At 41.3% G+C, this 57,171-nt stretch carries 39 protein-coding genes and 1 pseudogene; 28 read left to right on the top strand and 12 right to left on the bottom strand.

All coding sequences use genetic code 11. From position 1 onward, the window contains the following. Window positions 1-383 (top strand): annotated as a pseudogene (locus D0T84_RS22550) (hypothetical protein); the annotation flags it as partial. After that, window positions 355-1,113, top strand: coding sequence for a GlxA family transcriptional regulator (locus tag D0T84_RS22545; RefSeq protein WP_370525466.1), 759 nt, complete (start codon window positions 355-357; stop codon window positions 1,111-1,113). The pseudogene D0T84_RS22550 and the gene D0T84_RS22545, both read left to right, overlap by 29 nt. A 5-nt stretch (window positions 1,114-1,118) precedes the next feature. Here D0T84_RS22545 and D0T84_RS07790 read toward each other — a convergent pair whose 3' ends face one another. After that, complete coding sequence (locus tag D0T84_RS07790; protein ID WP_163307323.1) at window positions 1,119-1,862, bottom strand: alpha/beta hydrolase family protein; 744 nt, start codon at window positions 1,860-1,862, stop codon at window positions 1,119-1,121. A gap of 452 nt (window positions 1,863-2,314) precedes the next feature. On the opposite strand from D0T84_RS07790, the gene D0T84_RS07785 reads away from it, so the two are divergent. Then, complete coding sequence (locus tag D0T84_RS07785; protein ID WP_163307322.1) at window positions 2,315-3,298, top strand: helix-turn-helix transcriptional regulator; 984 nt, start codon at window positions 2,315-2,317, stop codon at window positions 3,296-3,298. Between the two features lie 46 nt (window positions 3,299-3,344). Here the strand turns inward: D0T84_RS07785 and D0T84_RS07780 are convergent, their stop codons facing one another. From D0T84_RS07780 to D0T84_RS07735, 10 genes are all read right to left on the bottom strand, one after another. Next, the gene (locus D0T84_RS07780; protein WP_163307321.1) at window positions 3,345-5,447 is read right to left on the bottom strand and encodes a DUF4906 domain-containing protein; all 2,103 of its coding nucleotides are present in this window, start codon (window positions 5,445-5,447) and stop codon (window positions 3,345-3,347) included. Between the two features lie 32 nt (window positions 5,448-5,479). Next, window positions 5,480-6,400 (bottom strand): FimB/Mfa2 family fimbrial subunit, encoded by a 921-nt coding sequence (locus tag D0T84_RS07775; protein WP_163307320.1) that lies wholly within the window; start codon window positions 6,398-6,400, stop codon window positions 5,480-5,482. An 82-nt stretch (window positions 6,401-6,482) separates the two neighbouring features. Next, window positions 6,483-7,550: a fimbrial protein gene (locus D0T84_RS07770; RefSeq protein WP_163307319.1), complete on the bottom strand. Its 1,068-nt coding sequence runs from the start codon at window positions 7,548-7,550 to the stop codon at window positions 6,483-6,485. Between the two features lie 65 nt (window positions 7,551-7,615). Beyond that, window positions 7,616-8,206 (bottom strand): DUF3575 domain-containing protein, encoded by a 591-nt coding sequence (locus tag D0T84_RS07765; protein WP_163307318.1) that lies wholly within the window; start codon window positions 8,204-8,206, stop codon window positions 7,616-7,618. An 850-nt stretch (window positions 8,207-9,056) separates the two neighbouring features. Next, window positions 9,057-10,196, bottom strand: coding sequence for an efflux RND transporter periplasmic adaptor subunit (locus tag D0T84_RS07760; protein WP_163307317.1), 1,140 nt, complete (start codon window positions 10,194-10,196; stop codon window positions 9,057-9,059). A 3-nt stretch (window positions 10,197-10,199) separates the two neighbouring features. Next, window positions 10,200-11,402, bottom strand: coding sequence for a TolC family protein (locus D0T84_RS22540; protein WP_163307316.1), 1,203 nt, complete (start codon window positions 11,400-11,402; stop codon window positions 10,200-10,202). Further along, entirely contained in the window at window positions 11,386-14,529 is a 3,144-nt protein-coding gene (locus D0T84_RS07750) for an efflux RND transporter permease subunit (RefSeq protein WP_163307315.1), read from the bottom strand. The genes D0T84_RS22540 and D0T84_RS07750 overlap by 17 nt, the downstream gene beginning before the upstream one ends. Window positions 14,530-15,018: 489 nt before the next feature. Beyond that, entirely contained in the window at window positions 15,019-16,404 is a 1,386-nt protein-coding gene (locus tag D0T84_RS07745; RefSeq protein WP_163307314.1) for a HAMP domain-containing sensor histidine kinase, read from the bottom strand. Between the two features lie 2 nt (window positions 16,405-16,406). Further along, on the bottom strand, window positions 16,407-17,072 hold the full coding sequence (locus D0T84_RS07740) for a response regulator transcription factor (protein ID WP_163307313.1): 666 nt from the start codon (window positions 17,070-17,072) through the stop codon (window positions 16,407-16,409). A gap of 932 nt (window positions 17,073-18,004) precedes the next feature. Further along, the gene (locus tag D0T84_RS07735) at window positions 18,005-20,356 is read right to left on the bottom strand and encodes a TonB-dependent receptor (RefSeq protein WP_163307312.1); all 2,352 of its coding nucleotides are present in this window, start codon (window positions 20,354-20,356) and stop codon (window positions 18,005-18,007) included. A 694-nt stretch (window positions 20,357-21,050) separates the two neighbouring features. Here D0T84_RS07735 and rnpA point away from each other — a divergent pair. The 25 genes from rnpA to scpA all read left to right on the top strand — a co-directional run bounded on the left by rnpA (window position 21,051) and on the right by scpA (window position 56,497). Continuing rightward, a complete protein-coding gene (gene rnpA / locus D0T84_RS07730) occupies window positions 21,051-21,479 on the top strand; it encodes a ribonuclease P protein component (protein WP_163307311.1) in 429 nt (142 codons plus the stop codon). Then, the gene (gene yidD, locus D0T84_RS07725) at window positions 21,476-21,697 is read left to right on the top strand and encodes a membrane protein insertion efficiency factor YidD (protein ID WP_163307310.1); all 222 of its coding nucleotides are present in this window, start codon (window positions 21,476-21,478) and stop codon (window positions 21,695-21,697) included. The genes rnpA and yidD overlap by 4 nt, the downstream gene beginning before the upstream one ends. A 150-nt stretch (window positions 21,698-21,847) precedes the next feature. Further along, window positions 21,848-22,726: an AraC family transcriptional regulator gene (locus D0T84_RS07720; protein ID WP_163307309.1), complete on the top strand. Its 879-nt coding sequence runs from the start codon at window positions 21,848-21,850 to the stop codon at window positions 22,724-22,726. Window positions 22,727-23,056: 330 nt separating this feature from the next. Continuing rightward, window positions 23,057-23,875: a TonB-dependent receptor plug domain-containing protein gene (locus D0T84_RS22875; protein WP_255495254.1), complete on the top strand. Its 819-nt coding sequence runs from the start codon at window positions 23,057-23,059 to the stop codon at window positions 23,873-23,875. Continuing rightward, the gene (locus D0T84_RS07715; RefSeq protein ID WP_255495253.1) at window positions 23,872-26,235 is read left to right on the top strand and encodes a SusC/RagA family TonB-linked outer membrane protein; all 2,364 of its coding nucleotides are present in this window, start codon (window positions 23,872-23,874) and stop codon (window positions 26,233-26,235) included. The genes D0T84_RS22875 and D0T84_RS07715 overlap by 4 nt, the downstream gene beginning before the upstream one ends. Before the next feature lie 15 nt (window positions 26,236-26,250). After that, on the top strand, window positions 26,251-27,945 hold the full coding sequence (locus D0T84_RS07710; protein ID WP_163307308.1) for a RagB/SusD family nutrient uptake outer membrane protein: 1,695 nt from the start codon (window positions 26,251-26,253) through the stop codon (window positions 27,943-27,945). 20 nt (window positions 27,946-27,965) lie between these two features. After that, a complete protein-coding gene (locus D0T84_RS07705; RefSeq protein WP_163307307.1) occupies window positions 27,966-29,222 on the top strand; it encodes a glycan-binding surface protein in 1,257 nt (418 codons plus the stop codon). A 19-nt stretch (window positions 29,223-29,241) separates the two neighbouring features. Next, the gene (locus tag D0T84_RS07700) at window positions 29,242-31,182 is read left to right on the top strand and encodes a hypothetical protein (RefSeq protein ID WP_255495252.1); all 1,941 of its coding nucleotides are present in this window, start codon (window positions 29,242-29,244) and stop codon (window positions 31,180-31,182) included. Window positions 31,183-31,246: 64 nt separating this feature from the next. Next, window positions 31,247-33,241: a glycosyl hydrolase gene (locus D0T84_RS07695; protein ID WP_163307306.1), complete on the top strand. Its 1,995-nt coding sequence runs from the start codon at window positions 31,247-31,249 to the stop codon at window positions 33,239-33,241. A gap of 125 nt (window positions 33,242-33,366) precedes the next feature. Next, window positions 33,367-34,356, top strand: a complete 990-nt coding sequence (locus D0T84_RS07690; protein WP_163307305.1) for a glycoside hydrolase family 5 protein — start codon at window positions 33,367-33,369, stop codon at window positions 34,354-34,356. Between the two features lie 280 nt (window positions 34,357-34,636). Next, window positions 34,637-36,403, top strand: a complete 1,767-nt coding sequence (locus tag D0T84_RS07685; protein WP_163307304.1) for an acetylxylan esterase — start codon at window positions 34,637-34,639, stop codon at window positions 36,401-36,403. Between the two features lie 58 nt (window positions 36,404-36,461). Beyond that, window positions 36,462-37,754, top strand: a complete 1,293-nt coding sequence (locus D0T84_RS07680) for a cellulase family glycosylhydrolase (protein ID WP_163307303.1) — start codon at window positions 36,462-36,464, stop codon at window positions 37,752-37,754. Between the two features lie 6 nt (window positions 37,755-37,760). Continuing rightward, the gene (locus D0T84_RS07675; protein ID WP_163307302.1) at window positions 37,761-38,978 is read left to right on the top strand and encodes a glycoside hydrolase family 27 protein; all 1,218 of its coding nucleotides are present in this window, start codon (window positions 37,761-37,763) and stop codon (window positions 38,976-38,978) included. An 18-nt stretch (window positions 38,979-38,996) separates the two neighbouring features. After that, window positions 38,997-40,169, top strand: a complete 1,173-nt coding sequence (locus D0T84_RS07670; protein ID WP_163307301.1) for a glycosidase — start codon at window positions 38,997-38,999, stop codon at window positions 40,167-40,169. 81 nt (window positions 40,170-40,250) lie between these two features. Continuing rightward, entirely contained in the window at window positions 40,251-41,672 is a 1,422-nt protein-coding gene (locus D0T84_RS07665) for an MFS transporter (RefSeq protein WP_185155711.1), read from the top strand. A gap of 274 nt (window positions 41,673-41,946) precedes the next feature. Next, entirely contained in the window at window positions 41,947-43,110 is a 1,164-nt protein-coding gene (locus D0T84_RS07660; RefSeq protein ID WP_163307299.1) for an AGE family epimerase/isomerase, read from the top strand. Window positions 43,111-43,204: 94 nt separating this feature from the next. Beyond that, a complete protein-coding gene (locus D0T84_RS07655) occupies window positions 43,205-45,643 on the top strand; it encodes a GH36-type glycosyl hydrolase domain-containing protein (RefSeq protein WP_163307298.1) in 2,439 nt (812 codons plus the stop codon). 16 nt (window positions 45,644-45,659) lie between these two features. After that, on the top strand, window positions 45,660-47,975 hold the full coding sequence (locus D0T84_RS07650) for a glycoside hydrolase family 3 N-terminal domain-containing protein (RefSeq protein ID WP_163307297.1): 2,316 nt from the start codon (window positions 45,660-45,662) through the stop codon (window positions 47,973-47,975). Between the two features lie 557 nt (window positions 47,976-48,532). Then, a complete protein-coding gene (locus tag D0T84_RS07645) occupies window positions 48,533-49,660 on the top strand; it encodes a glycosyl hydrolase (protein ID WP_163307296.1) in 1,128 nt (375 codons plus the stop codon). 432 nt (window positions 49,661-50,092) lie between these two features. Next, window positions 50,093-50,317, top strand: coding sequence for a winged helix-turn-helix domain-containing protein (locus D0T84_RS07640; RefSeq protein WP_163307295.1), 225 nt, complete (start codon window positions 50,093-50,095; stop codon window positions 50,315-50,317). A 118-nt stretch (window positions 50,318-50,435) separates the two neighbouring features. After that, window positions 50,436-50,570 (top strand): hypothetical protein, encoded by a 135-nt coding sequence (locus D0T84_RS22870; RefSeq protein ID WP_255495167.1) that lies wholly within the window; start codon window positions 50,436-50,438, stop codon window positions 50,568-50,570. 277 nt (window positions 50,571-50,847) lie between these two features. Further along, entirely contained in the window at window positions 50,848-52,734 is a 1,887-nt protein-coding gene (gene mutA / locus D0T84_RS07635) for a methylmalonyl-CoA mutase small subunit (protein ID WP_163307294.1), read from the top strand. Window positions 52,735-52,814: 80 nt separating this feature from the next. Continuing rightward, window positions 52,815-53,714, top strand: coding sequence for a prenyltransferase (locus D0T84_RS07630; RefSeq protein ID WP_163307293.1), 900 nt, complete (start codon window positions 52,815-52,817; stop codon window positions 53,712-53,714). Continuing rightward, window positions 53,711-54,328: a CPBP family intramembrane glutamic endopeptidase gene (locus D0T84_RS07625; protein WP_163307292.1), complete on the top strand. Its 618-nt coding sequence runs from the start codon at window positions 53,711-53,713 to the stop codon at window positions 54,326-54,328. The genes D0T84_RS07630 and D0T84_RS07625 overlap by 4 nt, the downstream gene beginning before the upstream one ends. A 21-nt stretch (window positions 54,329-54,349) precedes the next feature. After that, the gene (scpA, locus tag D0T84_RS07620; protein ID WP_163307291.1) at window positions 54,350-56,497 is read left to right on the top strand and encodes a methylmalonyl-CoA mutase; all 2,148 of its coding nucleotides are present in this window, start codon (window positions 54,350-54,352) and stop codon (window positions 56,495-56,497) included. A 484-nt stretch (window positions 56,498-56,981) separates the two neighbouring features. On the opposite strand, the gene D0T84_RS07615 is transcribed toward scpA, so the two are convergent. After that, on the bottom strand, window positions 56,982-57,171 hold a 190-nt coding region (locus D0T84_RS07615; protein WP_163307290.1), incomplete at its 5' end, for a hypothetical protein.

Genomic DNA, 57,171 nt, shown 5'->3' with positions numbered 1-57,171 from the left:
TAGGGGCAGAGGCTTGTCCCTGCCCGCTTGTCATCGTTTACGGGCACCCACAAGGGGATGCCCCTACAGCAGGATATAAAATTTTGTCATGTACTGTGATATTTGCCATACATAATTTTACACTTATGGAAACCAAGCATGTAGTATTTTTAGCCATACCGGAAGTTACCTTGTTGGACGTAACCGGACCATACGAAGTGTTTGCGCAGGCGATAGAGCTCCTGCAAAACCGAAAACAGATACCTCCCTATATTTTGCATACAATCTCCGCCGAAGACGGCACAACTATTAAGACAGCGTCCGGATTTACCATCCAATGCGAAAACAGTTTTAAGGATATAAATTATGAAATAGATACCCTGTTCGTACCCGGGTGTACCTAACTCTATAATCGCAGGATACAGGCTGAATAAAGATGTACTGCAATGGATACGGCAACAGGAAGGTAATATACGGCGGCTCTGTTCGGTATGCACGGGCAGCTTTTTTCTGGCCGAAACGGGTATCCTGTCCGGCAAAAAAGTGGCTACACACTGGGCTATGTGTGAACTGCTTTCGCGTACTTATCCTGATATTAGAGTAGAAAGTGAACCCATCTTCATTAAAGACGGGGGCATCTACACTTCGGCAGGAATATCGTCCGGTATGGATCTTGCCTTATCCCTGATTGAAGAGGATTATGGCCGTGCACTGGCTCTGGAAGTAGCCAAACAAATGGTATTATACCTGAAACGACCCGGAACCCAATCGCAGTACAGTTTGGTACTTACATACCAAAAATCGGATTACCGCCCGGTACAGGATATACTGAACTGGATAACGGAACATTTGTCCGAAGAACTGACTGTGGAAAGGCTGGCGGAGCAGTCATCGATGAGCCCACGCAACTTTGCGCGCGTATTTGTACGCGAAACCGGCATTACTCCGGCAAAGTACATAGATAAGATACGGCTGGAAAGGGCTTGCCGTTATCTGGCAGAGACGCAACTATCTGTAAAGGAAATCGCGAAAAAATGCGGGCTTGGTACTCCTGACAACATGCGGCGTATATTTGTAAAATATCTGCATACAATCCCGACCGACTACAGAAGGAATTTCGGCGGTACCGCCTGAACTCCTTATTCTTTCATCAGCAATATTCCGCCCAGGATAATACTGATTATGTCCGCTTTTTTCAGTACCATCAGGTGGTCGCCACCTTCTACGGGGAAAGCGTTCTTGATTAACTCATAGGGGAAAATCTGATCCTCTGTTCCGTGTATATGGTGGAGGTACTTGCACTTACTACGTGGAACCCAGTTTATAATCTGCTCTATAGCCCATTTTACATAAACCGGATCGATAAAGGTCATCACTTCTGCCTGTTCCGAAGTTGGCGTGTGGTATACAAAGCGGTTAAACAGATCTGTTATAAGTTCAGTAGAAGCATACACACGCGCAGGTATCCGGTCGGCGGCATTTGTCGATTTAGCAGCCTTGAATAACATTGGTATCTCTCCATCGCTCTTGAATGTAGATATAAGTATCACTTTCAGCGGAGAGAGAAAACAGCTTATTTCCTGCGCTATAACCCCTCCGAATGAATAGCCCGCCAGCATAAAAGGTTTTGTCGTATCTATGCTCTTTTCCATAGTACGGGCATACTCAGCCAAAGATTCATCGTGACGGGGAATGTGCCACTCGATATACTGTTTATTATATCCTTCGGGCAGCTTAATCTTGTCGAACACACTGCAATTGTAGCACATGCCCGATATAAAGTAAACATTTACCTCATTCGTCCAAAGCTTTTTAATCCGTTTTGCGATACGGTTGAATAAGCCGGGTCTGCTTCGTGTCTCCGATTTACTTTTCCGGGTCATAGTTGCTAGAATGAATAGATTATAAAGATAACACTTTACTTTCAAATAGCATAGGGTATGATAATACGGCGCAAGGTAACTGCATGAAATTAATTTTTTTAATACATGACAAAAGTACATGACAAAAAATATATTACATGCATTTAAATGGCTTATTATCAAAAAGCCTGAAGAAGAAACGATCCAAAAACAGCCCTGGATATGGGATATATAGAATAACGCTCAAGATTAAGTTAACATTTTATAACATTTAGCTGCTTATTTTATAAGGATATCAGATGGGTGCATAGGCAACTTTTTTTTACATTTGCTAAATATATTAACATCTGTTCTTTTCTGGAAACAGATGCATTCTCTCCACCCAACCACACATATTCTTGCTGATTGCTTTTTACGAATGGATAAAGAAGCAATACTAAACAGAGGATAACAAGATTAATATAATACGATTTATGAATGCCCTTATAGAATTTAAACGCTCAGGAAATAAAATTAAAAAGACAAAGGATTACGTTACTCTCGCACTGAAATGCTGTTCTATATTTTTTTCTGTTGGTATCTTATCAGAAGTATACTTTCATCTGATAAGCCAAAAGTATATCTTATTAACAATTGATATAATCAGTGTGATGATGATAGGAGCAGCCACAACATTAAACCTAATGAAGAAGGTCAGCTCCTACAACGGGTTACTCCTCTGTATTTTTATACTAAGTATCAATCAATATTGCACGATTATTTATGAAGGAATATACCCCGGGCCGTATTCGGGCAGAATTATTATACTACATGCGGCAACATGTATTATTCCTCTGATAATTAGCGGAGTGCCCAATACGCAATTTGCTCCTTTCGTTATATCGCTTGGCACTATAGGAGCATATACCACAGCCTGCCTGTTTCTTAACGATCTGCAAATGTACCGGCATATGCCCCAATTAGTCATTATTATGCTGGGAATCGCATTAATAATATGGTTCTTAAACAAGTCTTATTCGGAAGAGATGAAAACCATACAGATAAATAATGAGCAGGAACAGTTACGGCAATTTTTCGAATTGGAACCGGAACAATGGCGGCTAATAAAAAACAGTAAAATCACTCCGGAGAAAACTGAAGAACTATTGCATAATCTGGGAAAACGGATGCGCGACACTATTATAGATCAGGCTAAGAATCTTATATATACAAATGAGGAGATGATAGATATTTTGAGAAAACGAAACACTGACATGACCAGCTCCGAAATGGAAATCTGCTGCTATATTATTCAAGGGAAAACAGTACGCGAAATCTGCGAGATACGTCATATCAGCCCATCCACAGTCACTTCTACCCGTAGCCGCATAAGGGCAAAGCTAGGCCTTGAAAAAAATGAGAATTTGCAACAATACCTGAGAACGCTCTATTATACAGAATCGCAAAAGGCAGAGTGAAGAAAACCTCACCCTGCCTTTTTATCTTCGTGAACAAAATGTCTATCTATCTTTTGCGTACGGCTCGTACTTTATAAATGTCATTTCGTGATGCCGCAGAAGCATCGCCTCCTACTGTATACTTATATGCCTTATCAGGACTTATAGCCGTGGAAGTCCAGTATGTACCCTCCAGCTTGTAAGTGCCACTTTCACTGATATCATCAATCTGGTATCTGGCAGGTAAGAACCATTTCACATCATCTTGCTTGATAACAGGGATATAATATTTCTCTCCTAATTCAGGATCAGTATGCTCTTCTCTACTGAATTTATTCTTTTGTAAACACATTTTAGCGGCGTAATATTCTACATTTTCCTGTTTATTTTCATCTATCAACTCAAGCCTGCTTTTTAAGTAGTTTTCAAAATTTGTAGAGTTCATCCCCGCCCCACCTGAGTATAAGTTCCATGTATTAGTAAAACCATCATTATTATCATCGGCATTGTTACTAAGATTATTTATTGAACTATAATCTATTGTAATATCCAAATAATACCATCTTGTAAGGAAACTTGCTTTTTCATCCCATTCTTTGGTAGAAATTGATTTATCTCCAAAGAGTTGGTAAAAAAATATTACAAACTTATACCATCCACGAGTCCAAGGAATAAGAATACTTTCCTCTTTGGATTGATAAGTGACTTTCCGTGTCCAGTTAAATCCCCACGGATAGCCGTTTCCTTCGCCAAAAGTATAATCTTCAATCCGTTCATTTCCCAGATCCCCCGTCCAGTTTACTGGTAATTGTTTGATTGTAAAGGTATTTCCAGCGCTTTGGTCTGTTCCTGTCTCATATAATGTCAATAATGACTGACGTTCTCTGGCATTTACCGCCGCGTTCTCTTCCAGAATGGCATAGATGGTTATATCATCCCCATTGCTTCCAGTAATAGAGGAACTGCCTTTGTCTTCTTCAATCCAATATCCCTGCTGTTGCAGGTCTGTAAGGTCAGTCCTTAGGGTTACCCATTGCTGATTGGAGGCCACAGTCCAGCCATTAGCTGCGTTTTTAGATTCTATTTTGATTGGGTATATCAGGTAATGCGCATCCTGAGGCACACTTGACGATATAAAATTCATTTCCGAAAGCGACTTTATTGTCACACGGGTATCATTTTCGCCTTCGCTTTTTATTTTTATATCGTAGTCGTGGTACTCATTCCTGTTTACATTAAAGTCACTATGGTTGTTTTGTCCTAAATAAACTTTTTGGGTAACGGATATAGAAACTCCATTTTCTTTTTGGTATTTCCCTGTGATTTCTATATATGCCGGAGCTGTAAGTCCTTCAGCTTTTTCACCTTTATTTTTCTGCTCGGTTCCTCCAGTGGCAACCGTTCCTGCCCTGTTCTCAAATATATATTCTATCGGCCTGAGCATGGTCAAAGGGGTACTTTCTGTCGGTGATACTCCGGTAGGGTTATTGTATAATATAATAGGGTCTTCATCGATTTCCTTTGCTTTATCCGTGTCATGAGGAAGCAACCAGGAGTTTTTTAAACCGTTATGCAAAGTTACTTTTTCTATCTTGTAATCTTCATTCTGTTTATCCAGTTCATTATATATCTTAAATTTCAGTTTGGCAAATATACGCTCCACTTCCACTTCCACCAGGTTGGGATTTTCCTCCGTCCTCGGTTCTAATGTTATGTCGTCTTCTCCATACATAATCATTTTACCCGAAGCCAAGTCTCCTTCTGTAGTTCCTGCCTGTGGAATATAACTTGCAGCAAGCGACAGCTCCTGCAGTTGAGCATAATTTTTCACGGCCGATAGATCTGTACCATAGTTCGTTATCAGGCATATTTTGTATTCGCCTGAAAATGGATCAAGGCTTAAATCTGAACCGTCTAAGCTTTTTCCATATTTCACTATTTCATTATTTTTGTCGAACAGGAAGACCTGAAAACTTCCCACAAGGTTTTCCTGATCTACACCGGGGCTGGTACTTTTGGGCAGTTTAATCTTTTCAGGACTCTTTATCGAAAAAGAAATACGCACTCTGGCTGTACCGTCTCCTATTCCTCCGTTATCAGTATATTCATCGTTTGCACAAGATAAAAATATCCATGAGGATAATAGAAGTATCATTAATCTTTTGAACATCTTCATAGCCTTATTCATTACTGGTATAACAATTATAATTCAGAATATTGGTTAATTACATGCCATGGATTAACCGATACGTTGACAGATATAGAACCGCTGAAATCGATTTCTACCTGTAGGGTACGCCCTTCTTCTGCTACGAAAGGATTTCCGTTCTGGTCTAAAGAGGCGCGGTATATACGGTTATCTCCCTTAAATATCTCAACCTCTACCCGCTGGTCTGGCCCCGAAGGGAACGTATTAAACAAAGAGGATACTAAATAGTCATTGTCGTCAAACGAGACATCGGGGCGATGTATAGCATCGTCTTCGCCTAACTTGCCATCCACCAGTGAATAGATTTTCCTTGTACCATGCACTAGTATATAATATTCGTCGTCGCTGCCGCCTCCGGCCCAGTCTTTGAGATGCTTGGCGATAACGATAATGCTGGAGATCTTGCGTTTTACCTTTAATTCTGTAGTAAAACTTCCTCCTCCATCTTCCATATCAATCCTTTTGTAGCCATGAAACAGGTCTTCGGGACTGCTGTATATTTCATTTTGTCCGCTGGTTCCTTCCATATTCAGGTTAATATCCAAAGGAGTAGTCAAACTATCCCCTTCTTTAACATCATCTACAATTGTATTGTCTCCTTCGGTATTACACCACACCACAGCCGTAATATGGCTATGCTCCGGATAATTTATTGTAATAGGGGTACGAGATCTTACAGATTGTGTCGGGATAGGTATACTATCCATATATTTACTCTCACTGCCAAATAAATACAGAACTACATCGTCCACAACATCTGTTTCTGTAATATCATTATTGTATCCATCTAATACCTGAATAACCATTTGGCACGATTTACGGCAATCTGAATTATCATCTTTAACACACCCTGTAATGAGGAATAGTATAGACGGCAGGCAGATTACCCACTTCTTTATGAATAATGTGTTCATTGTATTTATTGTTTCTGTTTTACATCGAGGAAAACTATCCGGACAGTTTCCTGTCCGGATATAATAGAAATCAAAATCCAAATCAGAATTCCACAACCTGATTTACATATTTCCATTCAGCAACTTGTACTTGCACCAAGCATGGAGCCGGGAAAATATCTCCACCGTCATCCGAACCTTTTTCTGTAATGGTCACATCTAGCTTATAGACTGTATTGGAGTGTACTCCGGTACCTTTTTCTGCAGCATCTACTTCACCCGTAACATTTGACATATCTGTAATTATGCGGTTTATCGCTATCGGGTAATATACTGTTTTAGGCTCCTCATCGCCTTCAGTGAACTCTGCTTCGATGACAAGGCGTGTAGCATCATTCCAGTTTGCATTCTCAGTAATATCTCCTGTCACAGGATTAGGCCCTACGTAGAAATAATGCCCATCACCATTATAAGTATCTATCCACGTAGTTGCTTCTCCGGGTATCAGAGCAGTATTTACAAGACCTCTGCTGGCAACAGTACTAATAGGATTGAAGCTATACTTCGTAGCTACATTCCTGATATAAATCCGTTGGATATCAAGAGTTGCATCAGGTAATGTAATCGGGTCTAAACTGACAGTAACAGGATTTAAATCAATACGTGCAGCCAGGCGCTTTACTGTAACTGTAATCTCATTAGGATTTTCATTTGTCGCCTGTACCAATGTTTTAGAGTTAGAGCCTGTCATAATCAGGGTACTTGAAGTTTGGGTGGCAGCTAAGGTCATCATTTTTGCCATTGCCACACTCTTAGATGTGATACCGGCAAAAGTGTTGGCAGGAGAATTGGCTACTACTAAAAAGGTTTTTTCACCACCTACTTTAATATCATCCAATAAGATCTTATCCTCATCATTAAGTGCAGCGTCATGTGCCGCATCTTCAAGATTGCCGTCAGCATCGAAAGCGAGAACGGTAACAGTATTGATTGTGGACTCCTCTAGCTCGACCGCAGAGCCTACGGTCTTAGTTTTCGCACCTGTGGAGATGCTAATTTCTACTTTTGTTTTCTGGCCTTCTTTGCCTCCTCCGGCAACTTCATCATCGTTGTTACAGGCAAAAAAGCTTAAACTCACTAATACGATAAACAATAATTTAATTACTTTCATAATTATAAATGTTAGTTAAAAAATAAAATAATTTATTTGTTTGAATCCTCTGATTCAGCTTATATCTATTTAATTATATATACTATGCTAAGCGACAGCTTGGTTACTCCCAGGTAGTCATAGTTTCCACGCCCCAGCTGTTCCCCGCATTCGGCACAGTCATACCTGTTGTAACTTATGTACGCGTATCCCAGCCCTAAGGCAGCCTCTATACTCCAACGGTTGCTTAGCGGCCATGCATAACCGTAGGTAAAACCACCTCCCAGAAGTCCTCCTTCGTACCGGTTGTCCTTGAATATGGAAAGGTCTGTACCCAGAATCTTCAGGGATGTGTCTATGTTACCTACATTGTATTCGCCTCCATGAAGATGCGCTCCCAGAAAATGACCCTTAAATCCCTTGTGGAGCCAGTAACGGAATTCAGGCTGTACAATCCAGTGTTTCAGTTTCTTATTCTCCGAGAAAGTCCATGGATTATAATTCCCCGAAACATCCACGGTCATTCTGTCATTTACACTGGCTTCTATTCCCAGATTGATGGTAGTGGTCACATCTGAAAACAAGTTGGTTTTCACTGCCAATTTTTGCGAATACAACGGGCATACAAGCAGGATGGCAGAAATAAATACTATTAGTCTGTTTATTACATGTTTCATTGTCATATCTATTTTTATTGTATCAAATGAAATTTATCATATATTATAAAAGAGTAGCAACTCTTATCGAAATCGTTATTTATATTCAAGGTCTTCTTTTAGAACTTGATTTAAATTACATATACCGACAAGAATTAGCGTATTTTTAAATTGTTGGGAAGGTATTTTTTAGGGAGGGCATTTTGTCTGGGTCCCTATCATGTCATCATTCGGATACAAAAATATGTTAATGGAAATGTATTATTTGCAAAAAAAATGAACAATTTAATGCTTAATAATGCTGATTTTTCAAAAACTCCGCAAGTTGGGAATACTGAAATATGCTGATGAAAAACAATTTCATAAATAATTAATACTGAAATATACTGAATTTGCGTATTATATGACAAAATAGAGTACAAAAGCTAAGAGCCTGTTTCAATTTTAGCGAAAATTTTTATTACAGGTTCAGGTCAATAGTTCTTAGCAATTTTTTTATGCTCTTTTTAGCGTATTTCCCCCTTTTTACTCTTGGTTTAGCCCGCTAAACCGGCTAGCAAAAATGATAAAATCCATCTAAAAATAGCTATAAAAAAGATTTGCTATAAAATTGAAACAGACTCTTATAAAACCAAAATTAATTTTGGTTTTATAAGCTTTTGTTTAGCACATGACAAAAATAATACTTAACAAAGAAATTATTGAAAATAAAGAGATTGCCTGAAAGGCAATATTTTCATAATTGTAGGCGGGCGAAGCGTTGCCTGTGGCTATGAAGGTTAAGCCTTTCGGGTAAAAAAACAAACGCTTCGCTCATGTGATTGATAATTCAACCCTTGATTCGCATATAAACTCTAATCCAGATGTAATTTCACATCACATCATATACCCCTTTAGTCAGAATTTTAATATCGGCATTAAGCTTATTGTCAGGAATAATTTCAATCCAGTCGCCGTTCCTTTCGCCGGTTTTGACTAAAGTCTTACGGAAAGTATAAACATTATCTTTCTCCGATTCCAGAACCAACAGGAAGCTATTCCCTTCTTCTGTAGTTATGGCATCAATAGGGACGCTTAGTGCATTTCGTGAATTGGCTACAAGCTGTGCCTCTATAAACATACCAGTCAATAGCTTTTGCTTGGTACTGGTATCTAAAGAGGCATAAACATTAATAACGCGGTCATTACCTCCTACTGATTTTCCTATCTGAGAAACCTGTGCTTCAAACTCGTCCGAGCCTACCTGCGGAATGGTAAATTTTATTTTCTGTCCGTTTTTCAGATTGAATATATCTTTTTCGAATACAGCCAGTTCCAGATGCATGGCCTGTGTTTCTACAATTTCCATGATTACATCGGTAGGGGAAATAGCCATGCCTACATTGGCATTGATAGCTGTAATATCACCCGATATAGGGGAATAAACGGTAATATAGGATGAGAATTTGCCCTGCTCTACCTGTGAAGGATTGATACGAAGCATATTCAGCTTTTGGCGAAGGCTTTCGTAAGTAGCTTTTGCTCGTTTATAACCGCTTTCGGCTTCGAGGTATTTCTTTTGGGAAGATATCTTTTCATCGAACAGGGTCTTTTGTCTTTCATATTCCGATTTCAGATATTCCATTTGTCCGGCTATTTCGAGATACGATTGTTGCAGGTCGAGGTATTCAGGGCTCTCCAAGGTTAGTAATGGTTGCCCTTTAGTTACCTTATTTCCTACCAGCAGAGATACAGACTTTACATAACCTGCAACAAATGAGGTCACTTTGGCTCTGTTCTTCGGTGGTACATCTACTTTGCCCGAAGCTTTTATCGTATTATCAAATTCCCTTTCCTGCAATGTACTTATTTCCATCTTCATAGAATTGAATTGCTCTTGGGTAACTTCTACCAAAGATGTATCTTCCTGTTCTGTGCTATTTTCTTCCGAAGGTTTACTTTCTCCTCCACAGGAATTCAATAACAGAACTGCTATTGCTGCTAATAATATATGATAGGAATACTTCTTCATCGCTTATTCGTTAAAATTGAAATAGTGTAACTCTAAATAGGACTTATTGTAAGAAAGGACATTATCGAGATAATCGGACTCTATGCTGATAGCGTTCTCCATACTCTGGATGTATTGAAAAAAGTCTATTTCTCCATTCCTGTAACTCATATCAGCGGTCTTCATAATCTCTTTCGAGAGTATTTGACCATTCTCTGTATAATACTTAATCATTTCCTTATGCTGGTTCAGTTCGGCCTGTTTTTGCATATAGAAACTTTCCATCTGTATCTCTCGGTTACTGCGCATAGCCTCCCAGCTTTGTTGCTCCAACTTTGCTGTTTTTTTCTTCGATATATTCCCGCTAAAGAATAATGGGATAGCTATCCCTATCTGAAAACCGTTTTGTCTGTATCCCAAGCCTTTATTTGTTCCGGTAAATAATTCAACACTCAGGTCGGGCAACCAGCTTTGATTTTGCAGCTTCAACCGGGAAGAATAGGTATTGCTGACAGTCTCCATATAGTTTCTTTGCAGTTCCTTACCCATACTTACATTGTCGAGATACAACAGATTCAGTTGATTGTCAGATATCTGAAGGTCTTCTTCACTTTGTACCAACGATTTCAATTGTTCATACAGTGCTTGCTTCTGACTTTTTAATTGAACCAGTGTAGTATGAATCTGTTTTGATTTGGCTTCTGCCGTGATCTTCTCCAGATAATTGGATTCGCCTAACTCAAACTTACGGCTGCCTGCTTTCGAAAAAGCTGAATAAAGGCTATCCAGTTGGGTATATAGGACTTCTTTATTTTGTGTATAAACAATCTGCTCATACACAAGGGATATAGCCAGAGTCAGTTTATTCCTCTGTATCTCATACAGAGCCTTATTCTGCTCCCACTGCGATTTATATACTTTCTTTTGAGCGCCATACACAGTGGGGAATGAAAATGTCTGCTCAATACCAAATACCCTTAATGCCTTGTCGTTGGGAGCTACATTATTTTCGTCATATCCGTAATAAACAGTCGTCTTGTCAAAATCGAAAGCTGTATTAATGTTAGCCTTAGAAGCCTGCGTCTGCAATTGATAAGAACTTAATTCTTTATTATTGGCTAGTGCCGTCTCTATCAGTTTATTCAGTTCGGGATTGTTTTGCGAACAGACAACCGGACTAAATGCCAATAATAAGACGAACCATATATTTTTAAATATCTTCTTCATCCTGAGTCAGATTTTTGTCAAACATTTTAAATAAGATCGGCAAAACTACCATTGTGAGAAGTGTAGCAGTAAACAACCCACCAATAACCACCGTTGCCAGAGGACGTTGTACTTCTGCTCCTGCCGAAGATGAAATCGCCATCGGAAGGAAACCGAGTGCGGCAGCCGAAGCTGTCAGCGTAACAGGGCGAAGCCTGTCGGTAGTACCTTTCAGTATCAGTTCATCCACGTTTTTCATTCCCCTGTGCTTCAATTCTTTCAGATGTTCTACCAGCACAATTCCGTTGAGTACAGCAATACCAAACAGGGCAATAAAGCCTACTCCCGCCGAAATACTGAACGGCATTCCTCTCATCCAAAGGAGCAATACACCACCTACAGCAGAGAGCGGTATCGCCGTGAAAACAAGTAATGTTTCTCTCATTGAACCAAAAGCAAAATACAAAAGAATAAATATGAGGCATAATGCAACGGGAACGGCTATCATCAATCGGTCTTTTGCATTCTGCAAATTCTCGAACTGCCCGCCGTAAGTCACATAATATCCCGGCGGCAGATTTATCTTTTCATCAATAATTGCCGAAACATCTTTCACCACACTTTCCATATCACGGTTACGCACATTCACACCAATTACAACACGGCGTTTGGTATCGTCACGGGATATTTTGGCAGGACCTTCGGTATATTCCACCTTCGCCAATTCCCGGAGAGGAATTTGCCCGCCATTGGGAAGCGGCACATACAGGTTGCGTAAATCGTCTATATCGTTCCGAAGATTTTCTTCCAAACGTATTACCAAATCGAAACGGCGTTCTCCTTCGAATACATTCCCTACAGTCGTTCCGGCGAAAGACAGCGCAACAATATCGTTGATGTCGGATATATTCAGGCCGTATTGTGCTATACGTGTACGGTTATAGTCGACAGTCATTTGAGGAAGCCCGTCTATCTTTTCCACAATAATATCGGCAGCACCTTCCACATGAGTTATCGCCCGTTTTATCTGTTCTGCCTTTTCGGCTAATACACCTAAATCTTCTCCGAAAATCTTGATAGCCACATCGGAACGCGTACCCGAAATCAGTTCATTGAAACGCATCTCGATAGGTTGCGTAAATTCGATCTCCATATTGGGAATCGTAGCTTCCAGTTCTTCTTTTATCTTATCGGCTAACTCGTCTTTCGAACTTGCCGAAACCCATTCGCTTTTTGGCCTTACCTTTACAATGATGTCGCTTTCTTCCATCGACATAGGGTCGGTAGGAACTTCGGCTGCACCTATTCGGCTGACGATTTGCTCTACTTCGGGAAATTTATCCAATATTGTCTTTTCTATCAATGTAGTGGTTTCGATTGTCTTTGCTAAAGATGTTCCCGTTTTCAGGACAGGTTGGATAACAAAATCACCTTCATCCAACTGTGGGATAAATTCGCCACCCATGCGGGAGAATATCACCACAGCCAGTACAAGCAATCCGACCGCTGCCGCCAATGTTTTCTTCGTATGCTTCAATGCCCATGTGATAACAGGCAGATAGGTACGGGTCAGTAACCTCATTATGCGGACAGTTATCCCGTTTCTTTTCTGTATCTGTGGTTTTATAATCAGAGAAGAAACTACAGGTACATAAGTCAGGCAAAGCAACATTGCCCCAATCAACGCAAAGCTGAAAGTAAGCGCCATCGGGCGAAACATTTTTCCTTCTACACCCGAAAGGGACAGTATAGGGATAAATACGATTAAGATTATTAATTGCCCGAAAATTGCAGAATTCATCATCGTAGATGAACTGCTCAGCGTTATCCTGTCCGTTTCTTTTTTTCTGTCAGATATAGGTAGATTGCTAAGCTTAGAAGCATTCGCTGTCATTTGCGCCGAAACGAATTCGACAATAATAACCGCACCGTCTATAATGATGCCAAAGTCTATTGCCCCTAAACTCATTAAATTAGCATCTATACCGAATATCCTCATCAGGGAGATAGCAAACAGGAGTGAAAGCGGTATGACAGATGCGACAACAATGCCCGAACGGAAATTGCCTAGCAGAAGCACAACCACAAAGATAACAATGAGACATCCCAGAATAAGATTCTCAGCAACGGTGAAAGTAGTCTTGGCTACAAGTTCGCTCCGTTCCAGAAACGCATTGATATATACGCCTTCGGGAAGGACTTCCTGAACTTCTGCAACACGCTCCTTAACGGCATTGATGGTTTCTTTTGAGTCTGCCCCTTTGAGCATCATTATTTGCCCAAGCACCTTCTCTCCTTCGCCGTTACCTGTAATTGCGCCAAAACGGTTAGCACTGCCAAAGCGCACGGTAGCAATATCCTTCACGAAGACTGGGATACCACCTGCATTCTTGACTACAATGTTTTCGATATCCTCTATCGAACCGATTTTCCCTTCGCCACGTATAAAATAACTTTGGTTGACTTTCTCGATATATGCGCCCCCTGCGATACTGTTGTTTTTCTCTAAAGCATTTACCAAATCACCTGTGGTTATATCCATTGCTTTCAGGCGGGATGGATTGATAGCCACTTCATATTGCTTAAGGTAGCCTCCCCATGTATTGATTTCGACTACTCCGGGGATTCCCGACAGTTGTCGTTTTACTATCCAGTCTTGTATGGTACGCAGGTCTGCAACCGAATATCTGTCTTTATATTCGGGTTTTACATCGAGTACATATTGGTATATCTCACCCAGCCCTGTCGATATAGGCCCCATTTCGGGAGAGCCAAAGCCTTCGGGGATGAGTTCAGATGCGGTTTTTATCTTTTCTGCTATCAACTGGCGGGGTAGGTAAGTCCCCATGCTTTCATCGAAAACGATAGTCACCACAGACAATCCAAATTTGGAAACGGAACGTATTTCCTGCACACCGGGCAGGTTGGCCATCTCCATTTCGATAGGGTAGGTAATGAACTGCTCTATATCCTCCGTAGAAAGATTGGTAGAAGTGGTGATAACCTGCACCTGATTGTTTGTAATATCGGGTACAGCCCCGATTGGTATATGGAATACGGAGTAAATACCATATATAAATATGGCTGAGGTGAACAGCAATATGATAAGCTTGCGGTTGAGGCTGAACCGTATGATTTTTTCTAACATCTACCTTTATTTTACCTAATTTCCCTTCGTACATGACAAAAAATAGATTATTATCACTCAACCCCTCGCCCTTTGGGCACTCCCGACCCCACCCCGGCCCTCCCCAAAAGGAGAGGGAGAAGCGAGGGGAGAGTCGCAAAGCGAAGTTAGAAGCCGTTTGACCCGGCAGGCACTCTTCCCTTTTGATAAAGGGAAGTACCCGAAGGGGGAAGAGTTAGAACAATCGTATATATTTTTTATGTACTATACTAATTAACTAACAAACAAAAGTAGAAAGATGTTAAATGGAGAGGCTTAAGATTTGCTTAAGAAACTGTTTAAATTTTATACGAATATTTTATTATACCTTTTTCTTCGTTCATTTTTAGGATGTTTTAGGCTGATTTTTCCTTTCACTCAACTCAAATAGCCCGCTATTATCGTTTCGCGGAAGAAAAAATCAGCCTAAAACATCTCTAAAAATTTGAACGAATAAAATTTAAACAGTTTCTAAGATTGAGGAATTTTCAGTCTGACGGTGGTTCCCATTCCTTCTTCGCTGAATATGTCGATACGAATATTCAACAGGGAGCAGAATCTTTTTACGATAGATAATCCCAGGCCAAATCCTTTGATATCAGTATGGTCTGTAGAACGATAAAATTTATCGAAAATCTTCTTTAAGTCTTTTTCGGGAATGCCTATACCATTATCCTTAACTTCACAGAAAATAAACTTATCCCTTTCGTTAATCTTAATCTCTATTTCTCCATCCTGATGTGAATACTTAATAGCATTGGAAAGAATATTATTGACGATGGTAGAAAACAGGTATACATCGGTTTTCAGGTAAATATTTTCGGGGGAGATATCTGTTTTCACCCGGATGTTTTTCTGCTGTATATTCTCCGAGAAAATCTTAAGTATCTCATCAACAATCAGTTTAATACTTATATTTTCTAAGTTTAAAGATTGCTTCTGGTTCTCGTACCGGGTAAGAATCAGCAATTCGTCTACCAGATGGTTCAGGCGGTCAATTTCTTTAACACAATGACTTACTTTTTCTTCATATTCTTCCTGCTGACGGGGTTTTCGTATCAGGACTTCCAGCGTCCCTTTCAATACAGCCAAAGGTGTGCGGAATTCGTGCGAAGCATAAGAAGTAAAAGATTTCTCCCGTTCTATTGTTTTTTCTATACGGTCTAAAAGATTATTTATCGTATCGGAGAGTATATATAGTTCGTCTTTGTTGTACGGCAACGGAATGCGCTCTGTCAGATTATCACGCGTGATGTTATTTGCCGTATTTATAATCTCATTAATTGGTTTTATACTTCTTCCGGCAATAAAACGCGCGACAAAGAATAAGACAATAAGTATAATGGGATAAGTGATAAGCAAGATATGGCGTAAGGTTTCCAGCACTACTTCGGCTCCTTCGCGGGCAACAGCAACCAAAAGATGCCCTACGCGCTTTCCGTTTTCGTCCAAGATGGGAACTTGTACCTGCCTGATCCTTTTTTCGGCTAACTCACCGTTATAAAACACATTGTCAGGCTGAGCGGAGTCGTAAAGCAAATAACTCTCCTTCAGGTTAGGAGACTTATCGATAAGGTTTCCCTTTATATCCAGAAATTCGATGAATACAGGGTCGACGCCTACAGTATTGTGTTCGCGCTCCATCCACTCTTTATGCCTTTTCAGGGCAATTTTCCCGTCTTTAAATTCTACTTCATCAGAGTGGCGGTCGGCTTCGCGTCGCAGGTCTTCGTTCAGGTGACCGGATACATTAAACTCTACTACCACGTATATGGTAACAAATACCAAACCAATCAGCAACGCTGTTGTGATTATGTAGTTGAGCGCAATCCTGTTTCTGAAAGAAAGACTTTTCATATCTATTCGTTAGCTATATAGCCTACACCTCTTACAGTCCTGATGTATCCGTTATCTTTATCTAAATTCAGTTTTTTACGTATGGCATTAATAAATACATCTATTACGCCGGTGTCGTATTCAAAACTTATACCCCATACTTTTTCTATAATTTCATCTCGCTTGCATACATTCCCTTTATTCCTTATCAGGAACTCCAACAACTCAAATTCTCGTTGGGTAAGGGAAACATCTAATGAGTCCACTTTTACCTCGTATGTTTTCAAATTGAGGGAGATATTGCCTAAAGTAAGAGTCGATTTGCTTTTATGGTTTCGAAAATGAATCTTTATCCTTTCCAGTAATTCTTCAAAGCTAAATGGCTTTTTAATATAGTCATTTGCACCCGCTTGCAGTCCATCTATTGTTTCCTGTACAGTATCTTTTGCAGTTAGAAACAAAATAGGAATTTCAGTATCTTTTTCCCGGATAGCTTTACATACTTCGATTCCTGTCATTTGGGGCAGCATCCAGTCGAGAAGAATCAGATCAGGATTTTCCGACATGGAAAATTCTACACCCTGCTTCCCGTCAATGGCTATAGTTATTCTGTAACCTTCTTCTTCTAGTCCCTGTTTCAGAAAGTTACAGATTCCGGGTTCGTCTTCTATGATGAGGATGTGTTGCATAATAATACAAAGATATGACAAATTGAAAAATCAGCAGAGCCAAATATACACTAAAATAAAGCATATTCAAACACAGGAGCCAAAGCGTATGTGAAAAATGGACTGAAAAGCCTGACTTTCATAACCGCAGGCGAGCGCTTTGCTTGCATGCGGTTCTGAAGGTTAAGCCCTTCGGGTTAAAAAACAAACGCTTCGCTCATGTGATTGATAATTCAAGCCTTGATTCTCATTGTTTACCAAAAAGTGACAAAGGTGCTAAGTACATGACAAAATTTTATATCCTGCTGTAGGGGCATCCCCTTGTGGGTGCCCGTAAACGATGACAAGCGGGCAGGGACAAGCCACTGCCCCAATGTCTTCAAACTAAGGCTGAAAGCCTTTATTATTTCAGCCCAATGGCAAGCGAAGCGTCGCCTTGGGTAAAGAGCATCTACCAGAAACTGCGCGCTGAAAGCGCAGGTTAAACTTAAAGAACAAGACCAAATCATTGACCTGCGCTTTCAGCGCGCACGCTCTATATTTGGCTATTCTGACCCAAGGCGTTGCCTTGGGCTGAAATAAGACGGGCTTTCAGCCCTGATCTTTGGTCCCATAATCCTTAAGTTGATAACACTGGACCGATAACCTTCGGTTATGAATTGAATTGAAAATCAGCGGAGCTAAAATCGGCGGAGCCAAAATCAGGTTTTTCAAGCCTATTTCAATGTTTTTTTGTCATGTACTAAACAAAGGTGACTCTTTTTATATACTTTTTATTGTCACTATTCCTATCCTAAAAATATCAAAGAACTATACTATAAGATAAAAATACAAACAACTCATAAAAACATTGCCTCTCCAAACATCACGTCTGTAGAGGCAATTTGTAAACACAATCAATATTAAGTTAATCTTAATATATTCTTTATTATGAGAAACAGTTTCTGAGATTTTTATTTCTTAGAGCCTGACATGATGCCTGCGTCAGTGTCATCATTGTTCAATCGCTTGTTGCCGGCCTTATACTGGCGTCCGAAATTGAAGTTGATGGTAAAGTTTATTACAAGTATCTGTTTCAGGTTGTCTGTATATACCAGTGACTTGTTTGGTGCCAGCGCCGAATAATTGCGGCTTCCCTGTGTATAGCTTTTCGAGAAAGGATTGAACATGCCTGCATTCAGGCTCCACTTTACTTTCTCCAGCCCAAACAGGCGGCTTTCGTCAGAGTATCCCACCATGATGGTATGAAGGCGTTCGCCCCTGTCCATTGTCTCGCCCCAGAAGTTGTTCCAGCGTGTCCAGGCTTCGGCTGTGAACGACCATTTCTTGTAATTGAACATTGCCGAACCACGTATACGCCAGTAGCCGTAAGTATGGGTAAAGTCTTCGCCGTAACTGATGTAGCGGTTGAAGCCCGGAGCGAGAGTCAGTGTCAGGTATTCTCCGAACGGTTTCAGCTTGAACGTAGCTTCGGAGTATAACCTGTGGAAGCCTTTCTGGTTAATATTTGTGCGGACAAACTTGCCATCTTCGAAGGTTATCTGTTCCATTATCGGCTTATGGTCGTAGCTGTATCTCATGAAAAACTCGGCGCCGAAGATACCTTTGTTGTACCCTCCTGTCAATGTGTGGGTATAGTACCATACCGTTTGCAGGTTGGGATTACCTCTTTGTATTTGCAGGGAGTCTATCTCTTGCTCTACATTGTTGAGGTCAGACAAAGAAGGAGAATAACCGGAGATATAGCCATTGTAACGAATATAAGCATTGTCGTTGATATTATATGATATACGTACCGTAGGACGGAAGATATACTTTTCATTGTGGTTGTCCCCCTGGCTGTTGTAGTTGCGCATAACTCCCAGTCCCAGCGAGTAGTTGAACTTATTCTTTTTGAACTGGAATTCGGCGTAACCGTAAGTTTCGGCAAAATTAAGCCCTACATCCGTAGATACATTGCCATCGTATGTATTACTGGTGTAACTCTGGGTATGCTTCAGGCCTGCGGAGAATTTCCCCGTTTTGAAAGACTTTTCGTATATACCTTCAGCTATCAGGGAGTATTTGTCTCCTAATACAGAGGAATATATGTCGGTGTTCAGTATATCGTTTCTGCGTTCCTGATATAGACGTGTCGACTTGGAATCTATATAAGTACCTACCACGTTGAATATCAATAGCTGGTCGTTTTTCAGATGACGCTGATAGTATAAGTCCAGCGACGGCGAATAGCTTCTCCATGTGGAATGGTCGGATATGGACAATGGATTATTGTCATTATCAGATGAATATATTATACTATTCCTGTCTGAATATTGGTTAGGCATCTTCTGGTAGTTGTTGCGTAATGTCGCGTTGAACATATACTTATCCGTTTCATTCAGGCTGTAGTTCAATGCTACATTCAGGCGGTTGTCCTTAAATGTTGTCGGCTGGCCTTCTTCGGTGCGTACTAACGTCATATCAGGGAATACGAATGTTTCTTCATTTTCGCGAGTCCAGTCAATGCTTCTCCGCGACCAGTATGCGTTTATCCCGAATTCGGACTTCTTATGATTTACCTTAGCAGAAAGGAAGTTCTCGCCCCATCCCAATCCATACGGTGCATTCGCCAGATTGGCCGATACATTTCCCCCCGATTCCCTGCGGCGCGTAATGTAATCGATAACGGCGCCTACATTGCCATAACGCATACCCGGGTCATCATGATACTCGATGCGGATAATGTCTTCCGGCTGGATGGCTACTACTTCGGCAACAGTCACTTCTACGCCGTTGACACGTAGCTGTACAGCGTCTCCACCGGGCAGGCCTATCGTATTGTCCAAAGGGTTTACGATGATGCGTGACAATTGCAGGTTGCGCAACAATGTTATTCCGCTGTTCGATGCTTTAATCTGGGCATCAGAAGGGATAATGACCTTTCTGTCCGGCTTTTGTATCACGGCATTTGCCGTTACGGTAACATCTTTCAGTGCTATGTCGGACGATTTTAAAGCTATATTCCCCAAGTCAGTATCTTTTTCTATATGGTTAACCGGAACATATCTTTTTCCATACCCTACGAATGTGGCGGATAATATATAGTCGCCTGTGGGAATACCATTAAATGCGAACAGGCCATTTGTATCTGATGATGCTCCGGCTACAAATGTAGAGTCCTGCTTGAGCAAAGCTATGTTTGCAAATTCGATAATATCATGGGAATCGTTGTCGATAACGGTGCCCGATATATTTACTTGTGCCACTATTGCAGATGATATAATCATAAACAGTATAGTCAGAATAGTTGATCTTAGTTTCATAATCTTATGTTGATTTGTTATACTTCTTGGTTTATTCTTATGACGTAACAAATCAAAAAAAGGTTACAGCTTTGTATGAAATATTTTAAATTTATCTTTATATATATCGGGATGTGCAATGTTTGTGCCAATGGTGTAAAATGTTTGTAATCTATTGTTTATTGATTATTATGAACGTCCGTTTTCGGGCAATTATGTCCGGAAAGATGTTATGAAATTTTTTTAATGTATCTTTGTTTTCAATGAAGTGGTCTCGGCTTTTTATTTAACCACGGAGTAATGGGAGTTTCTCGGAGTTTTATTAATAATTGTCTTTAAAAATATATTTGTTTGTAATTTATGTCAATCAAGGGTTAAAAAACACAGTAACTTATTGTCCCGAAGGGACTGAAAGTGGATAACCACGGGCAAAACCCGTGGCAGGGACTGGCAGAAGAATATGTCTCCGTAGGAGGCAAATAGCAAAAACAAATGCCATTCGCCTCCTACGGAGACGGCCTCCCCCTATCCGCTTTTTCCACGGGTTTTACCCGTAGTTATCCATATTAGCCCACTTCGTGGACTTAGAACCCTGATTGCAAAACTGAAGATTGATTTATAATAGTATACTTCAACCCAAAGCAACCCTTGATTCGCATAATTTATTAAAACTCATTCAGTGGTTAAAAGTCAAGATAACCCTAATATTAAACCGATGACAGAAGAATACTCTACCGGCTATAAAAAGACATTTTCGAAAGAAGAAAAGCTCTGTAGTACAAAATCTATAGAGTCTCTTTTTGCGAAAGGAGATTCTTTTATCGCTTATCCTTTGCGGGTTGTATACCTGTTAAGGGATGAGGCAGTTGAAGAGAACCAGTATGCCTCAGTCTTAATAAGTGTATCAAAGAAGAAGTTTAAGCGTGCAGTAAAACGTAACCGGGTGAAGCGGCTGGTGAGGGAAGCATACCGGTTGAATAAATCATCCTGTCTGGATTGGCTGAAAGCAAATAATAAGCAGATGGATATTGCTTTTCTTTATCTTAAAAGCGAATTGCCTACCTATGCTGAGATAGAAAAGTCGATACAAAAAGCAATAGCAACGTTGAAAACAAAAACAACAGCAGAAACTGAAGCCGGATGAAAAAAGTATTATCGTGGATACTCTTATTGCCCATATATTTTTATAAATATAGTATATCTCCCATGTTGCCCCCTTCGTGCCGGTATACCCCTACCTGTTCCGAATATGCGGTTCAGGCTATTAAAAAATATGGCCCATTTAAAGGCTTTTGGCTGGCAATAAAGCGTATAGCCCGCTGTAATCCGTGGGGAGGTCATGGGTATGATCCGGTGCCATAATATAAAAGCCCTATTTCTTAAGTTTCCCAAAAGTCGTTTTGCGAAATGCAAAAAAATACAATAAATACCTTAATAAATTTGATTTTTGAGAAACAATGTGTTCTTTTGAATAAAATATAATTTAATTTTCTAGCCTTTTTAATATAAGACATGAAAGATTCGATATTGAGAGAAGTCACTCCTCTGTCTCAACGAGATTGCTTTATGATATTCTCACGTGTAAAAAAGCACTTCACATTCCCACTTCATGTGCATGCCGAATTTGAATTGAATTTCATAGAGAATGGGGCAGGTGCTAAGCGGGTGGTAGGCGACAGTATAGAAGAAATAGATAACCTGGAACTGGCCTTGATCGCCGCTTCAAATCTGGAGCATGGCTGGCTCGACCATAAGTGTAAATCGGATGAAATAAGTGAGATAACCATTCAGTTTCATGGCGATTTGTTCAATGAGCAATTATTACAGAGGAATCAGTTCCGTTCGGTGAAGGAAATGTTCGAGAAAGCCGCCTATGGTGTCACTTTCGCGCCCGATACGATTGCACAGATAAAAGAACAACTATATTCTTTGGCATCGGAGCCGGAAGGAGCTCACTCCGTATTAAAATTGTTCGGTATATTATACGACCTGTCGATGTCGCCTATGCGTGAACTATCCAGCCGGTCGTTCAACGAACAGGAGCAAAACTACGATAGCCGGAGAATAGAGCGCGCCTACAACTATATGCTGGCAAACTACAGCAACGAAGTCAGGTTAAGCGACGTTGCCAATATAGTAGGAATGACCGAAGTCGCTTTCAGCCGTTTTATAAAGCAGCGCACGGGGCGAAACTTTATAGATTCGCTGAATGATATCCGTTTGGGGCATGCTACACGTATGCTGGTGGATACGACTCATAGCATTGCTGAAATAAGTATGATTTGCGGATTTAATAATCTCTCCAATTTTAACCGTATTTTTAAGAAGAAGAAAGGATGCACGCCTCGTGAATTCAGGGAAAACTATAAGGAAACTAAATTCTTTGTATAGTGGTATTATTTTAGCAAAAACTGGTATTATTTTGATTTCAAATCTTATTATAGCGAAATAGTTTAGATAAAAAATATTATATAAGCGGCGGGTGTAAAACCTTATATGGTATAGTATAGTACTAATATTTAATAGTTAATGCGAGTTTCAAGAGCGTCATCTTGGATACTCGCATTTCTATTTGATAAAAAAGTATTATTAAGGGATAATATAGTATTTGTTATATTTTATTATCATAAATACATTTGCAATATCCTAACAAACTATAAATAAAAATAAATCCAAGATCTAAACCAAAAATAATACTAATCATTATCGAAGCCTTAAATTATGAGAAAAATCCTTTATTTATTGCTCCTGGTATGTATAATGCCTTGTGCTGCTTTTGCGCAGGCTTATCAAATCTCGGGGAAGGTAACAGATGCAAAAGACGGCTCGCCAATGCCGGGTGTGACAGTTCAGACACAGGCCAAAGTTGGTGTGATGACTGATATTGATGGTAGTTATTCAATAAAAGCGAATAAGGGCGATGTCCTTACATTCTCTTTTATCGGTATGACTCCGCAATCAGTAAAAGTAGGATCTGATAAGAACATTGATGTTGCTTTGGAGGAAGACAACGTTGCTTTGGAAGAAGTAGTCGTTGTAGGGTATGGCACAATGAAGAAAAGCGACCTGACCGGCGCTGTGTCTAAACTTTCCGGGGACAGGCTGAAAGAGTCCATTGTGACCAATGTAGACCAGATACTTCAGGGTAGGGTAGCAGGTGTTCAGGTGCAGTCCAACTCAGGTGCTCCCGGAGCTGCCACATCTATTCGTATACGCGGTACGACTTCATTGACAAGTAGTAACGAACCATTGTATGTTATAGATGGTATCCCTATGAGTGGAATTGGTACGGAAACTGCCGGATTTTCATGGTCGGGAGGATCTAACGGGCAAAACATGGTAAATCCTTTGTCTGCTATTGCTCCAAGCGATATTGTATCTATAGATGTATTGAAAGACGCCTCTGCTTCTGCTATTTATGGTGCGGCCGGAGCCAATGGGGTTGTTATTGTTACTACGAAGCGTGGAAACAAAGGACGTAATAATATACGTATGATGGCAGTATCTCCTTGCAGACGCGTTCTGGCAAGCTGGATATGATGAATCTCCGGCAATTTGGTACTTACCAGCAACAACTCTATAACGAAGGATTTATGGCTAATGTAGATCAGGCATACCTGGATCCTTCCTTGCTGGGAAAAGGTACAGACTGGCAAGATGCTGTAACAGGCGATGCCTGGATGAATAACCACAACCTTTCCTTAAATGGAGGTACTGATAAAACCCAATATGTGGCTTCTATCGGTTATACAAAACAAAATGGGATAATACTTACTTCCGATTTTGAGCGTTTCACCGGTAGATTAAATATCGACAGTGAAGTAAATAAGTATGTGAAAATAGGAGCTTCCCTTTCTTATTCCCGTACAGACGAATCTGTAGTAAATAATGATGGTATCAATGGTGTGGTAATGCAGGCGGCATTAATGTCCCCTTCAGTTCCTGTTTATGACTTTGACGGGAATTATGCAGGCCCGGAAACAGTAAACGGATCGTCTATCTACAATCCGGTAGCCTTAACCAAAGACCAAATCAATAGCCTGCGCCGCGACCGTGTAATGGGTAGTATCTATGGGCAGCTGAATTTAACTAAAAATCTGAATGTACGCTCTGAATTTAGTTTAGATGCCAGCAACAACGTAAATAAGGGGTTCAAGCCAAGTTATGAATACGGCCAGCTGAAGAATACCGATATTATGATTATGCAGCGTGAAGATCATAGTACATACTGGTTGTGGAAAAACTACGCGACTTATAACCAGAGCTTCAATAAGCATACGCTGAACGTAATGGCTGGTACAGAAGCATCTAAATCTGTATGGGAAGGTACTCAATTCCATAAAAATCAATTATCATCCAATGATATCCATGTGATTGGTTCCGATGGGGAATTTGTATCCAACAGCGGATGGAAAGGAGAACAAACTACAGTTTCTGTATTCGGACGCGCTAACTATAATTATGATGACCGTTATTTACTGACAGCAACTTTGCGTGCCGATGCCTCCTCTAAATTCGGTGCAAATAATCGTTGGGGATATTTCCCGTCATTTGCCGGAGCGTGGCGTATAAATAATGAGAAATTTATGGAGAACACGAACGATTGGCTTTCCAACCTTAAACTTCGTCTGGGGTACGGTCAGGTTGGTAACTCCAATATCGGTACTTATCTTTATGGTTCTACAATGGTTGCTATTCCGTCTTTATTCGGAACAGCTTACCGTATGGCAAAAAATGCAAACCCAAACCTGAAATGGGAAGCTTCAATTCAATATAATGGCGGACTTGATGTAGGCTTGTTTAACGGACGTGTTGATTTAAGTTTCGACGCATATTATAAAACTACTAAAGACCTGTTGTTGCAACCATCGGTCTCTCCCGTATTGGGCGGTTCCAATTATTCAGACATCCAGACTCCTTATATGAATATAGGAAAGGTGGATAACAAGGGGATAGATATATCACTGAACACACATAATATTGCAGGTAAAGATTTCAACTGGCATTCAAACCTGACTTTCTCCTTGAACCGCAACAAGGTAAAAGAAATGGATTCAAGCGGAACTCCTATTTATGGTAAACTGGACTGGTATGCCGGATTCCAAACAGTATCGATGATTACTGTAGGGCAACCCGTAGGTGTTTTCTATGGATATATTACAGACGGATTGTATAAAGATGCCGAAGATTTGAGAAACTCGGCAAAACCGGAAGGCGTAGAAATACATCGTACTACCGGAGCATGGGTTGGAGACGTTAAATTTAAAGATATTAGTGGGCCAAACGGTGTGCCTGATGGTGTTATCAATGAATATGATCAGACTGTAATAGGGGACCCGAATCCTGACTTTACATTTGGTTTTTCCAATACATTTACATACAAAGATTGGGAACTTGGCATAGGACTGACCGGATCTGTTGGTGGCGATATTTTAAATTATGTAAGGGTAAAGACAGAAGGCTTGAACTCTCAGTGGGACAATCAGGCTACTTCGGCGCTGAATCGCGCGCAGCTGGGATATTCCGATGGAAATATATATGATGTAACAAATCCAGACAATTGTTATATAATTAATCCGAATGCAAACATCCCTCGCTGGAGTGGAAACGATATCAATGGTAATAACCGTATGAGTGACCGTTGGATCGAAGATGGTAGCTACTTGCGTATACAGAATATTTCATTAGCATATAATATTCCGAGAACTTTACTACGGAAAACAGGAATTGTGAGTTGTAAGCTTTACTTCAATGCTCAGAATGTATATACATTTACCGGATATTCAGGATTGGACCCTGAAATCGGATCTTACAATCAACAGGCCGGATTGTCTAATGTAGATATGGGACGCTATCCTACACCGCGTGTTTTCACGTTGGGAGCAAATATTACTTTCTAAATTAAAGAAAAGGACATGAAAAATATAAAAAATATAATCAAAGCTATTTGTCTTTCATCTGTTCTGTTCGGAGCAGCATCCTGTAACGAATTTCTTACAGTTATACCCGAAGATGAACAAGTGGTGGAGACTTATTATACATCAGAAGAGGCTGTAAATGCCAATACGGCATCTTTGTATACTGCTAACGTCTGGTCCGACTTTCATATGAATTTTATGTGGATGGCAGGCGACGAACTGGCAGGCGACCTGTACTATACCTACGATCAGGAAGGGCAGTTTTACTATATGACATTCCAGAATGGTAATACGTTTCTTACTCAGGGATGGAACGGGCTTTACCGTGTGATTTCATACTGTAATAATATTATCAATGGCATGCCTGATGCTGCCCGGGGAAATGGCGTTTCGGAAGAAGTGATCAATCGCGCTCTGGCCGAATCGCGCTGTATCCGTGGTATTGCTTATTATTTCCTGACAGAATACTGGAAAGATGTGCCTATTGTTACAAACAATAATATTGGCTCCGATGTGGTGATTCGCCACAAACAAGCGAGCGTATACGAATTTATACGTCAGGACTTGGAGTTTGCCAAGGATTATCTTCCTGCTACTCCATTCCAGTCTGGCCGTTGCTCTAAATATACAGCGATTGGCATGCTGGCAAAACTTCACCTGACAATGGCATCGCACTTGAGTGATGCATCTTCGGGAGATAATTTCAATAAAGCAAAATCGTATGCCGCAGAGGTTATCAACAATAGCGGATTCAGCCTTTATCAGGATTTGTCCACAATGTTTTATCCTGCTGGTAATAATAACCCGGAATCTTTATTTGCTTTACAATGTACAAGTGATGGATATAGCTATGGTAACTCCCGTAATGTAGCACATTCACGTAATGCTCTTATCACCCTTGGTTCTTCCTGGGGAGCAGGTAAAGGACCGACCTTGAGCCTGCAGGAATCTTTTGATGCAAATGATGCACGCCGTCACTATACTTTTATGCGCAATGGCGATCATTACGATAATTTAGCGGGTGGAGGCTATACATATTATAATTTCTCGGAAGATGAATCTACAGAAACATCGAATGAAATGTTAGCTCACATACGCAAATATGTAGTAGGTGCTAATGCCGATTGTGACGGATTGGCCGGTACATCTAATCAGGATGCGGGAAATAATATTTATTTGCTTCGTTTAGCCGATGTTTATTTATGTTATGTAGAAGCCTGTATCGGTTCGGCAACATCAACTACAGATGCGCTAGCGTTGGATGTATTTAATAGAGTACGTGCACGGGCCGGATTCTCTGCAAAAGTAACAAACATAACTTATGATCAACTTATAAAGGAACGCCGTATCGAATTTGCTTTGGAAAGTATTAACTTCTTTGATATTAAGCGTATGAGTTATCGCGATATGAACAAGGCACTTTCGTACCTGAATGATATGAAACGTGAACGCCATTATTATTCTAACGGTCAATACACTTGGCAGGAACGCAATGCAAGCAATGCATATCATGGAGGATTCACTTCCCTTGATCCTAACGTTGATCCTTCAGGTAAAGGTTCTATTTATTATCTTAATCCGAATGCAGCTACTATAACCATTACCGAAAGTAATCTAACATTACCTGTACCTGCGGAGACTATTACAAAAACTCCGAACATAATGCAGGAGCCTGTTGATTATACTTTTTAACCTTTAAGTTAGATTAGATTATGAAAAAATATATATTTAATATCGCTGTTGTTTTACTGGCTCTGGCCTCATTCAGTGCATGCTCGGATGATGACGATAATGGTGGTTCAGGCGGAGGTACTCCGGTTGTGAGATATGTTCGTCCGTGTGATGCTACTATTTCCGACTCTCTGTTGACCGGTGGATATTTAGGATCACAGATAGCGATTATCGGAGAAAATTTATCAGGGGTAAACGCGGTCTATTTTAATGACCAGAAAGCGAAACTAAATCCGAACTATGTAACCGGTAACGCTATTATTGTTACCATCCCTTCAGGTATTCCTGCCGAAAAGGAAGACTTAATAAAGTTGTATACAAAAAACGATTCTTGCTATTATACATTCGAAACACTTGTGCCTGCGCCAACAGCGAAAACGATGACCTGCGAATATGTTGATGACGGAGATGTGGCTTATATACAAGGGCTCTACTTTATACACGAAGCCGCCAATCCATTGACTGTAACGTTCGAAGGAGGTCTCACTGGCGAGATTGTCAGTTATGATATTAATAACATTGCAGTCAAAGTACCTGCGGGCGCTCAACCCGGCCCGGTAAAGGTTACATCTGTATATGGGACAAGTGAAAGTTATTTCTATTTCCGCGATAACCGTAATATTATACTCGATTTTGATACAAAATATGCTGATGGTGGTTACAATCATGGTTGGCATGGAGGTTCAGGTTACGGTACTGATGGAGGTCTGACAGGTTGTGGTCAATACCTGATATTTACCGGCGAAATGGATGATGACAAATGGGATGACTCTAAATTCGCATATGAGCGATGGACATACCGTACTACAGATCCTGATTTCTTTGATTCTAATAATCTGGATGATTATGTGTTGAAGTTTGAAGTAAATATCCCTGATGTATGGTCTGCAGCTGCTTTGCAGGTTATTTTTACCGGAGCAGACGATGTTTGGATGAATTGGCAGGATACTTCTAACGGAGGAAATCCAAACAATTCTTATGTGTCAAATAGCGATTATCCTCGCGCATTATGGATTCCTTGGGCCGATACAGGTTCTTTTACAACCGATGGCTGGATTACAGTGAGCATACCGATGTCAGACTTTAAATATAATATAGAAGGTACTAACCTGAACAAAGTAAATGCTGTGGGGCACTACTCAGGTATCACTTTATTTGTGAATGGAGGCGGGGTTACAGGAACACCTTGTACACCTACATTCCATATTGACAATGTGCGTGTTGTTGAAGCTGAATGATAAATAAAATTAGAAAGATATGATATTCAATAAAATATATAATAGAGTCATACTGGCAATGCTTGTTGTTCTTGCTATAACATTTACTGCATGTTCCAGCGATGATGACGATAATTCGGGAACTGTCAAACTCGAATCCTATGGCCCTAGTCCGGCATTGCGTGGAAGCCAGCTTACCTTCATCGGTAAGAATATGGATAAAGTAACAAGCGTTATCCTTCCGGATAATATTACAATCACAGATATAGAAGTTGTTAGTAACGAGCAAATCAAAGTAACCATTCCTCAGGACGCCAAAGAAGGATATGTAAAACTGATTGGCCCGGGAATAGAAATTACTTCTAAAACATTGCTTACTTATACCGAACCTATTTCTATCTCTAAGATTGCCCCTGCTTCAGTAAAGGCAGGACAGATGTTAACAATAGAGGGCGATTATCTGAATCTGATACAGAAAGTCGTATTTGCAGATAATGTTGAAGTAGGTTACAAAGAATTTAAAACATGGGAACGTGACAAAATAGAAGTTAAAGTTCCCAGCGAAGCCCGGACAGGTATTATTATCTTAGCCGATACCGCAGATATACCGGTTGAACTGAAGTCTGAGACGGAGTTACAGGTGGTTCTTCCATCGGTAGAAAAAGTTGCAGACCTTACCAATAAAAAGCCCGGAGATGTTATTTCTGTTTCCGGTAAAGATTTCGACTTGGTTGAGTCTGTACAGCTTCCTGGCGAAGAGACTGTAGAATTCACTGTGAAAGATAATGTATTATCATTTACTTTACCCGAAGGTGTTACAGATGGAGCTATAGTAATGGTTGCTTACTCAGGCGTACATGTTGCTATTGCCAACATTGGTATGGCTGTGCCTTCAGAATTGGTTGCCACGCCGGCTACAGGTATCAAAGACGGAACTGAAATTACAGTCAAAGGGATTAATATGGATTTGGTTACTACTGTATTGTTCCCGGGTGTTGAAGAGGCTGTTTCGCCGACTTCTAAGAGTGCGACAGAAATAAAAATTACCGTGCCCGAAGGAACAATTTCAGGTAATATAACATTAAATACGGCCAGTGGCAATACCGCATCAGTAGCGATAACAACATTGAAACCCGAAGTCTTATCTTATAACCCTGCATCGGTGGCTGCCGGTAACGATGTTGTGCTGAATGGTAAGAACCTTGATCTGGTAGCGTCAGTAACATTTGGAGGTAATGTAAAAGTAGAAGTTACACCTTCTTCGGCTACGGCGCTGACTGTGAATGTTCCTGTAGACGCCGAAACCGGTAAGATTACCCTTACAATGAAGAATGGCGAAACTGTAGAGGCATCCTCACTGACGATAACGAAACCTGAGTTCTGTTATGCTCCAGTCCTTCCGGGTTCAGATGAAGAAATCAAATCAGGTACTATTTTGGCTCTGGATGTACAAAATGGAGATAAGCTGACTGGTGTTCAGGTAAATGGAAACAATGCACAGTATATCCTTCAGGGCTCTACACTCAACATACTTGTTCCGTCCAATGCAAACGGAAATACTGAATTTAAATTGATTTCATCTAACGGAGAAGTAATACATACGATCTATATCACATCTTCGGGTATAGTGGAGACAGTAATTATGGATGAGGTTCGCGATCTAGGCTCTTGGGCTGGCGAGGGTGCTGGTGGAGCATTCAGGCTTTATAAAGAATCATTCGAAGGCGTGAAAGCCGGGGCAATCCTAAAATTCTACTTTACAGTTACAGGATACGGACAGCTACAGTTGAACAATGCTAACTGGTCTGCTTGGGATACGCCTGTATTCGAAGATGCGGGTCAGACATTCTATGAAATGGAATTAACACAGGATTTCCTTGATAATATAATGAATACCGATGATGGTTGGTCAACTACGGCAATGGTTATTCAAGGCCAGGATTTGATTATCTCTAAGGTTTCGATAATTACAGGACGTTAATTTTTTAAATATAGAAGCTTGTCCGGTTTCACACTGGGCAAGCTCTTCCTAAAAAGCATAAAGTATGAAAAAAATATTATGTAGTCTCTCATATTTTCTGATGGGAGTATTATTAATGACAGCCTGTACAGATGTTGACGATCCTGTTATTACGCAGCCCGAAGCTCCACAGTTGGTCAGCAGTTCACCCGAAGACGGTGCTACAGGCATTTCCGAAAGCGGTGTGACTATTGTACTGACTTACGACCAGAATATATTCTGTCCTTCGGCAGGACATGAAAAGATAACATTGGGTGATGCTACTATCACAAGCGTTGCATTCAAACTGACTCAGGTAACGATTAACGCGACCGGATTGAAAAAAGGTCAGACTTATCAACTGGTCGTACCCGAAGGTGTAGTACAAGGGCCTACCTACATAGGTGCACCGGAAGTATCTATTAGTTTTACGGTAAAGGCGGATCCTGTCATTACAGCCTCACTTTGCAATCCGAATGCTACAGCCCAAGCTGTGAAAGTATACAAGTATCTGGTGGAGACTTACAAGAGTAAAACTATTTCGGGAACTATGGCAAATGTAAACTGGAATGTGGAAGGAGCAGAAGCTGTATATAAGCTGACAGGAAAATATCCGGCTATGAATACATTTGACTATGTACATCTTCCTTTCTCACCAAATAGTTGGATTGATTACAGCGATATTTCACCTGTGAAAAACTGGTGGGATGCAGGTGGTCTGGTTTCCATTATGTGGCATTGGAATGTACCTGCAGTCTATTACGGTGAAGCTTCATCTATTAAAATCTGGCCGTCAGGGGTATTTATGCCGGACAATTGGAGTGGATCCGTGCAGTTGACCGACAATACTCTATTTGCCAGTGCCAAAGTTGGAGATAAGGTAAAAGTAGTTACATCTAATGTTCTTGCAGGTGCTCAAGGCTCGATAAAAGGTAACGACTGGGAAAAAATTGCCGACGGTTACGAATATTTCGATATATCAGGCGACTACGATATGGAAATCACAGCGGATATATTAGCTAAACTCCAATCAGGAGGAATGATAATCAGCGGACACGACTATACAGTTGACGAAGTGATTCTTCAAAGTGGAAATTCTTCTGCCAGAGTATGGCCGGAACTGGTAAATACCGGTGGCTGGGCAAATACCGTTCAGCTGACAGATGGAAGCCTGTTTGCAGATGTCTCGGTTGGCAACAAAATCAAGATTACGACATCTGATGTAGAATCGGGAGCACAAGGCTCGTTGAAAACAGGTGCGGACGGATGGCCTGCTATTGCCGACGGCTACGAATATTTTGATATTACTGGCGATTTCGAACTGGTGGTAACAGACGAAATTAAGGCAGCATTACAGGCTACCGGATTGATTATTGGCGGACAAAAATATTCAATCACAGGCGTATCTGTCGAAGCTGGCGGATATAGCGACAACTATGCTTTCTATAAAGATCAGACCTCATTCGATGCAGCCAATGCCACAGTGGCAGGTACTTGGGAAAATGAAGTATTCAATGCCGATTTGGCTAAAGTAGCTACTTCTCTGAAACAGTTGCAGGATGCAGGCGTCGCCGTTATCTGGCGTCCGTTCCACGAAGCAGCCGGAGGCTGGTTCTGGTGGGGTAAAGATGCCGAATCGTGCAAAAAACTCTGGATTGCCATGTTCGATTACTTCCAGGCTCAAGGCGTAAACAACCTTATCTGGGTATGGACAAGCGAACCGGATGACAATGCCTGGTATCCGGGTGATAATTATGTAGACATTATAGGACGCGACTTGTACGACAAAGATGCCAATGAATCTACATCTGCTTACCTGAATGAGTTTGGACGCTATGGGCACAAAGTGATTGCCCTTACCGAAATGGGAACAGTAGGGCTTCTGTCTGAACAATGGGCTGCCGGAGCGCGATGGGCATGGTTTATGCCGTGGTATGGAACTACAGATAGCGGAGATAAACATGCTACAGATGCATGGTGGACAGACGCCATGAGTCAGGACTTTGTAGTTACCCGCGATCAGTTACCAAGTTTTAAATAATATAAACACAATATTTGGGCTCTCCCTGTGCATGTACAGGGAGAGTTTTTTATCAAAATATAAATTATCTTCAAATCTTCAAATCTTTAAATTTTTAAATCTTTAAATCCTTAAATCTGAATGATATGCTCAAGTATTTGTACAAAGTTTGCATTTTAGCATTCTCCCTGTTTCTAATAAATTGTTCGGGAGAGAAGAAAGATTCCGGCTCAGTGGCAGCACAGACCTTCGTAGGACAACACGGGCAATTATCTGTAAAAGGTACATCCCTCATTGATGCCAAAGGCGATACCATTGTACTGAAAGGAACCAGTTTTGGATGGCACAACTGGTGGCCGCGCTTCTACGATAAATCAACTGTAGCCTGGTTGCAATCCGACTGGAACTGCAATGTGGTACGGGCTGCCATAGGCGTGGAGCCTGATGGCGCCTATCTGCAAAACCAAGAACTGGCGATAAAATGCCTCGATGAGGTTGTAGATGCAGCCATTGCCAATGGAATATATGTGATTATCGACTGGCACAGCCACGGTATAAAAACAGAAGAAGCAAAAGCCTTTTTCACAAGGGCTGCCAATAAATATAAGGATTGCCCGAATATTATATACGAAATATTTAATGAGCCTGTCGAAGACTCTTGGGAAACCGTAAAAGCATACTCGGAAGAAGTTATTAAAACAATCCGTGCAATAGACAAAAATAATATAATTCTGGTGGGTACTCCGCACTGGGATCAGGATATTCATCTGGCTGCCGATAACCCGATTACAGGATATAACAATATAATGTACACATTACATTTCTATGCAGCTACGCATAAACAATATTTACGCGACAGGGGAGATTATGCTCTAAGTAAAGGTCTCCCGCTGTTTGTCTCAGAATGTGCAGGGATGGAAGCTTCCGGCGATGGCTCTATCAACAAAGAAGAATGGCAGAGCTGGGTAAACTGGATGGCCTCACACCATATCAGTTGGGTAGCATGGTCGGTTTCGGACAAGGATGAAACATGCTCCATGATTAAAGATAACACATCTCCTGCCACTGAATGGAAAGATACCGACCTGAAAGAATGGGGTATAATAGTAAAAAACACACTGAATAATAAATTTTAGGATGTAGGGACAGGGTTTGCCTGCCCTAAATCAGCCTCTGAAAATATATCATTAATTACGATCACATTTGTTTATACTGTTATTAAAAAAGTATTACTCTGTAAGCCTTGTGTGTTTCAATTGTAAATTTCTTATTTATATTATTATTGCTTAGGTTGTTCTTGTGTAACATATTATCAATTAACGAAAAAAGTATTATATTTGATTAAAATAGTATTTGTAATAAAGTGTAATCAATAATAAATTTGTACCATCATAAGCTAATATATATTCTATAACCATGAATAAACTAACCATATACTTGTCGCTTTTTCTTTTGCTTGGCATGTTTTCGTGTAAGCAGCAGGTTCTGGAAAATACCGACCCTGCGATAACGGAGTCTTTTTCCGATACATGGAAATTCCGTGCGGGCGAAGGTGTTGACAGTCTTTGGATGAATACCGACTATAACGATGCAAACTGGCAGGAAGTATCATCTCTTAAACTACTGAAAGACCAGGATGTAAAACTGGATAATGGCTTTGGGTGGTACCGAAAAACGATACAGCTTTCCGACAGTCTGGCCGATGGTATAAAAAATAAAGGAGCTATAATGCTCCATTTAGGACGTCTGGCCGCAACCGATGAGGTTTACTTTAACGGAAAACTAGTAGGTAAGACAGGTGAATTTCCGCACGATTACAGAGGTTACCATGATGGCGAACGCAATTATCTGGTTTCCGGAGAAGATATAAATATGAAAGGGGATAACCTCATAGCCATAAAATTCCATGACGGATGGAACATTGGGGGATTTCTGGAAGGAGCGATGTTGACCGTAACCACAGCGGAGACGAATGACAAGATAGGCCTTGATGTAGCAGTGGCCGATTCCGATTATATCTTTATGGCTCCCAACCCGATAGACATTACAGTGGATATTAACAATACGAATAAATGGCCTGTTGAAGGGACATTGGTTGTTACGCTTACCACAGATGATTACCAACCCCTGAAAGCAGATTCTTTGGATATTAAAATAGCAGGGCAGAATACCTATTCCAAATCTTTTGGTTTAGAAAATCCTAATCCGGGCTTTTATCGTTATACAGTTCAGTTTAAGCGAAATAATGAACTGGCAAAAGAAAAGAAATTCAATGTTGGTTTCGAACCTGAAAAAATAAACTCACCAATTGATGCCAAAGAAGACTTTAAAGCATTCTGGGATAATAACCTGAAAGAACTGGCAAAGGTGGCGCCAAATTATAAGCTGACACTCGTACCCGAATATTCCAAGATAGACTATGATATCTATCTGGTTGAGATGAAATCTTTCGCTAACGAGCTGATAAGAGGGTACTATGCCAAGCCAAAAAGAGAAGGCAAGCACCCTGTAATTGTGGAATATATGGGTTACGGTTCACAGCCTTATCCTCCCAACCAGTGGTGGGATGGCTTTGCTTACTTTGTCCTGTCCATCCGGGGGCAGGCATTGAACCAGCCTACCAATCGTTTTGGTACATGGATTACCTACGGTCTCGATAATAAAGATAATTATTACTACCGCGGTGCATTCCTCGATGTGGTCAGGGCGCTCGACTTTGTTTGCAGCCGTCCTGAGATAGATGCCGAAAGAATTGGCGTAAGAGGCGGTAGCCAGGGTGGAGCGCTTTCGTTTGTGGCAGCGGCTTTAGATAAGCGTGTAAAAGTTGCTGCGCCCAATATTCCGTTCTTATCCGATTATCCCGATTACTTCAAAATAGTACATTGGCCTAAAAACGATTTTGATAATTATATGGCAGCCCATCCCGAAGCAAAATGGGATGATATTTACAACCTGCTTAGCTATTTTGATATCAAAAACCTCGCACAGTGGATAGAATGCCCTCTGATTATGGGAATCGGAGTTCAGGACGAAGTGTGCCCGCCGCATATCAATTTTGCAGCCTACAACCAGGTAAAATCCCAAAAGCGATGGATGGCATTCCCCGATTTCGGGCATAGTGTAGGCAAAGTATACAACGATGCGGCTAAAGACTTTTTTAAAGAAAAATTAGGATTACAGTAAGCCGTATTTGTAATCTGCTGATTTATAAAATCTTGAAATTTTGAAATCTAACATAATTATGAAGAAACTGATTCTTTTCGCTATTGCAGCCTTGTGCTTGTTTTCCTGTAACAATAAAAAAAGTTCAACAATGACAGAACCTGATTTCGTAAAACAAAAAGATGGTCACTTTGTAATTGGCGAAGAACCCTATTATTTTATGGGGACAAACTACTGGTATGGAGCCATACTGGGTTCCACAGGCGAAGGCGGCAACCGAGAGCGTTTGCTGAAAGAATTGGATTTCATGAAAGAAAACGGAATCAACAACCTTCGGGTTTTGGTTGGCGCTGATGGCGTTGCCGGACAAGAGGTAAAAGTAAGGCCGACATTGCAAACTGCCCCAGGGGTGTATAATGATACCATTTTCGACGGGCTCGATTTCTTTATGGCTGAGCTCGCCAAACGTGATATGCATGCCGTACTTTATCTCAACAACAGTTGGGAGTGGAGTGGGGGATACGGACAGTATCTCAACTGGGCAGGCAAAGGCGATGTGCCTGAGAAAGGTGTTCACGACTGGCCTGTATTTGTAAAACATGTGGCGCAATATTCAGATTGTGACAGTTGCCACACCATGTTCCTCAATCATGTGAAACATGTGATTTCACGCACAAACAAATATACAGGCAAAAAATATACCGAAGATACAGCCCTGATGGCATGGCAGGTAGGCAACGAACCACGGGCATTTAGCGATGAAGGCAAGCCCGGATTTAAAAAATGGCTGAAAGAAGCAACCGCATTAATCCGCTCCCTGGACACCAATCACCTGATATCGATCGGTAACGAAGGTTTTATGGGTTCGGAAGGAGATATGCAATTATTTGAAGATATACATGCTGACCCGAATGTAGACTATCTGACTATACATATCTGGCCTAAAAACTGGAGCTGGATTGACATAGCTAAGATTACAGAATCTGTGGATACAGCTATTGTACGGACAAATAAATATATTGATGACCATATGGCTATTGCAAAAAAACTAAACAAACCGATGACTATAGAGGAGTTTGGTTTTCCACGCGACAATCATAAGTATACACTGGACGACCCGGTTACAGCCCGCGACAAGTATTATGCGAATATTTTTGCACATGTGGTAACTGCATCCAAAGAGAAAGGAAACCTGGCAGGATGTAATTTCTGGGCATGGGGAGGTTTTGGACGCCCGGCTCACGAATTTTGGAAGCCGTGGGACGACTATGTAGGCGACCCATCGCAGGAGGAGCAAGGCCTGAACTCTGTATTCGATACCGATGCTACAATTAAAGTTATTAAAGAATATGCTTCGCAAATCAAAAAATAAAAGGAAATGAAAAAGGTTATATTGTCAATTTTAGTTCTGTTATTCACAAATAGTGTATTTTCTCAGAAATTTGAAGGACTGGGGTTAACGCCTCAAATGGGCTGGAATAGCTGGAATACATTTGCTACAGATATAAATGAACAGCTCGTAAAGGATATGGCGGACGCGTTTGTCAATCTGGGGTTGAAAGATGCCGGTTATGAATATATCCTGCTCGATGATGGCTGGATGGCTATGGAGCGTGACGCTCAGGGAAACCTTGTGCCGCATCCCGAAAAGTTCCCCAATGGAATCAAGGCGGTAGCGGATTATGTACATTCCAAAGGATTGAAGTTTGGTTTGTATAACTGTGCCGGTTCTAAAACTTGCGCAGGTTATCCCGGTAGCCGTGGGCATGAATATCAGGATGCACTTAAATATGCGGAATGGGGTGTCGACTATCTTAAATACGACTGGTGTAGTACCGGTAAACTGAATGCCGAAGAAGCGTATATAACGATGCGTGACGCTTTGTATGCGGCAGGTCGCCCCATATTTTTCAGCCTTTGCGAATGGGGAGCCAACAAGCCTTGGGATTGGGCTGCTCCTGTAGGGCATAGCTGGCGTACTACCGGGGATATTTACAACTGTTTCGACTGCGAAAAAGATCATGGAGATTTTACTTCGTGGGGAGCCATGCAGATTTTAAATATGCACGATCAGGATACATTGCGGAAAGCTGCGGGACCCGGTCATTGGAACGATATGGATATGTTGGAGGTAGGCAATGGCGGTTTTACGCATTATGAGGAAGAAACTCATTTTGCTTTATGGGCTATGCTTAATTCGCCTCTGTTGTTAGGAAACGATTTGCGTTCTATGTCGCAAGAAACGCTTGAAATACTGAAAAATAAAGATATAATAGCTCTCAATCAGGATGCTCTGGGTATCCAGGGATTTAAATATAAGACAATAGGAAGTGTCGAAGTATGGGTAAAACCCCTCGAACGGGATGAATGGGCGATTTGTTTTTTCAACCACTCACAGGCACCTGTAGATTTTTCTTTCGACTGGTCTGAGCACATTATCAAAGATGAAATATTCAATAAAGAAATAGCTTTTTCAACAAGTAATATTTACAAATTGAAGAACTTGTACACACATAAAGAATCAGGATCAACAAATACAACATTAACTCACAAGCTAGAAAAAAACCAATCATTAGTACTAAGACTATTCAGGTAAAATCTAAAACGAATAAAAATGAGCAATTTATTTAAGACGCGCTTAGCAGCTGTAACAGCTGAATACGAGAAATTAGTTACATTGAAGAATGAGCCGGTCTTGCCCGGAAACGGCATCTTCGAACGATATAAAAATCCTGTCCTGACGGCAGGTCATGCCCCGGTATTCTGGCGATACGACATGAATGAGGCTACAAACCCTTACTTTATGGAGCGTTTTGGTATCAACGGCACATTCAATGCAGGAGCCATCAAGTGGGAAGGAAAATATCTCATGGCAGTACGTGTCGAAGGCAACGACCGTAAATCATTCTTTGCCATAGCCGAAAGTCCTAACGGAATTGATAATTTCCGTTTTTGGGATTATCCGGTAACGATGCCTGAGACTGAAAATCCGGACATAAATGTATATGATATGCGTCTTACCGCGCACGAAGACGGTTGGCTTTACGGAGTATTCTGTTCCGAAAGGAAAGACCCGGGTGCACCTGCCGGAGATTTATCCTCAGCGGTAGCGGCTGCGGGTATTGCTCGTACCAAAGATTTAAAAAACTGGGAACGCCTACCCGACCTCAAGACAAAGAGCCAGCAACGCAATGTGGTGCTTCACCCTGAATTTGTGAATGGTCAGTATGCCCTGTATACACGTCCGCAGGATGGCTTTATCGATGCCGGTAGCGGTGGAGGTATTGGCTGGGCGCTGATAGATGATATTACGAATGCGGAAGTAAAAGACGAAAAGATAATAAACTTCCGTCATTATCATACCATCAAGGAACTGAAGAACGGCGAAGGGCCTCACCCTATCAAGACATCGAAGGGATGGCTTCACCTGGCACACGGAGTACGTGCTTGCGCTGCCGGACTGAGATATGTTTTATATCTTTACATGACCGATCTGGAGCAACCGGACAAACTGATAGCCGAACCTGCCGGGCATTTGATGGCTCCGATGGATGAAGAAAGGGTAGGGGACGTATCCAATGTATTGTTTACCAACGGTTGGATTGCAGATGAAGATGGTACTGTGTACCTGTACTATGCTTCTTGCGATACCCGTATGCACGTAGCGGTATCTTCTGTAGACCGGTTGGTTGATTACTGCCTTAATACGGAAGCTGACGGTTATCGTTCGGCCACATCTGTTCAGACTTTGTCTGCATTAATAGAAAAGAATCTTAAATTAAAATAATAGCGGCTCCTCCCAACCTCCCTTGCGGGGAGGATTCGCCCCTCCTTTGGAGGGGTTGGGGAGGCCAGTAATGAAACCATGATGGATACAAAAGTTACATTAAAAGAAAAAGTAGGTTACGGATTCGGGGATATGGCCTCTTCCATGTTTTGGAAGATTTTTGGTATGTACTCCCTGTTTTTCTACACAGACGTATTTGGTATAGAGGCAGCAGCAGCCGGAACTATGTTTTTAATTGCCCGTTTATGGGATTCTGCTTTCGATTTGTTTGTCGGTATCTTAGCCGATAGGACGAAGACGCGTTGGGGCAGATACCGTCCCTATTTGTTATGGTTCGCTATTCCGTTTTCGGTAATGGGCGTGATTACGTTCTTTGTGCCTGAATTCGGCTCCACAGGCAAGCTGGTATATGCCTACATAACATACTCACTGATGATGATCGTATATTCCCTCATCAATGTGCCTTATGCGTCATTGCTAGGTGTGATGTCGCCCGATCCTAAAGTGAGAAATGTACTTTCTTCTTATCGTATGTCTTTTGCATTCATCGGAAGCTTTATTACATTTATGTTGTTACAGCCGCTTATCGATATGTATGCTAACATGTTCGGTTCCGAATCGGCTGTCGTTCATCAGGCTGCTGAAACTACAGTGAGCACTTCTCCTATCGGATGGACATTAGGGGTTGCAACCATAGGTATTCTGTGTACTATCCTGTTCTTTCTTTGTTTTAGATGGACAAAAGAGAGGGTGCAGCCCGTAAATGAAAATGAAGATACTTCTGTAAAACAAGACCTGAAAAATCTGTTTCATAATGCTCCCTGGTGGATCTTGGTAGGTACAGGCTTAGCCGCTTTGTTGTTTAATGCAGTCAGGGATGGTGTCGCCATCTATTATTTCAAAGATTATGTGCAATATAATTACCGCGTTCCTTTTACAGGATGGGATGCTACTACAATCTATTTCCTTGTAGGGCAGGCCGCTAATCTTGTAGGGGTAATGCTGGCACCTGCCATATCTTCCAAATATGGTAAAAAACGAACATATATGATTGCCATTGCCATAGCCGGATTGCTTAGTATGGTATTCTATTTTATTCCAAATAATTTTGGACTAATCTTATTATTGCAGGCTTGTATATCTCTGTTTGCTGGCTATGTGCTTCCATTGCTATGGAGTATGTTTGCTGATATTGTAGACTATCAGGAACTGAAGACAAATCGCCGTGCATCAGGTCTTATTTTCTCGTCATCTTCCATGTCGCAGAAGTTAGGCTGGGCGCTCGGTGCTGCTCTTACAGGCTGGATTCTTGCAATATTTAAGTATAACCCCGAAATGGCGCAGCAAACGATGGATACAATTTTCGGCGAACGCCTGATGATAAGTATTATACCTGCAATTTGCTGTTTGGTAGCATTCTTCGGTATGTTGGCATACCCGCTTTCCGAAAAGAAAGTGAAGGAAATTACAGCAGAACTGGATGCTAAGAGAAATAATAAATAAAATGATTGTCTAATAGAATATTAGGTTAATAAGGTGAGAGGAAAAAGTGGCAAGTGAAAACAATAAGAAAGGTGTCACATTTGTCACTTTTTAACAAAACGATGGATAGTGGGCATTATAAATTGTCTACTATCCATTGTTAACTGAAATAAGTCACGTTTGTCACTTTTTGTTTTTAAATGATTGATAATCAAATGTAATAACTTCTCGCTTTGTTGCCTTTATTATTAAATTCATTGTTAACTGCTAACTGTTGACTGTTTAACTGAAAAATATGAACGGATTTAAAAACGAACTCGAAAATAATATACTATCCTTCTGGATTGAAAAAATGCAGGATACCCGGAATGGAGGCTTTTACGGGCAGATAGACGGCAACGATGTATTGCATCCCGAAGCTAATAAGGGGGCTATACTGAATGCCCGCATCCTGTGGACTTTCTCCTCTGCGTACCGCATTCTCAGGAAAGAAGAATACCTGAAAATGGCTCAACGGGCTTTTGACTATATCACCACCTACTTTATTGATAAGGAATATGGCGGTGTGTATTGGGAACTAGATTATAAAGGCAATCCTGTAAATACGAAGAAGCAGACTTACGTGCAAGGTTTTATGCTCTATGGATTTTCTGAATATTATCGTGCTACGGGTAACGCGCAGGCTCTGGAACTGGCCAAAGAGTTTTTCTACCTGATAGAGAATAGCCACGATAATGCTTTAGGAGGCTATCTTGAAGCATATACGCGCGATTGGGAACCTATCGAAGACATGCGCCTGAGCGATAAGGATGCGAACGAAAAGAAGACAATGAACACACACCTGCACGTTCTTGAACCTTATACCAACTTGTGCCGTGTGTGGGATAACAGGGAACTGAAAGATGCTCAGAAGAGACTGATAGGAATTTTCACAGACCGCATTCTCGATAAAAAGACAAATCATTTGAATCTCTTTTTTGATGAGGAATGGAATGTGAAGTCCACAGCCATATCTTACGGGCACGATATTGAGGCTTCGTGGCTATTGTTCGAAGCCGCAGAAGTATTGGGTGACAAAGATTTATTATTTCAAATCAAAAGTTTATCTTTGGATATCGCAAACGCGGCATCGGAGGGTTTGGAAGCTGATGGCAGCATGATATATGAAAAAGATGGAAATCATATTGAAAGCGAGCGGCATTGGTGGGTGCAGGCAGAAGCCGTAGTAGGTTATATGTATGCCTACAAAAACTCCAAAAGCCTGGGTTATAAAGAAAAAGCTTCACGTCTATGGAACTACATTCAGAATCGAATCGTTGACCATGAAAATGGCGAATGGCATTGGAGCAGAACGGCAGACGGCTCTGTCAATCACAAAGATGATAAAGCCGGATTCTGGAAATGTCCGTACCACAATGGACGTATGTGTATGGAGATGATAGAAAATTTTAAATACTAGCTGTTGGCTTATAGCTATTAGCTGTTAGTAGCACAAGCGAAAAGGGCTATCAGCTAAAAGCTATTGGCTAAAAGCTAACAAATAATAAACTTATATGAAGTTTGGATACTTTGACGACCAGCGCCGGGAATATGTTATTACAAATCCTCAAACACCGTGGCCTTGGATTAACTATCTGGGTAATGAGGATTTCTTTTCCCTGATTTCAAATACAGCCGGAGGATACTCTTTTTATAAAGATGCTAAATTTCGCAGGATTACCCGTTACCGTTACAACAATGTACCGATGGATAACGGAGGACGGTATTTCTATATTAATGACGGGGAAACGGTGTGGTCGCCGGGATGGAAGCCATGCAAAACCGAACTGGATAAATACGAATGCCGTCATGGAATGAGCTATACGACTATTACCGGAGAGAAAAACGGAATAGAAGCGGAAGTTCTTTTCTTTGTCCCGCTGAAAACATGGGCAGAAGTGCAGAAAGTAAAGCTGACGAATAAATCATCAGAAACAAAACGCTTCAAATTATTCTCTTTTGCCGAGTGGTGCCTGTGGAATGCGGCTACCGATATGGAGAATTTTCAACGTAACTTTTCTACAGGGGAAGTGGAAATCGAAGATTCTGTCATTTATCACAAAACTGAATATAAAGAACGCAGAAACCATTATGCTTACTATAGTGTAAATGCCCCGATTCAAGGTTTTGATACCGACCGTGAATCATTTATCGGATTGTACAACGAGTTTCGCGACCCGCAGGCAGTAATGGCAGGGAAGCCGATTAATTCTGTTGCTCACGGCTGGTCACCTGTTGCGTCTCATTATCTTGAAATAGAGTTGCAACTGGGTGAGACAAAAGAACTGGTATTCGTTCTGGGTTATGTAGAATACGAAAACCGTGAGGATAAATGGGAATCGAAAGGTGTAATCAATAAGAGCATGGCAAAAGCTACGATTGCTAAATTTGATACAGCACAGAAAGTGCAGGCTGCCTTCGATGAACTAAGGGCTTATTGGGATGATCTATTGAGTGCTTATGTCCTGAAAAGCAGTGAAGAGAAGTTAGACCGGATGGTCAATATCTGGAATCAATACCAATGTATGGTCACGTTTAATTTTTCGCGTTCGGCTTCATTCTTTGAGTCGGGTATCGGTCGAGGTATGGGGTTCCGTGATTCTAACCAGGATTTGGTTGGTTTCGTACATCAGATTCCGTCAAGGGCACGACAACGTATTATTGATATTGCTTCCACTCAGTTTAGCGACGGAGGCTGTTATCATCAATACCAGCCACTTACAAAACGGGGGAATAACGATATCGGAGGCGGTTTCAACGATGACCCGATGTGGCTCATTTTCGGAACAGTTGCATACCTGAAAGAAACCGGAGATTTCTCCATTCTCGACGAAGCCGTTCCTTTTGATAATCAGGAAGGAACGGAAAAATCACTATTTCATCATCTGACCGTCTCGTTCAATCATGTAATTAATAATTTAGGGCCTCATATGCTGCCTCTTATCGGGCGTGCCGATTGGAACGACTGCCTGAACCTGAACTGTTTTTCGTGGGATCCTAACGAGTCATTCCAAACTACTGAAAACAAAACAGAAGGCTCGAAAGCTGAATCACTGATGATTGCCGGGCTATTTATTGTTTGCGGTCAGGACTATGTAGCGCTTTGCCGTCAGATAGGTAATAATCAGGAAGCTGACCGTGCACAGGGCTTTATCTATTCAATGATTGAAGCCGTTAAAAAACATGGTTGGGATGGAGACTGGTATCTTCGCGCCTATGATTATTACGGAAACAAAGTAGGCAGTAAAGAAAATAAAGAAGGAAAGATATTTATCGAATCGCAAGGCTGGTGCGGAATGGCAAAAGTTGGCCTTGAAGAAGGTATGGTGAAGAAATCTCTGGATTCGGTAAAGCAATATCTCGATACACCTAACGGAGTAGTACTGAACAATCCTGCCTTTACGGAATATGTGGTGGAGTATGGAGAGATATCTTCTTATCCGGCTGGATATAAAGAAAATGCAGGTATCTTCTGTCATAATAATCCGTGGATTATGATTGCAGAAACAATGATAGGACGAGGTGATTATGCATGGAACTATTATCGTAAAATATGTCCTTCTTATACAGAGGAAATATCAGAATTGCACAAGGTAGAACCTTATGTATATTCACAAATGATAGCAGGAAAAGATGCCTTCAAACCGGGCGAAGCTAAAAACTCGTGGTTGACCGGAACGGCAGCATGGAATTACTATGCTATCACTCAGTTTATACTGGGTATCAAGCCCGATTATGAAGGCTTGGAAATAAATCCGTGTATTCCGGCTGACTGGCAAGGTTTTGAGGTCACGCGCAAATTCCGCGATGCAACTTATCACATCGAAATCAAAAACACAGGTGTAAACCGGGGTATAAAGAGTTTAACCGTAAATGGAAATACTATATCCGGTAATATAGTCCCTTTGCAACCTGCCGGTTCGGTAAATGTGGTAAAAGTAGTGCTTGGGTAATCAAAAATTGAAGAATATGAAAAGATTAGTTGTAACAGTAATGGCCGTATTTGGTATCGTTTCGGGGACGTATGCACAAACGGGTGATGCGGAAAGAAAGGCAGCCGAAATAGTGTCGAAAATGACATTGGCTGAAAAAATCGGACAAATGTCCCAGATCGCTATCGATATTGTATGTAAGGGACAGGATAGTCCTTCTAACAGTACATTGGAGATAGATGTGGATAAGTTGCGTCATGCAATTGTCGAATATCATGTAGGTTCTATACTGAACGCTCCGGGTACACGCTCACGTACGCCTGAATGGTGGACTAAGGTTGTAGAGCAGATTCAGGATGTTGCAGTAAATGAAACCCGCCTGAAAATTCCGGTTATCTACGGTCTCGACCAGATACATGGTGCCACATATACTGCTGGCTCTACATTATTTCCTCAGGAAATAGGCCTTGCCGCTACATGGAATCCGGCTCATGCCCGTAAAATGGGAGAGATTACAGCTTATGAAACACGCGCGAGTAATGTTCCGTGGAACTTTGCTCCTGTATTGGACTTAGGGCTCGACCCGCGTTTCCCGCGCCAGTATGAAGGTTTCGGTGAAGATCCGTATATCGGTTCTGTTTTCGGGTACGAATTGGTGAAAGGTCTTGAAGGTGACGATAATAATATTGCCAATCCTCATAAACTGGCCTCTTGTATTAAACACTTCATTGGTTATTCGGCTCCTATCAGCGGAAAAGACCGCACTCCGGCCTATATTCCTGAGAATGTATTGCTTGAGTATCATGTGCCGTCATTCAAGGCTGCTATTGATGCAGGTGCTCATACAGTCATGCTCAACTCGGGCATTATCAATAATGTGGCCGTGCATGCCAGCTATGAACTGACAACAAAGCTGTTGCGTGAAGATTTGGGCTTCAAGGGTATGATTGTTACAGACTGGGAAGATATCAATAAACTCTACAACCGTGACAAGATGGTTCCATCTATCAAGGAAGCTATCAAGGCAGGTATTAACGCGGGTGTCGATATGTCGATGATACCGTATAACTATAAGGAATTCTGCGACCTGTTGACCGAATTGGTAAACGAAGGAGAAGTGCCTATGTCGCGTATCGATGATGCAGCCACACGGGTACTTACTGTGAAGATTAAACTCGGATTATTAGAAACACCAAATACATATGCAAAAGACTATCCTGAGTTCAATTCTAAAGCCTTCCAACAGGCTTCATACGATGCTGCTGCGGATGGTATCACTCTGTTGAAAAATAACAATAATACATTGCCATTGAATAAAGGTGCTAAAATATTGGTCGCAGGCCCTAATGCAGTGAGTATGCGTGCACTGAACGGTGGATGGACTTTCTCATGGCAGGGTGAAAAGATAGACGAGTTTGCAGGTAAGTATCATACTATTCTGGATGCAATGCAACAGAAATTCGGTAAAGAGAATGTCTCTTATGTGCCGGGTGTAAGCTATACAAAAGAAACCAAATGGGATACAGAATATAAAGACCGTTTCGATGAAGCGATTGCTGCTGCTAAGAATGTAGATTATATCGTGCTTTGCCTGGGTGAAAATTCTTATTGTGAAAAACCGGGCGACCTGAATGACTTATATCTGAATGACCTGCAAACAGAGTTGGCTCAGGAAATGCTGAAACTAGGCAAGAAAGTTATTCTTGTGTTGAGTGAAGGGCGTCCGCGTGTGATTTCTAAATTTTCGCAAAGAGTAGACGCCATTGTGCAGACATATTTGCCAGGTATATACGGAGCCGATGCATTGGCTGATATTCTTGCAGGTGAGGTAAATCCTTCCGGTAAACTACCTTATACTTATCCTGCATTCCCTAATTCATTGATTCCGTATTATCACAAATATGCGGAAGAGCAATCGAATACCGATAGTGCTTACAATTATGAGGGGGATTATAACTTCGAATATCCGTTTGGACATGGTATAAGTTATACAACTTTTTCATACTCAAATATTAAGGCGGACAAAACGCAGTTGCCTCTCCATTCGAATGAAGAAATTACTATTACTGTAGATGTAACAAATACAGGAAATCGTGATGGTAAAGAAGTTGTACAACTTTATACAAGAGACTTGGTTGCTTCATTGATGCCGGATGTGAAACGGTTGCGCCGTTTTGAGAAGATTTCTTTGAAAGCCGGTGAAACAAAAACAGTTTCATTGAAACTGAAATTGGATGACCTTTCATTTATTAATTTAGAAAATAAAAGGGTTGTAGAACCGGGCGATTTCGAATTTCAGGTGGGTTCTTCATCAGATGATATTAAAGCTAAGATACAGTTTACGGTGAAATAATGCGAATCAGGGGTTGAAAGCAGCTCAACACCTGCCTGAAAGGCAGAATCTTCATAAGCGTATGCAAGCGCAGCGTAGCTTACGCAGCAAGGGGCAATTACACACCCCCTGCCCGAAGCAGCAGGACACACAGTATGCCCTGTCTTTCAGACAGCTGGTATTGCTGATCCTTTTTCCGCAGGTCGATGACCCGCGGTTATGAAGAAATGGCTTTTCAAGCCATCTTTCAACTCCTGATTGGCATAAATAATTATTTCTAATAAGGAGGGTTGGTTTCCTTAAGTAAGGAATTGTATGTTCAAGCGATCATGAAACTATGCAAAGATTGTGGTTTTTCAACGGCTCCCGATCTTAGTCGGGAGTCTGTTGTTTTAAATGAGAATCGGCTATTTAAGTAATGAAAAGAGAACTGTCTACAAGAGGACGCATTCTTATCAGAATGTGACCCGTTTCCTGATCTTATTTTCCACCAAGCGATAATGCCTAACGGCATTCAGCGCACAGTTTTGTTTCTACAAATTTAAACAGGCTCTAATAAATTGAAAACTGAATATATAATGAAGAAAACTTTTGTGTTATTAATGTCTGCCGCTATGATACTGGCATCGTGTAAGCAGAAAGAAACTACAGCCGATATGAAATTGCCTGTTGATAAAAAAGCTACTAAAGAAACAGTTGAGTTATATAATACACTGTTTAGCTCGTTGGACAAAGGCATTATGCTGGGGCATCAGGATGCTTTAGCTTATGGGCATTCATGGTATAAAGAGGCCGGACGTTCCGATGTGAAGGATGTAACAGGCGATTATCCTGCCGTTATCGGATGGGAGCTGGGGCATGTTGAGATAGGTGCTGAATTTAATCTCGACTCCGTTTATTTTTCCGATATGAAGCGTTATATCAAAGAGACTTATGACAGGGGAGGTATAACCACAGCTAGTTGGCATGGCGATAATATCGTTACAGGCAACACTTCCTGGGATTGTGCGCAGGACTCTGTGGTAAGGACAATCCTGCCTAACGGTTCCAATCATGCTAAATACCTGACTTGGCTCGACCGTGTGGCCGATTTTTTCCTCGACCTGAAAGACGATGAGGGGAATCTTATCCCTGTGGTCTTCCGTATGTATCATGAACATACAGGGGCATGGTTCTGGTGGGGGAGCGGGCAATGCACCCCTGAGGAATATAAGCAACTGTGGATTATGACTGTACAGCATCTGCGCGATAAGAAGGATGTACATAACTTATTATATGCTTATTCCCCGTCCGAAACCAAAGATGAGGCTGAGTTCCTTGAACGTTATCCGGGCGATGATTATGTGGATATGGTAGGCTACGACTGTTATGTACCCGGCAAGAATGCCGAATCTGTAGTTAAATATAAGGAAGCGATGGACCGTAATCTGAAAATCGTAACCGGTTATGCCGCTAAGTCGGGCAAAATACCTACTATTGGCGAAACAGGTATGGAGTCTATCCCTGATTCTACTTATTTTACACAGGCTGTTTATCCTGTAATCAGCCAGTATAAGATAGCATGGGTGTTATTCTGGCGCAATGCGTGGGAGAGCGGTAAGCCCGATCATTTCTATGCGCCGTTTACAGGGCACTCATCTGCAAGCGATTTCAAAGAATTTGTAGCTAAACCGAATATTTTAATGAATACTGATTTGAAACAGTAATTGTCTGATATGTAGTGTTTTTTTACAGGGTGTGGCAGAGTGCTATGCCCTGTTTTTATTAATTTTTTTATGATATTTTTAATATAAGTTGTGCTTACAACAATTATTTTTTATAACTTTGCATTGGAACATCCGTTTCGAAGCAATATGTTTATAACCAATAATCTTTGATATTTTATCCAATTTGGTTATATTGTATAGTATAACAGAGATTTCCAGAACAATTCGTGCCCAAAATTGTTTAATATAATGGATACATGTCTGTAATACGATGTGGTACTTTTGACTGGTATCACTAAAATGCATAAATATTTATTAGCGAATTTGTTGTAAGGCCTTCTACGGAAAGAACTTTAAGAATATATTTAATAGGAAATATTAGAATATTGAGTAAGTAATTCAACCATTTCAAACCCTAAAAACAACACGCTTATGATGAAGAATGCTATTGGAGTTAGTGCCGGAGATATCTGGCGGCTTCTATCTACAAAAGGAAGATTGTCTGTCAGGCAAATAGGAGATTATACACATGCCCGTGATTCTGCAATACTTATTGCTATAGGTTGGCTGTGCAGGGAGAATAAAGTACGCCTGATAGATAGGAATGGTTCTTTATATATAGAACTGAACAGTATATATACAGAGACTTATTACTGATTCATGGTATATAATAAGCTGTTATTTAGTACACTCCCAGACTACACAATGCTTCATCCCTTGTTTGCCCGCCTTTTCCTGATGAATATCGTAATATTTAACATATTGTTATAAGTACATGACAAAAATTATTCAAACACGATTTGGAGACGATGTAGGGGCAGTGGCTTGTCCCTGCCCGCTTGTCATCGTTTACGGGCACCCACAAGGGGATGCCCCTACAGCAGGATATAAAATTTTGTCATGTACTTAACATATTGTTATAAATAGATTTATACTAAAAGTGGAATAGTGAAGATAAAATATCAAATTTCCATTCTTAACACATTATATCCCCGAATCTAAGTTTTTTTAGCCCTGAAAACTTTACTAACCAAACAAAATGATTTACTTTTGTGTTGCATTTTTAATAAGGATAACTATTTGAATGTTAGTGCCTATAAATATTATTTATGTAAAAATAGGTAGTTGCTGTATAATCTTTTAAGAATCAATAAAATAAAACCTATATATTAAACAATTTATTAATCATGGCTAATCAGAAAGAAAAGCTTTTCTCTAACTTTCCACCCATTTCTACAGAAGAATGGATGGCCAAAATCACAGCTGACCTCAAAGGCGCGGATTTTGAGAAAAAGCTTGTTTGGAGAACAAACGAAGGGTTCAATGTAAACCCTTTTTACAGAAGTGAAAACCTTGAAGGCTTTAAGACGGTTGACTCACTTCCGGGCGAATTTCCTTATGTACGTGGTACCAAGAAGGATAATGACTGGTATACACGGCAGGATATCGAAGTAAGAGACTTCAAGGCCGCAAATGCAAAGGCACTTGATGTACTCAACAAAGGTATCACTTCACTTGGCTTCCATATCGATGGAGATGACGTAAGTGAGGAAAACATCAAAACCCTTTTGAAAGGCATTCATCCTGAAGCAGTAGAACTAAACTTCAGTACATGTTACCGTAAATCTTTGGAACTGACTAAGATCTTAGTTGAGTATATCAAAGAATCGGGCGCTGATGTAATGAAATGCTTCGGTTCTGTTAATTACGATCCTTTCAAACCATTGTTGAAAAAAGGACGCGATGTAGAAGGATGGGCAGAAAAAGCTGCGGAAATAGTTAAAACAGCCGCTCCGCTTCCTCGTTTCCGTGTGCTGGCAGTAAATGCACATGCCTTAAACGATGGAGGTGCATACAACTATCAGGAACTGGGTTATGCTCTTGCTAATGGTAATCAATTGTTAAGTGCTTTAGTAGAAGCCGGGTTAGATCCGACATTGGTTGCCAAGAAGATCAAATTCAACTTTGGTATAGGTGGCAATTACTTTATGGAAATCGCCAAATTCCGTGCTGCTCGCTGGTTGTGGGCAGAAATCGTTGAAGCATACAAGCCAATCTGTCCTAACGAGTGCCCTAACAAGTCTCCGGAAGGTATCTGCCTGTGCGCCGCTAAAATATATGCCCATGCACAAACATCTACATTCAACAAGACTGTATATGATGCGCATGTAAACCTGCTTCGTACCCAGACAGAAGCTATGTCGGCTACTATCGCCGGTATCAACTCGCTGACAGTACGTCCGTTTGACGAAACTTATAAAACTCCGGATGACTTCTCTGAACGCATAGCACGTAATCAGCAATTATTGTTGAAAGAAGAATGTCATTTTGATAAGATAACCGACCCTTCGGCAGGTTCATATTATATTGAAAACCTGACTAAGTCTCTTGCAGAACAAGCTTGGAAGCTATTCCTTGAAGTAGATGAAAAGGGTTTCTATGAAGCATTGAAAGCCGGAACAGTACAGAATGCAGTTAAGGCTTCTGCTGACAACCGCTTCAAAGCATTGGCTACCCGCCGCGAAATCCTGTTGGGGACCAATCAGTATCCTAACTTCACCGAAAAGGCGGAAAGCAAGATTGTAGAAAAAGAGGCTTGCGGATGTGGATGTGGTAAAGATGCTCCTTACATGCCGTTACCAACCGACCGTTTAGGTACAGCATTCGAAGCACTTCGTCTGGCTACCGAAAAACATGGTGCTCCCACAGTATTCATGCTTACTATCGGTAATCTGGGTATGCGTCTTGCCCGTGCCCAGTTCTCAAGCAACTTCTTTGCTTGCGCGGGATATAAGATTATCGACAACCTAGGTTTCGAGACTGTAGAGGACGGTGTAAAAGCTGCCCGTGAAAAGAAAGCCGATATAATCGTGCTTTGCTCAAGCGATGACGAATATGCTACATTTGCCCCGGAAGTTCATAAACTGGTACAGGGTAAAGAACATTTTGTGGTAGCCGGAGCTCCTGCATGTATGGACGACCTGAAAGCTCAGGGTATAGAGCACTTTGTGAATGTGAAGAGCAATGTCCTCGAAACGTTGAGAATGTTCAATGCAAAACTGGGAATCGAATAACTAATACGCCCCTCCCAGCCTCCCCAGAAGGGAGGTATAGCCCCTCTTTCGGAGGGATTGGGGAGGCCAAATATATAGAAATGAAAACTAAACCAACACTGAAAGACTGGATAATTGCTATACGGCCCTGGTCGTTTACAGTATCCGCCCTTCCTGCCTTTGTTGCCATGATGTACACAATACATACCCACCCCGAAAGCAAAGCTAACTGGGTGTTGGGTGTGATAGCTATCATTGGCGCAGTTATTTTTCATGCAGGAGGCAACCTTATCAGCGACTACAACGACTACAAATACGGTGTTGACAGAGAAGGAAAGGTAGGAACGGATATTCTTACCAGCAAGTTGTTTGCGCCCCGGCAAGTACTTATATACGGATGGACATTTATTGTAACGGGTATTGTACTTGGATTGTTTCTTGTATCGCAGGTAGGTACCGGTCTTATATGGATTGGTTTATTCGGTACTATAGGCGCTCTGTTTTATTACCGTTTCAAATTCAAAGCATTGGGTGACCTGTTGATATTCCTCGTCTATGGCCCTACTATTATGTTAGGTACAGGCTATGTGATGCTTGGTCATATCGACTGGACATTGCTTCTGGTTTCCTTCCCGATGGCGTTCATTACCGTTAACGTGTTGCATGCTAATAATACACGGGATGTGAGAAGTGATCGTATTGCGGAAATCAAGACCTATGCAATGGTTATAGGAGTGAAAGGGTCTATTATATATTACTATTTGCTAACAGCACTGGCTTATGTGTTCATTATAGCAATGGTGATATTGAATATTCTGCCGCTTCCGGCTCTTATTGTTCTGATTACGCTACCTGTAGCTATTAAGAACTGTAAGGCTATGTCGCAAGTGACAGAGGACGATGTTACCCCTATCAACGATTTGGATAAAGGAACAGCACAGCTGCAACTGGTGTTTAGCGCATCATTGTCGCTGGCTCTGATAATCGCTATTATAATATGAAGAAACTTGCAGGAGCAATCATAGTAGCAGCCATCTTCTGGTTTGTAATGTTCTCTCAGTGGACAAGCCCACATATCAATTTCTGGTATGTAATGCTCGTTGCAGCAGGAACGCTTACAGCCCTGAGCCTTATATTCGGGAAAGACTGGAAACTCCAGTTCTCATTCAATATAAAGGATGTTGCTCTCGGTATTGGTTCCGCAGTTGTATTATGGGGCGTATTTTATCTGGGTAATGAAATCTCAGGGATGCTTTTCGATTTTGCCCACCCGCAGGTAAGCGATGTGTATGCCATGAAAGAAGGGCAGAACAAATTGTTTCTTGCTTTGGCGCTGTTATTCTGGATAGGTCCTGCCGAAGAAATATTCTGGCGGGGATATGTTCAGCGTACACTCAGCGATAGCAAACTCGGAAGTATGAAAGCATACATTATTACAACTCTTATTTATGCTGTAGTGCATGTCTGGGCGTTCAACTTTATGCTTTTTATGGCCGCTTTGATTTGCGGAGCTTTCTGGGGTTTTATTTATATGAAGAACAGAAACCTGCTTACAGTACTTATATCCCATGCTATTTGGGATGTAGCCGTTTTTATTTTATTTCCTATATCGTAAATAATCAAATAAAAAATAAATATGAAACCTAATTTCAAAAACATTGACATCAACAGTTCGGGCTTTGCTGCTACGAATGCTGCGAAATGGACTGCTGATAATGGTATAGAAGCTGACTGGATGACACCTGAGCTCATTCCGGTTAAGTCTGTTTATACAAAAGACGATTTGGAAGGTATGGAGCATCTGAACTATGCTTCCGGTATTCCTCCATTCCTGCGCGGGCCATATTCAGGTATGTACGCTATGCGTCCGTGGACAATCCGTCAGTATGCAGGATTCTCTACTGCTGCCGAATCGAATGCTTTCTACCGCCGCAACCTGGCTTCGGGACAGAAAGGTCTTTCTGTAGCGTTCGACCTTGCTACACACCGTGGCTACGATGCCGACCACCCTCGTGTAGTGGGTGATGTGGGTAAAGCCGGGGTGTCTATCTGCTCGGTAGAAGATATGAAAGTATTGTTCGAAGGTATTCCGTTGAACCAGATGTCAGTATCAATGACAATGAACGGTGCCGTGCTCCCTGTGCTTGCGTTCTATATCAATGCAGGACTTGAACAAGGTGCTAAACTGGAAGAGATGGCCGGAACAATCCAGAATGATATCCTGAAAGAATTTATGGTGCGTAATACATATATCTACCCACCAGAATTTTCGATGAAGATTATTGCTGATATCTTCGAATATACATCTCAGAAGATGCCTAAGTTCAACTCAATCTCTATCTCCGGTTACCATATGCAGGAAGCAGGGGCAACAGCGGATATCGAGTTGGCTTACACACTTGCCGATGGTATGGAATATCTGAAAGCGGGTATCGATGCAGGTATCGACGTAGATGCATTTGCTCCTCGCCTGTCTTTCTTCTGGGCTATCGGTATGAATCACTTTATGGAGATTGCTAAAATGCGTGCCGGACGTCTGTTGTGGGCTAAGATTGTGAAAAGCTTCGGAGCTAAAAATCCCAAGTCACTCGCACTTCGTACTCACTCTCAGACATCAGGTTGGTCGTTGACAGAGCAAGATCCATTCAACAATGTGGGACGTACTTGTATCGAAGCAATGGCTTCTGCACTTGGCCATACCCAGTCATTGCACACAAATGCACTGGATGAGGCTATTGCGTTACCTACCGACTTCTCAGCACGTATTGCACGTAATACGCAGATATACATTCAGGAAGAAACTTATATCACGAAGGAAATCGACCCTTGGGCTGGTTCTTACTATGTGGAAACCCTTACCAACGAGCTTGTTCACAAAGCATGGGAGCACATTCAGGAAATTCAGAAACTGGGAGGTATGGCGAAAGCTATCGAAACAGGCCTTCCGAAGATGCGTATCGAAGAAGCTGCTGCCCGTACTCAGGCAAGAATCGACTCAGGTCAGCAAACAATTGTCGGTATCAATAAATACCGCCTTGAAAAAGAAGACCCTATCGATATTCTTGATGTAGACAATACGGAAGTTCGCCGCCAGCAAATCGAACGCTTGAACGACCTGAAAGCGAAGCGTGATAACGAAGCTGTGAAGAAAGCACTGGCTGCCATCACAGAGTGTGTGAAAACGAAGAAAGGCAACCTGCTCGAACTCGCTGTTGAAGCAGCACGTGTACGTGCTACGCTGGGAGAAATCTCGGATGCATGCGAGGAAGTTGTAGGCCGTTATAAAGCAATAATCAGAACTATATCAGGCGTGTATTCATCAGAAAGTAAGAAAGACCCTACATTCCACGAAGCAAAAGAACTTGTGGAAGAATTTGCGAAAAAAGAAGGTCGTCAGCCGCGTATCATGATCGCTAAGATGGGGCAGGACGGACACGACCGTGGTGCAAAAGTGGTGGCTACAGGTTATGCCGATTGCGGATTCGATGTGGATATGGGACCATTGTTCCAGACGCCGGAAGAAGCTGCTCGTCAGGCTGTAGAAAACGATGTGAACGTACTGGGTGTATCTTCTCTGGCTGCCGGTCACAAGACACTGGTACCTCAGGTAATAAACGAACTGAAAAAGCTTGGTCGTGAAGATATCATCGTGATTGCCGGAGGTGTAATACCTGCGCAAGACTATGATTTCTTATATAAGGCTGGTGTTGCTGCTATCTTCGGGCCTGGTACTTCGGTAACGAAGGCTGCTGTGCAGATTATGCAGATATTGTTAGCTGAGTAATTCAGTTAATCAAAATAAATTGATAAGAAAGGTCATCTGAAAGGATGGCCTTTTTTAGTTCTGATATTGTATTTGATAGAGTTATATTTGTTTGATTATTAATGTATTATGTATTTGTAGCTTTGCGGGTGTAGGATTTGTCTACCCTTATAAATCAATCTTCTGTTTTGCAGTCAGGGATCTAAGTCCACGAAGTGGGCTAATCATGGATAACTACGGGTGAAACCCGTGGAAAATGTGGATAGGGAGAGGCCGTCTCCGTAGGAGGCGAATGGCATTTGTTTTTGCTATTTGCCTCCTACGGAGACATATTTTCCAGCCAGTTCCTGCCACGGGTTTTGCCCGTGGTTATCCACTTTCAGTCCCTTCGGGACAATAAGAAAAGAGATCCTTCACTATCGTTCAGGATGACAGGCTATAAGATTTCTTTAACTTAATGACATTGGGATAGACGACCCTGAAAATCAGGCGTCAGCCAGCGCCGTTAGCCAGCGTACGGGGTACCCACCCGGTGCAGGCGGCGTAGAATGAAGTGCGGGCGCTTTCTAGCAAAATCTCCCAATCTGTAGAATGATGAATCCATTATCACTTCATTCAGCCGGCAAGCCGATGGTGGGTCGTACGGCGAAGCGGGGCGCAATGCTTTTTTGCTTACTTTTGGAGCTTTGGCCAAA

Source organism: Dysgonomonas sp. 521 (genome assembly GCF_010501055.1).
GTDB lineage: Bacteria > Bacteroidota > Bacteroidia > Bacteroidales > Dysgonomonadaceae > Dysgonomonas.
This window is presented reverse-complemented; position numbering and strand designations above follow the sequence as displayed.

Excerpts from the sequence above, each read along its gene's own strand:
- D0T84_RS07670 (WP_163307301.1), top strand. The coding sequence starts at position 38,997 with ATGAGCAATTTATTTAAGACGCGCTTAGCAGCTGTAACAGCTGAATAC.
- D0T84_RS07770 (WP_163307319.1), bottom strand. The coding sequence starts at position 7,550 with ATGAAAGTAATTAAATTATTGTTTATCGTATTAGTGAGTTTAAGCTTT.
- D0T84_RS07705 (WP_163307307.1), top strand. The coding sequence starts at position 27,966 with ATGAAAAAATATATATTTAATATCGCTGTTGTTTTACTGGCTCTGGCC.
- D0T84_RS07760 (WP_163307317.1), bottom strand. The coding sequence starts at position 10,196 with ATGAAGAAGTATTCCTATCATATATTATTAGCAGCAATAGCAGTTCTG.
- mutA (WP_163307294.1), top strand. The coding sequence starts at position 50,848 with ATGGCTAATCAGAAAGAAAAGCTTTTCTCTAACTTTCCACCCATTTCT.
- D0T84_RS07625 (WP_163307292.1), top strand. The coding sequence starts at position 53,711 with ATGAAGAAACTTGCAGGAGCAATCATAGTAGCAGCCATCTTCTGGTTT.
- D0T84_RS07780 (WP_163307321.1), bottom strand. The coding sequence starts at position 5,447 with ATGTTCAAAAGATTAATGATACTTCTATTATCCTCATGGATATTTTTA.
- D0T84_RS07775 (WP_163307320.1), bottom strand. The coding sequence starts at position 6,400 with ATGAACACATTATTCATAAAGAAGTGGGTAATCTGCCTGCCGTCTATA.
- D0T84_RS07720 (WP_163307309.1), top strand. The coding sequence starts at position 21,848 with ATGAAAGATTCGATATTGAGAGAAGTCACTCCTCTGTCTCAACGAGAT.
- D0T84_RS22875 (WP_255495254.1), top strand. The coding sequence starts at position 23,057 with ATGAGAAAAATCCTTTATTTATTGCTCCTGGTATGTATAATGCCTTGT.
- D0T84_RS07680 (WP_163307303.1), top strand. The coding sequence starts at position 36,462 with ATGAAGAAACTGATTCTTTTCGCTATTGCAGCCTTGTGCTTGTTTTCC.
- D0T84_RS07740 (WP_163307313.1), bottom strand. The coding sequence starts at position 17,072 with ATGCAACACATCCTCATCATAGAAGACGAACCCGGAATCTGTAACTTT.
- D0T84_RS07785 (WP_163307322.1), top strand. The coding sequence starts at position 2,315 with ATGAATGCCCTTATAGAATTTAAACGCTCAGGAAATAAAATTAAAAAG.
- rnpA (WP_163307311.1), top strand. The coding sequence starts at position 21,051 with ATGACAGAAGAATACTCTACCGGCTATAAAAAGACATTTTCGAAAGAA.
- scpA (WP_163307291.1), top strand. The coding sequence starts at position 54,350 with ATGAAACCTAATTTCAAAAACATTGACATCAACAGTTCGGGCTTTGCT.
- D0T84_RS07675 (WP_163307302.1), top strand. The coding sequence starts at position 37,761 with ATGAAAAAGGTTATATTGTCAATTTTAGTTCTGTTATTCACAAATAGT.
- D0T84_RS07640 (WP_163307295.1), top strand. The coding sequence starts at position 50,093 with ATGATGAAGAATGCTATTGGAGTTAGTGCCGGAGATATCTGGCGGCTT.
- D0T84_RS07765 (WP_163307318.1), bottom strand. The coding sequence starts at position 8,206 with ATGAAACATGTAATAAACAGACTAATAGTATTTATTTCTGCCATCCTG.
- D0T84_RS07665 (WP_185155711.1), top strand. The coding sequence starts at position 40,251 with ATGGATACAAAAGTTACATTAAAAGAAAAAGTAGGTTACGGATTCGGG.
- D0T84_RS07710 (WP_163307308.1), top strand. The coding sequence starts at position 26,251 with ATGAAAAATATAAAAAATATAATCAAAGCTATTTGTCTTTCATCTGTT.
- yidD (WP_163307310.1), top strand. The coding sequence starts at position 21,476 with ATGAAAAAAGTATTATCGTGGATACTCTTATTGCCCATATATTTTTAT.
- D0T84_RS07695 (WP_163307306.1), top strand. The coding sequence starts at position 31,247 with ATGAAAAAAATATTATGTAGTCTCTCATATTTTCTGATGGGAGTATTA.
- D0T84_RS07790 (WP_163307323.1), bottom strand. The coding sequence starts at position 1,862 with ATGACCCGGAAAAGTAAATCGGAGACACGAAGCAGACCCGGCTTATTC.
- D0T84_RS07690 (WP_163307305.1), top strand. The coding sequence starts at position 33,367 with ATGCTCAAGTATTTGTACAAAGTTTGCATTTTAGCATTCTCCCTGTTT.
- D0T84_RS07630 (WP_163307293.1), top strand. The coding sequence starts at position 52,815 with ATGAAAACTAAACCAACACTGAAAGACTGGATAATTGCTATACGGCCC.
- D0T84_RS07650 (WP_163307297.1), top strand. The coding sequence starts at position 45,660 with ATGAAAAGATTAGTTGTAACAGTAATGGCCGTATTTGGTATCGTTTCG.
- D0T84_RS07660 (WP_163307299.1), top strand. The coding sequence starts at position 41,947 with ATGAACGGATTTAAAAACGAACTCGAAAATAATATACTATCCTTCTGG.
- D0T84_RS07715 (WP_255495253.1), top strand. The coding sequence starts at position 23,872 with ATGATGAATCTCCGGCAATTTGGTACTTACCAGCAACAACTCTATAAC.
- D0T84_RS07645 (WP_163307296.1), top strand. The coding sequence starts at position 48,533 with ATGAAGAAAACTTTTGTGTTATTAATGTCTGCCGCTATGATACTGGCA.
- D0T84_RS22540 (WP_163307316.1), bottom strand. The coding sequence starts at position 11,402 with ATGAAGAAGATATTTAAAAATATATGGTTCGTCTTATTATTGGCATTT.
- D0T84_RS07735 (WP_163307312.1), bottom strand. The coding sequence starts at position 20,356 with ATGAAACTAAGATCAACTATTCTGACTATACTGTTTATGATTATATCA.
- D0T84_RS07685 (WP_163307304.1), top strand. The coding sequence starts at position 34,637 with ATGAATAAACTAACCATATACTTGTCGCTTTTTCTTTTGCTTGGCATG.
- D0T84_RS22870 (WP_255495167.1), top strand. The coding sequence starts at position 50,436 with ATGACAAAAATTATTCAAACACGATTTGGAGACGATGTAGGGGCAGTG.
- D0T84_RS07700 (WP_255495252.1), top strand. The coding sequence starts at position 29,242 with ATGATATTCAATAAAATATATAATAGAGTCATACTGGCAATGCTTGTT.
- D0T84_RS07750 (WP_163307315.1), bottom strand. The coding sequence starts at position 14,529 with ATGTTAGAAAAAATCATACGGTTCAGCCTCAACCGCAAGCTTATCATA.
- D0T84_RS07745 (WP_163307314.1), bottom strand. The coding sequence starts at position 16,404 with ATGAAAAGTCTTTCTTTCAGAAACAGGATTGCGCTCAACTACATAATC.
- D0T84_RS07655 (WP_163307298.1), top strand. The coding sequence starts at position 43,205 with ATGAAGTTTGGATACTTTGACGACCAGCGCCGGGAATATGTTATTACA.